The 55,759-nt window shown below is 72.4% G+C and carries 59 protein-coding genes (2 of these 59 only partly in view); 25 read left to right on the top strand and 34 right to left on the bottom strand.

What is annotated here, in order from left to right; all coding sequences use genetic code 11:
• Positions 1–1,264 carry the 5' portion of a DUF3516 domain-containing protein gene (locus AB0H37_RS27975; RefSeq protein WP_329092877.1) on the bottom strand. The gene continues 1,241 nt to the left of window position 1, outside the view, so the window shows 1,264 of its 2,505 coding nt (coding positions 1–1,264); its start codon is at positions 1,262–1,264; its stop codon lies beyond the left edge, outside the window.
• A gap of 55 nt (positions 1,265–1,319) precedes the next feature.
• Complete coding sequence (locus AB0H37_RS27970) at positions 1,320–1,916, bottom strand: HD domain-containing protein (RefSeq protein ID WP_329092879.1); 597 nt, start codon at positions 1,914–1,916, stop codon at positions 1,320–1,322.
• 100 nt (positions 1,917–2,016) lie between these two features.
• Between AB0H37_RS27970 and AB0H37_RS27965 the strand changes: the two genes are divergently transcribed.
• Together AB0H37_RS27965 and AB0H37_RS27960 are read left to right on the top strand one after the other, a co-directional pair.
• Entirely contained in the window at positions 2,017–2,202 is a 186-nt protein-coding gene (locus AB0H37_RS27965) for a hypothetical protein (protein ID WP_360616297.1), read from the top strand.
• On the top strand, positions 2,199–2,993 hold the full coding sequence (locus AB0H37_RS27960; RefSeq protein WP_360616295.1) for an SDR family oxidoreductase: 795 nt from the start codon (positions 2,199–2,201) through the stop codon (positions 2,991–2,993). The genes AB0H37_RS27965 and AB0H37_RS27960 overlap by 4 nt, the downstream gene beginning before the upstream one ends.
• 3 nt (positions 2,994–2,996) lie before the next feature.
• Here the strand turns inward: AB0H37_RS27960 and gndA are convergent, their stop codons facing one another.
• Entirely contained in the window at positions 2,997–4,421 is a 1,425-nt protein-coding gene (gene gndA / locus AB0H37_RS27955) for an NADP-dependent phosphogluconate dehydrogenase (RefSeq protein ID WP_360616293.1), read from the bottom strand.
• A 156-nt stretch (positions 4,422–4,577) separates the two neighbouring features.
• Between gndA and AB0H37_RS27950 the strand changes: the two genes are divergently transcribed.
• Both AB0H37_RS27950 and AB0H37_RS27945 read left to right on the top strand, forming a co-directional pair.
• Positions 4,578–5,327: a beta-phosphoglucomutase family hydrolase gene (locus AB0H37_RS27950; protein WP_360616291.1), complete on the top strand. Its 750-nt coding sequence runs from the start codon at positions 4,578–4,580 to the stop codon at positions 5,325–5,327.
• A complete protein-coding gene (locus AB0H37_RS27945; protein WP_179834001.1) occupies positions 5,324–7,717 on the top strand; it encodes a glycoside hydrolase family 65 protein in 2,394 nt (797 codons plus the stop codon). The genes AB0H37_RS27950 and AB0H37_RS27945 overlap by 4 nt, the downstream gene beginning before the upstream one ends.
• On the opposite strand, the gene soxR is transcribed toward AB0H37_RS27945, so the two are convergent.
• The 7 genes from soxR to AB0H37_RS27910 all read right to left on the bottom strand — a co-directional run bounded on the left by soxR (position 7,714) and on the right by AB0H37_RS27910 (position 14,157).
• A complete protein-coding gene (gene soxR, locus AB0H37_RS27940; RefSeq protein ID WP_360616289.1) occupies positions 7,714–8,268 on the bottom strand; it encodes a redox-sensitive transcriptional activator SoxR in 555 nt (184 codons plus the stop codon). The genes AB0H37_RS27945 and soxR overlap by 4 nt on opposite strands.
• A gap of 65 nt (positions 8,269–8,333) precedes the next feature.
• The gene (locus AB0H37_RS27935; RefSeq protein ID WP_329092892.1) at positions 8,334–8,909 is read right to left on the bottom strand and encodes an HdeD family acid-resistance protein; all 576 of its coding nucleotides are present in this window, start codon (positions 8,907–8,909) and stop codon (positions 8,334–8,336) included.
• A 135-nt stretch (positions 8,910–9,044) separates the two neighbouring features.
• Positions 9,045–10,862, bottom strand: coding sequence for a phosphoenolpyruvate carboxykinase (GTP) (locus AB0H37_RS27930; protein ID WP_360616287.1), 1,818 nt, complete (start codon positions 10,860–10,862; stop codon positions 9,045–9,047).
• 177 nt (positions 10,863–11,039) lie between these two features.
• Complete coding sequence (locus tag AB0H37_RS27925) at positions 11,040–12,116, bottom strand: ABC transporter ATP-binding protein (RefSeq protein ID WP_360616285.1); 1,077 nt, start codon at positions 12,114–12,116, stop codon at positions 11,040–11,042.
• A 17-nt stretch (positions 12,117–12,133) separates the two neighbouring features.
• Positions 12,134–12,964 (bottom strand): molybdate ABC transporter permease subunit, encoded by an 831-nt coding sequence (modB, locus tag AB0H37_RS27920; RefSeq protein ID WP_360616283.1) that lies wholly within the window; start codon positions 12,962–12,964, stop codon positions 12,134–12,136.
• On the bottom strand, positions 12,961–13,740 hold the full coding sequence (gene modA, locus AB0H37_RS27915; RefSeq protein ID WP_360616281.1) for a molybdate ABC transporter substrate-binding protein: 780 nt from the start codon (positions 13,738–13,740) through the stop codon (positions 12,961–12,963). The genes modB and modA overlap by 4 nt, the downstream gene beginning before the upstream one ends.
• A 9-nt stretch (positions 13,741–13,749) precedes the next feature.
• Positions 13,750–14,157 (bottom strand): helix-turn-helix domain-containing protein, encoded by a 408-nt coding sequence (locus tag AB0H37_RS27910; RefSeq protein WP_329092904.1) that lies wholly within the window; start codon positions 14,155–14,157, stop codon positions 13,750–13,752.
• Between the two features lie 170 nt (positions 14,158–14,327).
• Here AB0H37_RS27910 and AB0H37_RS27905 point away from each other — a divergent pair, with 170 nt between their 5' ends.
• Positions 14,328–15,302 (top strand): alpha/beta hydrolase, encoded by a 975-nt coding sequence (locus tag AB0H37_RS27905; protein WP_360616279.1) that lies wholly within the window; start codon positions 14,328–14,330, stop codon positions 15,300–15,302.
• 1 nt (position 15,303) lies between these two features.
• Here AB0H37_RS27905 and AB0H37_RS27900 read toward each other — a convergent pair whose 3' ends face one another.
• A complete protein-coding gene (locus tag AB0H37_RS27900) occupies positions 15,304–16,434 on the bottom strand; it encodes a nucleoside 2-deoxyribosyltransferase domain-containing protein (RefSeq protein WP_360616278.1) in 1,131 nt (376 codons plus the stop codon).
• Positions 16,435–16,525: 91 nt separating this feature from the next.
• Between AB0H37_RS27900 and AB0H37_RS27895 the strand changes: the two genes are divergently transcribed.
• Positions 16,526–17,134, top strand: a complete 609-nt coding sequence (locus AB0H37_RS27895) for a hypothetical protein (protein ID WP_329092910.1) — start codon at positions 16,526–16,528, stop codon at positions 17,132–17,134.
• On the opposite strand, the gene AB0H37_RS27890 is transcribed toward AB0H37_RS27895, so the two are convergent.
• From AB0H37_RS27890 to AB0H37_RS27820, 15 genes are all read right to left on the bottom strand, one after another.
• Positions 17,131–17,334, bottom strand: coding sequence for a hypothetical protein (locus tag AB0H37_RS27890; protein ID WP_089312195.1), 204 nt, complete (start codon positions 17,332–17,334; stop codon positions 17,131–17,133). The genes AB0H37_RS27895 and AB0H37_RS27890 overlap by 4 nt on opposite strands.
• A 175-nt stretch (positions 17,335–17,509) precedes the next feature.
• Complete coding sequence (gene der, locus AB0H37_RS27885; RefSeq protein WP_179833990.1) at positions 17,510–18,895, bottom strand: ribosome biogenesis GTPase Der; 1,386 nt, start codon at positions 18,893–18,895, stop codon at positions 17,510–17,512.
• A gap of 37 nt (positions 18,896–18,932) precedes the next feature.
• Positions 18,933–19,595, bottom strand: coding sequence for a (d)CMP kinase (cmk, locus tag AB0H37_RS27880; protein ID WP_360616275.1), 663 nt, complete (start codon positions 19,593–19,595; stop codon positions 18,933–18,935).
• Between the two features lie 120 nt (positions 19,596–19,715).
• Positions 19,716–20,807 carry a prephenate dehydrogenase gene (locus tag AB0H37_RS27875; protein WP_229809927.1) on the bottom strand — a complete coding sequence of 364 codons (1,092 nt, stop codon included), beginning with the start codon at positions 20,805–20,807 and terminating at the stop codon, positions 19,716–19,718.
• Between the two features lie 10 nt (positions 20,808–20,817).
• Positions 20,818–21,180 carry a chorismate mutase gene (gene aroH, locus AB0H37_RS27870; protein ID WP_089312198.1) on the bottom strand — a complete coding sequence of 121 codons (363 nt, stop codon included), beginning with the start codon at positions 21,178–21,180 and terminating at the stop codon, positions 20,818–20,820.
• 38 nt (positions 21,181–21,218) lie between these two features.
• Positions 21,219–21,950, bottom strand: coding sequence for a pseudouridine synthase (locus tag AB0H37_RS27865; RefSeq protein WP_360616272.1), 732 nt, complete (start codon positions 21,948–21,950; stop codon positions 21,219–21,221).
• Positions 21,947–22,522, bottom strand: coding sequence for an SMC-Scp complex subunit ScpB (gene scpB, locus AB0H37_RS27860; protein ID WP_329092921.1), 576 nt, complete (start codon positions 22,520–22,522; stop codon positions 21,947–21,949). The genes AB0H37_RS27865 and scpB overlap by 4 nt, the downstream gene beginning before the upstream one ends.
• Positions 22,515–23,405 (bottom strand): segregation/condensation protein A, encoded by an 891-nt coding sequence (locus tag AB0H37_RS27855; protein WP_360616314.1) that lies wholly within the window; start codon positions 23,403–23,405, stop codon positions 22,515–22,517. The genes scpB and AB0H37_RS27855 overlap by 8 nt, the downstream gene beginning before the upstream one ends.
• Positions 23,406–23,526: 121 nt before the next feature.
• Entirely contained in the window at positions 23,527–24,159 is a 633-nt protein-coding gene (locus tag AB0H37_RS27850; RefSeq protein ID WP_360616269.1) for a hypothetical protein, read from the bottom strand.
• A 36-nt stretch (positions 24,160–24,195) separates the two neighbouring features.
• Positions 24,196–25,062, bottom strand: coding sequence for a ParA family protein (locus AB0H37_RS27845; protein ID WP_229809947.1), 867 nt, complete (start codon positions 25,060–25,062; stop codon positions 24,196–24,198).
• Positions 25,063–25,268: 206 nt separating this feature from the next.
• Positions 25,269–26,306, bottom strand: a complete 1,038-nt coding sequence (locus AB0H37_RS27840) for a site-specific tyrosine recombinase XerD (RefSeq protein WP_360616267.1) — start codon at positions 26,304–26,306, stop codon at positions 25,269–25,271.
• Positions 26,307–26,342: 36 nt separating this feature from the next.
• The gene (locus AB0H37_RS27835; protein WP_329092926.1) at positions 26,343–26,987 is read right to left on the bottom strand and encodes an NUDIX hydrolase; all 645 of its coding nucleotides are present in this window, start codon (positions 26,985–26,987) and stop codon (positions 26,343–26,345) included.
• A complete protein-coding gene (locus tag AB0H37_RS27830) occupies positions 26,984–28,678 on the bottom strand; it encodes a CTP synthase (protein WP_179833982.1) in 1,695 nt (564 codons plus the stop codon). The genes AB0H37_RS27835 and AB0H37_RS27830 overlap by 4 nt, the downstream gene beginning before the upstream one ends.
• Before the next feature lie 199 nt (positions 28,679–28,877).
• The gene (locus AB0H37_RS27825; protein WP_360616264.1) at positions 28,878–29,063 is read right to left on the bottom strand and encodes a hypothetical protein; all 186 of its coding nucleotides are present in this window, start codon (positions 29,061–29,063) and stop codon (positions 28,878–28,880) included.
• Positions 29,064–29,090: 27 nt separating this feature from the next.
• Complete coding sequence (locus AB0H37_RS27820; RefSeq protein ID WP_179833981.1) at positions 29,091–30,842, bottom strand: hypothetical protein; 1,752 nt, start codon at positions 30,840–30,842, stop codon at positions 29,091–29,093.
• A 373-nt stretch (positions 30,843–31,215) separates the two neighbouring features.
• Here AB0H37_RS27820 and pip point away from each other — a divergent pair, with 373 nt between their 5' ends.
• From pip to AB0H37_RS27760, 12 genes are all read left to right on the top strand, one after another.
• Positions 31,216–32,184 (top strand): prolyl aminopeptidase, encoded by a 969-nt coding sequence (pip, locus tag AB0H37_RS27815; protein ID WP_360616262.1) that lies wholly within the window; start codon positions 31,216–31,218, stop codon positions 32,182–32,184.
• A gap of 616 nt (positions 32,185–32,800) precedes the next feature.
• Positions 32,801–33,349, top strand: a complete 549-nt coding sequence (gene ectA / locus AB0H37_RS27810; protein WP_329092929.1) for a diaminobutyrate acetyltransferase — start codon at positions 32,801–32,803, stop codon at positions 33,347–33,349.
• A 52-nt stretch (positions 33,350–33,401) separates the two neighbouring features.
• A complete protein-coding gene (gene ectB / locus AB0H37_RS27805; RefSeq protein WP_360616260.1) occupies positions 33,402–34,664 on the top strand; it encodes a diaminobutyrate--2-oxoglutarate transaminase in 1,263 nt (420 codons plus the stop codon).
• A gap of 34 nt (positions 34,665–34,698) precedes the next feature.
• Positions 34,699–35,094 carry an ectoine synthase gene (locus AB0H37_RS27800; protein WP_089312209.1) on the top strand — a complete coding sequence of 132 codons (396 nt, stop codon included), beginning with the start codon at positions 34,699–34,701 and terminating at the stop codon, positions 35,092–35,094.
• Complete coding sequence (thpD, locus tag AB0H37_RS27795) at positions 35,091–36,056, top strand: ectoine hydroxylase (protein WP_179833977.1); 966 nt, start codon at positions 35,091–35,093, stop codon at positions 36,054–36,056. Before AB0H37_RS27800 ends, thpD begins: the two co-directional genes overlap by 4 nt.
• Before the next feature lie 98 nt (positions 36,057–36,154).
• Entirely contained in the window at positions 36,155–37,048 is an 894-nt protein-coding gene (gene ehuB, locus AB0H37_RS27790) for an ectoine/hydroxyectoine ABC transporter substrate-binding protein EhuB (protein ID WP_329092933.1), read from the top strand.
• Positions 37,049–37,051: 3 nt separating this feature from the next.
• Positions 37,052–37,765 carry an ectoine/hydroxyectoine ABC transporter permease subunit EhuC gene (gene ehuC, locus AB0H37_RS27785; protein ID WP_179833975.1) on the top strand — a complete coding sequence of 238 codons (714 nt, stop codon included), beginning with the start codon at positions 37,052–37,054 and terminating at the stop codon, positions 37,763–37,765.
• Complete coding sequence (gene ehuD, locus AB0H37_RS27780; RefSeq protein WP_179833974.1) at positions 37,765–38,418, top strand: ectoine/hydroxyectoine ABC transporter permease subunit EhuD; 654 nt, start codon at positions 37,765–37,767, stop codon at positions 38,416–38,418. The genes ehuC and ehuD overlap by 1 nt, the downstream gene beginning before the upstream one ends.
• Complete coding sequence (gene ehuA, locus AB0H37_RS27775; RefSeq protein WP_360616257.1) at positions 38,405–39,352, top strand: ectoine/hydroxyectoine ABC transporter ATP-binding protein EhuA; 948 nt, start codon at positions 38,405–38,407, stop codon at positions 39,350–39,352. The genes ehuD and ehuA overlap by 14 nt, the downstream gene beginning before the upstream one ends.
• 189 nt (positions 39,353–39,541) lie before the next feature.
• The gene (locus AB0H37_RS27770; protein WP_360616255.1) at positions 39,542–40,714 is read left to right on the top strand and encodes a thiolase family protein; all 1,173 of its coding nucleotides are present in this window, start codon (positions 39,542–39,544) and stop codon (positions 40,712–40,714) included.
• 2 nt (positions 40,715–40,716) lie between these two features.
• Entirely contained in the window at positions 40,717–41,112 is a 396-nt protein-coding gene (locus tag AB0H37_RS27765; RefSeq protein WP_360616253.1) for an OB-fold domain-containing protein, read from the top strand.
• A gap of 10 nt (positions 41,113–41,122) precedes the next feature.
• Complete coding sequence (locus tag AB0H37_RS27760) at positions 41,123–42,259, top strand: nitronate monooxygenase (RefSeq protein WP_329092943.1); 1,137 nt, start codon at positions 41,123–41,125, stop codon at positions 42,257–42,259.
• A gap of 25 nt (positions 42,260–42,284) precedes the next feature.
• On the opposite strand, the gene AB0H37_RS27755 is transcribed toward AB0H37_RS27760, so the two are convergent.
• Together AB0H37_RS27755 and AB0H37_RS27750 are read right to left on the bottom strand one after the other, a co-directional pair.
• Entirely contained in the window at positions 42,285–42,812 is a 528-nt protein-coding gene (locus AB0H37_RS27755) for an N-acetyltransferase family protein (RefSeq protein WP_329092945.1), read from the bottom strand.
• A complete protein-coding gene (locus tag AB0H37_RS27750) occupies positions 42,809–43,159 on the bottom strand; it encodes a metalloregulator ArsR/SmtB family transcription factor (RefSeq protein ID WP_329092946.1) in 351 nt (116 codons plus the stop codon). Before AB0H37_RS27750 ends, AB0H37_RS27755 begins: the two co-directional genes overlap by 4 nt.
• Positions 43,160–43,263: 104 nt before the next feature.
• Here AB0H37_RS27750 and AB0H37_RS27745 point away from each other — a divergent pair, with 104 nt between their 5' ends.
• On the top strand, positions 43,264–43,758 hold the full coding sequence (locus AB0H37_RS27745) for a pyridoxamine 5'-phosphate oxidase family protein (protein ID WP_179833968.1): 495 nt from the start codon (positions 43,264–43,266) through the stop codon (positions 43,756–43,758).
• A gap of 33 nt (positions 43,759–43,791) precedes the next feature.
• Here AB0H37_RS27745 and AB0H37_RS27740 read toward each other — a convergent pair whose 3' ends face one another.
• A complete protein-coding gene (locus AB0H37_RS27740; RefSeq protein WP_360616250.1) occupies positions 43,792–44,610 on the bottom strand; it encodes a class I SAM-dependent methyltransferase in 819 nt (272 codons plus the stop codon).
• Positions 44,611–44,658: 48 nt separating this feature from the next.
• Between AB0H37_RS27740 and AB0H37_RS27735 the strand changes: the two genes are divergently transcribed.
• Positions 44,659–45,246 (top strand): TetR/AcrR family transcriptional regulator, encoded by a 588-nt coding sequence (locus AB0H37_RS27735; RefSeq protein WP_179833966.1) that lies wholly within the window; start codon positions 44,659–44,661, stop codon positions 45,244–45,246.
• A 6-nt stretch (positions 45,247–45,252) separates the two neighbouring features.
• Here the strand turns inward: AB0H37_RS27735 and AB0H37_RS27730 are convergent, their stop codons facing one another.
• From AB0H37_RS27730 to AB0H37_RS27720, 3 genes are all read right to left on the bottom strand, one after another.
• Positions 45,253–46,218, bottom strand: coding sequence for a CapA family protein (locus tag AB0H37_RS27730; RefSeq protein ID WP_360616248.1), 966 nt, complete (start codon positions 46,216–46,218; stop codon positions 45,253–45,255).
• Between the two features lie 74 nt (positions 46,219–46,292).
• Positions 46,293–47,330 carry an SGNH/GDSL hydrolase family protein gene (locus AB0H37_RS27725; protein WP_329092955.1) on the bottom strand — a complete coding sequence of 346 codons (1,038 nt, stop codon included), beginning with the start codon at positions 47,328–47,330 and terminating at the stop codon, positions 46,293–46,295.
• An 84-nt stretch (positions 47,331–47,414) separates the two neighbouring features.
• A complete protein-coding gene (locus AB0H37_RS27720; protein WP_360616246.1) occupies positions 47,415–47,921 on the bottom strand; it encodes a GNAT family N-acetyltransferase in 507 nt (168 codons plus the stop codon).
• A gap of 328 nt (positions 47,922–48,249) precedes the next feature.
• On the opposite strand from AB0H37_RS27720, the gene AB0H37_RS27715 reads away from it, so the two are divergent.
• Both AB0H37_RS27715 and AB0H37_RS27710 read left to right on the top strand, forming a co-directional pair.
• Positions 48,250–48,834, top strand: a complete 585-nt coding sequence (locus tag AB0H37_RS27715) for a hypothetical protein (RefSeq protein ID WP_360616244.1) — start codon at positions 48,250–48,252, stop codon at positions 48,832–48,834.
• Positions 48,835–48,885: 51 nt separating this feature from the next.
• The gene (locus AB0H37_RS27710; protein WP_360616242.1) at positions 48,886–49,722 is read left to right on the top strand and encodes a GNAT family N-acetyltransferase; all 837 of its coding nucleotides are present in this window, start codon (positions 48,886–48,888) and stop codon (positions 49,720–49,722) included.
• 124 nt (positions 49,723–49,846) lie between these two features.
• Here the strand turns inward: AB0H37_RS27710 and uvrB are convergent, their stop codons facing one another.
• Together uvrB and AB0H37_RS27700 are read right to left on the bottom strand one after the other, a co-directional pair.
• Positions 49,847–51,964 (bottom strand): excinuclease ABC subunit UvrB, encoded by a 2,118-nt coding sequence (gene uvrB, locus AB0H37_RS27705; protein WP_360616240.1) that lies wholly within the window; start codon positions 51,962–51,964, stop codon positions 49,847–49,849.
• Positions 51,965–52,056: 92 nt separating this feature from the next.
• Positions 52,057–53,208, bottom strand: coding sequence for a histidine kinase (locus tag AB0H37_RS27700; protein ID WP_329092965.1), 1,152 nt, complete (start codon positions 53,206–53,208; stop codon positions 52,057–52,059).
• Positions 53,209–53,392: 184 nt separating this feature from the next.
• Here AB0H37_RS27700 and AB0H37_RS27695 point away from each other — a divergent pair, with 184 nt between their 5' ends.
• The 3 genes in view from AB0H37_RS27695 to AB0H37_RS27685 are tightly spaced (at most 46 nt apart) and all read left to right on the top strand, a layout consistent with a single transcriptional unit that may run on beyond the window.
• A complete protein-coding gene (locus AB0H37_RS27695; RefSeq protein WP_329092967.1) occupies positions 53,393–54,406 on the top strand; it encodes a hypothetical protein in 1,014 nt (337 codons plus the stop codon).
• A 46-nt stretch (positions 54,407–54,452) separates the two neighbouring features.
• On the top strand, positions 54,453–55,160 hold the full coding sequence (locus AB0H37_RS27690) for a hypothetical protein (RefSeq protein WP_360616237.1): 708 nt from the start codon (positions 54,453–54,455) through the stop codon (positions 55,158–55,160).
• Positions 55,161–55,190: 30 nt separating this feature from the next.
• A protein-coding gene (locus tag AB0H37_RS27685; RefSeq protein ID WP_360616235.1) for an inositol monophosphatase crosses the window boundary here: on the top strand, positions 55,191–55,759 show its 5' portion. 316 nt of this gene lie beyond the right edge of the window; the window shows 569 of its 885 coding nt (coding positions 1–569); it begins with the start codon at positions 55,191–55,193; the stop codon falls past the right edge of the window.

Genomic DNA, 55,759 nt, shown 5'->3' with positions numbered 1-55,759 from the left:
CCTGCAGCTTGGCGAAGACGTCCTCGTCCCAGCCGACGAACCCCTCCGGCGGCTTCTTGCGCTGGACCTTCCGCCGCTTCTTCGGGTCGTCGCCGGCCTTGGCCAGCGCCTTCTCGTTCTCCACCACGTGCTCGGGCGCCTGCGCGACGACGAAACCGACCGTGTCGAAGCCCGCCCGTCCCGCGCGGCCGGCGATCTGGTGGAACTCCCGCGCCCTGAGCCGCCGCACCCGGTGCCCGTCGTACTTGCTGAGCGCGGTGAACACGACGGTCCTGATGGGGACGTTCACCCCCACTCCCAGGGTGTCGGTCCCGCAGATGACCTTCAGCAGCCCGGCCTGCGCGAGCCGCTCCACCAGCCGCCGGTACTTCGGCAGCATCCCGGCGTGGTGGACCCCGATGCCGTGCCGGACGAACCGCGACAGGTTGCGCCCGAACTTCGTGGTGAACCGGAAGTTGCCGATCAGCTCGGCGATCCGCGCCTTCTCCTCCTTGGTGCACACGTTGATGCTCATCAGCGCCTGCGCCCGCTCGATCGCCGCCGCCTGCGTGAAGTGCACCAGGTACACCGGCGCCTTCTGCTCGGCCAGCAGCTCCTCGATGGTCTCGTGCAGCGGCGTCACCCGGTAGTCGTAGATGAGCGGCACGGGCCGCTCCGCGGACGTCACCAGGGCCGTCGGCCGTCCCGTCCGCCGCGTCAGGTCCTTCTGGAAGAACGTGACGTCCCCGAGGGTGGCCGACATGAGCAGGAACTGGGTCTGCGGCAGTTCCAGCAGCGGTATCTGCCACGCCCAGCCCCGCTCGGGCTCGGCGTAGAAGTGGAACTCGTCCATCACGACCACGCCGATGTCGGCGTCCGCGCCGTCCCTGAGCGCGATGTTCGCCAGCACCTCAGCCGTGCAGCAGATGATCGGCGCGTCCGCGTTCACGCTGGCGTCGCCGGTCATCATCCCGACGTTGTCGCGCCCGAACATCTCGCACAGGTCGAAGAACTTCTCCGACACCAGCGCCTTGATCGGCGCCGTGTAGAACCCGACCTGGTCCTTGCCGAGCCCCGCGAACAGCGCCCCCGCCGCCACCAGGCTCTTGCCCGACCCGGTCGGCGTGGACAGGATCACGTTCGCGCCGGAGACCACCTCGATGAGCGCCTCCTCCTGGGCGGGGTACAGCGTGATCCCGCGCCCCGACACCCACCGTTCGAACGCCTCGAACAGCGAGTCGGCGTCGGTGTCGTTTCCGGAGGGAAGCTCATCGATAAGGCTCACCCCTCCATCCTGCCCCCGATCGCCCACTGCCCGCGCCGGATGCCGCCCCGCGGTCCTAGACCAGCCCCTGGCCGTACTTCTCCAGGAGGGGCCCGAGGTCGGGCTCCCCGAAGGACTCCCGCATCGCCTCGAACACGCGAACCTTCTCCTCCCCGTACCGCCGGACGTGGCCGGCGTAGGTGGCGGCGGACACGAAGGTCGGCGGATCGGTCTTGCTGTGGAACTTGTCGGCGTACATGACGAGCCGCTCCTCGCCGCTCACGGCCACGTAGTCGCCGGCGGGCACGGGAAGCCGCTGCCGCACGATGTCGTCCCGGGTCAGCCCCACCCCGGTGTGGCACGAGCAGAACCGGCAGATCTCCTCGGGGAACCCCTCGTCCCGGAGGATCGCGTGACCGAGCACCCCGTGCCGGACGTAGCCGCTGCCATCGATCGTCCCGGACGGGCCGTACAGCCGGTAGACGCCGAGGTCGTGCAGCAGGCACCCGGCCCGCACGAGATCCGCGTCGACCGCGAGCCCCGCCCCGTCCATGATCCGCTCGGCGATCTCGCTCACGATGACGCAGTGCGTCCAGACGGCCTCGAACGCGGCCACTCCCGGTGCGTACCGCTCGTGCAGCTTCCGGATCTCGTCGTCCCCTGGTATCTCCACCCCACGACCTTAGAGACCGGAGCGCCCGCCGGTGATTAGGGACGGGGCGTGCGGCAACAAAGGGCTGAACGAACCGAGGAACGCGAGAGGAGCCGAGCGGATGGAGAAGAAGGAGCCGCAGGACCGGGGCGCGGGGGCCAGTTCCGGGTTTGAGGACCAGCCGCATGAGCGCGTCGTCCCGGGCAGCGAGAGCGCCGAAGAGGGATACGAGGGGGACGCCGAGAACGGGACCCGCGGCGGCGACCCGATCGCCGGGGTGGAGCTGGATCCGGACGAGGAGCCATGAGCTACGACCGCGTCGCCGTCGTCACGGGGTCCGACTCGGGGATCGGGAAGGCGACCGCGGTCGCGCTGGCTCGCAGGGGGTTCGATGTCGGCATCACCTACCGGTCCGACCGGGAGGGGGCGGCGGGGACGGCGCGGGAGGTCGAGGTCGCGGGGCGGCGGGCGGCCGTCCGGCGGCACGACCTGACCGACCCGGTGCGGGCGGCCGGAGCCGTCGACGAGCTGGCCGACGAGCTCGGCGGACTCGGGGTGCTGGTCAACAACGCCGGGACGGGCAGCATGCGGCAACTGCTCGACATGGGCTTCGAAGAGTGGCGGGAGGTGGTCTCGGTCGACCTCGACGGGGCGTTCCTGTGCTCGCAGCGGGCCGCCCGGCGGATGGCCGACCGGGGCGAGGGCGGACGCATCGTCAACGTCACCAGCGTCCACGAGGAGTACCCGCGGGTCGGGGCCGGGCCGTACTGCGCCGCCAAGGGCGGTCTGAAGATGCTCGCCCGGGTCCTGGCCCTGGAGCTGTCCGAGTCCGGGATCACCGTCAACACGGTGGCGCCCGGAGAAATCGCGACGCCGATGACCGGGCAGCACGAGCGGCCCCCCGAGCCGGAGAGCCGGGCGGGGTACCCGCTGGCGCGGCCCGGGCACGCCAGGGAGGTCGCGGAGGCGATCGTGTTCCTGGCGAGCCCGGAGGCGTCCTACGTGACGGGCGCGTCGCTGTTCGTGGACGGCGGCCTCGGGCTCATGGGGCCGCAGGCCGCGGGAGCCCTGGAGTCCCCGGAGTGGCGGAAGGGCTGACCGTCAGGCGCTCACCTCGGTCCGGTCGCCGCCCCAGAGGGTGTGGAAGGCGCCGTCGCGGTCGGTGCGGCGGTAGGTGTGGGCGCCGAAGAAATCGCGCTGGCCCTGCGTGAGCGCGGCCGGCAGGCGTTCGGCCCGCAGGGAGTCGTAGTAGGCCAGGGCGGTGGAGAAACCGGGCGCGGGGACGCCGAGGCGCGCGGCGGTGGCGACCACCTCGCGCCAGGCGTCCTGGGCGTCGCCCACGGCTTCGGCGAAGTGGTCGTCGGTCAGCAGCGTCGGCGTGTGCGGGTCGGCCTCGTAGGCGGCGCGGATGCGGTCCAGGAAGCGGGCCCGGATGATGCAGCCGCCGCGCCAGATGGTGGCCATCGCCCCGAGGTCGATGTTCCAGCCGTACTCTTCGCTGCCCGCCTGGATCTCGTGGAACCCCTGCGCGTACGCCACGATCTTGGAGGCGTACAGGGCCTGCTCCACGGCGTCGGCGAAGCCGGAGTCCGCGACGGCGCCGCGGGACGGCCCGGGCAGGCGCCGCGCGGCCTCGCGCAGGGCGGCGTGGCCGGAGACGGACCGGGCGAACACGGCCTCGGCGATGCCGCCGACGGGGACGCCGAGGTCGAGGGCGGTCTGCACGGTCCAGCGGCCGGTGCCCTTCTGCTCGGCCTGGTCCAGGACGACGTCCACGAACGGCCTGCCGGTCGCGACGTCGGTGTGCGCCAGGACCTCGGCGGTGATCTCGATCAGGTAGGACTCCAGGCGGCCGGTGTTCCAGGTGCGGAAGACCTCGGCGATCTCGTCCGGCGCGAGCCCGGCGGCGTGCCGCAGCAGGTCGTAGGACTCGGCGATCAGCTGCATGTCGGCGTACTCGATGCCGTTGTGCACCATCTTCACGAAGTGCCCGGCGCCGTCGGGGCCGACGTGCACGCAGCAGGGCGTCCCGTCGACCTTGGCGGAGATGTCCTCCAGCAGCGGGCCGAGCGCCTCGTAGGACTCGGCGGAGCCGCCCGGCATGATGCTCGGGCCGTGCAGCGCGCCCTCCTCGCCGCCGGAGATGCCGGTGCCGACGAAGTGGATCCCGCGGTCGCGCAGCGCGGCCTCGCGGCGGCGGGTGTCGGCGAAGTTGGCGTTGCCGCCGTCGACGATCATGTCGCCGGGCTCCAGCAGCGGCGCGAACTCGTCGATGACCGCGTCGGTCGGGCCGCCCGCCTTCACCATGACGACCAGCCGCCGGGGCCGCTCCAGCGACTCCACGAACTGCTCCGGCGTTTCCGCGGGCAGGAACGTTCCCTCACCGCCGAACTCCTCCACCAGCGCCTTGGTCCTGGCGGATGTGCGGTTGTGCACGGCCACGGGATGCCCGTGCCGGGCCAGGTTGCGGGCCAGGTTCCGGCCCATCACCGCCAGTCCGGTGACACCGATTCGCGCCTTCTGCATTGGCTCACTCCTCCTCGTGTGCGACCCTGACCAAGGGGTTGTACGCGGCTCATGATCCCCCCGTTCGAGCGCCCGGGCCCGCATGCCCGCGCTCGGCGCGGGAACGGGTCGCGCGTTGAGGACCACTTTCGATGGTGCCATCTACCAGGGGGTGCGATGCTGGGACTGCCGGACGAGGCGGCCGCGTGTCTCTTCGATCTCGACGGGGTGCTGACCCGGACCGCGGCCGTGCACGCGGCGGCGTGGAAGGAGATGTTCGACGGCTACCTGCGCGAGCGGGCGGAGCGGACCGGTGAGAAGTTCACCGAGTTCGACCCCGTGCGCGACTACGGACGGTACGTCGACGGCAAGAGACGCGAGGACGGGACGCGCTCGTTCCTGGAGTCGCGCGGCATCTCCCTGCCCGAGGGCGATCCGGACGACCCGCCCGAGAACGAGACGATCAGGGGTCTCGGGAACCGCAAGAACGCGCTCGTCCTGAAGCTCATCGAGGAGAAGGGCGTCGAGACGTTCGACGGGTCGATCGACTACGTCCGCAAGGCGCGCGAGGCCGGGCTGAAGACGGCCGTGGTCTCCTCCAGCGCCAACACCGTCCAGGTTTTGCGGACGGCCGGCATCACCGACCTGTTCGACGCGCGCGTGGACGGCGTCGTCGCGGCGGAGCGGAACCTGCCCGGCAAGCCCGCCCCCGACACGTTCCTCGCCGGGGCCGCGGAGCTGGGCGTCACGGCGGACGAGGCGGTGGTCTTCGAGGACGCGCTCGCCGGCGTCCAGGCGGGGCGTGCCGGAGGGTTCGCCTACGTCGTCGGCGTCAACCGGGTCGGCGACGAGCACGCCAAGGCGCTCGCCGAGCACGGCGCCGACGTCGTGGTCGACGACCTGTCCGAGCTGCTGGAGGCACCGTGAGCGAGCGCGAAGGCCAGAGCGACCGGCCCGTGTTCTCGGTCGAGCCGTGGTGCGTGCGGGAGCCGGAGCTGCGGCTGGACCGGCTGGCCCAGACCGAGTCGGTGTTCTCCCTCTCCAACGGGCACGTCGGCATGCGCGGCAACCTCGACGAGGGCGAACCGCACGGGCTCCCCGGCACCTACCTGAACTCCTTCTACGAGCAGCGTCCCCTGCCGCACGCCGAGACCGCCTACGGCTACCCCGAGATGGGCCAGACGGTCATCAACGTCACCAACGGCAAGGTGATCCGGCTGCTCGTCGACGACGAGCCGCTCGATGTGCGCTACGGCCGCCTGCACCACCACGAGCGGATCCTCGACATGCGCGCCGGGACGCTCACCCGGAGCCTGGAGTGGACCTCCCCGGCCGACCGGACGATCAAGGTGACCTCGGTCCGGATGGTGTCGCTGACCCAGCGGGCCGTCGCGGCGATCTGCTACGAGGTCGAGCCGGTGGACGAGGCGGTCCGGGTGGTCGCCCAGTCGGAGCTGGTGGCCAACGAGGCGCTGCCCGGCGGCGCCAAGGACCCGCGCGCCTCGGCGATCCTGAGCAGCCCCCTCGTCGGCGAGGAGCACGTCGCCAACGGCACCAAGGTGCTGCTGCTGCACCGGACGCGGCAGAGCGGCCTGCGGATGGCCGCCGGGATGTCGCACGACATCGAGGGCCCGGAGTCGATGGCGATCGACACCGAGAGCTCCAAGGACGTGGGGCGGCTGACGGTCGCGACGCGCCTGGAGCCGGGGCAGCGGCTGCGCATCGTCAAGTACATCTCCTACGGCTGGTCGAGCCGGCGGTCGCGTCCCGCGCTGCACGACCAGGTGGTCGGGGCGCTGGCGGGCGCGCGGCAGACCGGCTGGCAGGGCCTGCTGGACGAGCAGCGCGAGTACCTGGACGACTTCTGGGAGGGCGCGGACGTCGAGGTCGACGGCGACGCCGAGATCCAGCAGGCGGTCAGGTTCGGGTTGTTCCACGTCCTGCAGGCCGGCGCCCGCGCGGAGCGCCGCATGATCCCGGCCAAGGGGCTGACGGGGCCGGGCTACGACGGGCACACGTTCTGGGACACCGAGACGTTCGTGCTGCCGGTCCTCACCTACACCTCCCCCGGCGCCGCGGCGGACGCCCTCGGCTGGCGGCACATGACGCTGCCCCTCGCCCGGGACCGTGCCAACCAGCTCGGCCTGGAGGGCGCGACGTTCCCGTGGCGGACGATCCGCGGGCATGAATGCTCGGGCTACTGGCCCGCCGGCACCGCCGCGTTCCACATCAACGCCGACATCTCCGACGCCGTCGTCCGGTACGTGGACGCCACGCAGGACGAGCAGTTCGAGCGGGAGATCGGCCTGGACATCCTGGTCCAGACGGCGCGGCTGTGGCGGAGCCTCGGCCACCACGACGTGGGCGGGGTGTTCCGCATCGACGGCGTCACCGGCCCCGACGAGTACAGCGCGGTGGTGGACAACAACGTCTACACCAACCTGATGGCGCGCCGGAACCTCCAGGAGGCGGCCGAGACGGCGATGCGCCATCCGGACGTGGCCGACCGGCTCGGTGTGAACGCCGAGGAGGCGGCGTCGTGGCGGGACGCGGCGGCGGCGATGCTCATCCCCTACGACGAGCGGCTCGGCGTCCATCCGCAGAGCGAGAGCTTCACCAACCACGCCCGCTGGGACTTCCCGGCGACCAAACCCGACCACTATCCCCTGCTGCTGAACTACCCCTACTTCGACCTCTACCGCAAGCAGGTGGTCAAGCAGGCGGACCTGGTGCTCGCCCTGCACCTGTGCGGGGACGCGTTCACCGACGAGCAGAAGGAGCGCGACTTCGCCTACTACGAGGGGCTGACCGTCCGTGACTCCTCGCTGTCGGCGCAGACGCAGGCGGTCGTCGCCGCCGAGGTCGGCCAGCTGGAACTGGCGCACGACTACCTCGGCGAGACCGCGCTGATGGACCTGCACGACCTGAACCACAACACCCGCGACGGGCTGCACATCGCCTCGATGGCGGGCGCGTGGAGCGGGCTCGTCGCCGGGTTCGGCGGCATGCGGGCGGGGAAGGGCACGCTGCGGTTCGCGCCGCGGCTGCCCGGCGGGATCAGCCGGCTGGCGTTCCGGATGCGGTACCGGGGCAACCGGATCAAGGTCAGCGTGACCGGTGAGGCGGCCCGCTACGAGCTGCTGGACGGCCGGGGCCTCACGCTCTGGCACCACGGCGAGCGGTTCACCCTCGCCGACGAGCCCGTCGAGCTGCCGATCGAGCAGATCCCGGTGCGCCCGGCGGTGACGCAGCCGCCGGGGCGGGAGCCGGCCCCGCGGCGCATCGACCCGCACGGGCGCGACCTCCGCCGCCGCTAGGCGGGGCCGCTCTCCGGATCGCAGACGCGCGCGCAGCCGTCCGCCTCGAAGGCCCGCGTCCCGTCCGCCGGGCGGGACACGGGCCCTCCGGCGCCGGCCGGCACGAGCAGCCGGCGTGGTCCCGGTCCCTCGTCCCCGAGCCGGTCGTAGGGGTTGGCGAGCGCGCACTTGCTGATCGACAGGCAGCCGCAGCCGATGCAGTCGGTGAGGTCGTCGCGCAGCCGTTCGAGCTGCCGGATGCGCGTGTCGAGGTCGCTGCGCCACGTCTCCGACAGGCGCGCCCAGTCCGCCACCGTGGGGGTGCGCTCCTCGGGGAGGGTGGCGAGCGCGTCGCGGATGTCGCCGAGCGGGATCCCGACGCGCTGCGAGACCTTGATGAACGAGACCCGGCGGAGCGTGTCCCGGCCGAACCGCCGCTGGTTGCCCGCCGTGCGGCGGCTCCTGATCAGCCCCTTGGACTCGTAGAAGTGCAGCGCCGAGACGGCCACGCCGCTCCGCTCGGCGAGCTGCCCGACGGTCAGTTCGTGCACCCGGTGCTCCAGCCGCGTCATGCACCGGATCCTATGCGTTCCTCAACCGTGCTTGAGGTTGGGCCCGGCACGGCCCGGGGGCCGGGTCAGTAGTGGGGAGCGGGGCTCGTCCCGCCCGCGCGCTCGGCCGCCTGGCCGAGCCGGCGCAGCCGGAACGCCGCGCCGACCATGGCGGCGCCGGTCAGGATGGCCAGCAGCCCGATCAGCCAGACGATGGCGATCGCGCCGGAGACGGGCCAGGCGAACAGCATGATCCCGAAGATCAGAGAGACGGCGCCGGTGAGCACGTACGCCCACTCGCCCTTCAGCTCCTTGCGCATCGCGAGCGCGACGCCGATCTCCAGCACGCCGGTGGCGACCGCCCAGGCGGCGATCAGTATCAGCAGGACGAACGCGGTGATGCCGGGCCACACCAGCGCCGCGATGCCGAGCGCGATCCCGGCGGCCCCCGACAGGGCCAGCAGGCCGCGCGGCCCTGCGGACGTGCCGCGGATCGCCTGTGCCACCGCGAACACCCCGTCCACCAGGGCGTACGCGCCGAACAGCACCACCAGCGCCCAGACGGTGATGCCCGGCCACACCCAGGCGACGATGCCGAAAAGGATCGCGAACGTGCCGCGCAACGCGAGCACCCACCAGTGGCGGGTCATCAGATCGAACATGCCGGCCTCCCGGGACGGGGGACCCCTCCAGTGTTGTCCCGTGTTCCCCGCGGGGAATGCAAAGGCCGGTCGCGAACTTCGCAAAGTTCACGACCGGCCCGCGGGTCCGGCCGGTGGCCCGGCGCCGCCCGCGCGTCAGTTCTCCAGGCGGCGCACCAGGTCGTGGTACTCGTCCCACAGCGCCTTCGGCGTGTGGTCACCGAACTTCTCGAAGAACTCCGGCACGAGGGCGGCCTCCTGCTTCCACACCTCGGTGTCGACCGACAGCAGCGTCTCCAGGTCGGCGTCGTCCAGGTCGAGGCCCTCGGTGTCGAGCGCCTCCCTGGTCGGCAGGTGCCCGATCGGGGACTTGACCGCGTCGGCCTTGCCGTTGAGGCGCTCGACGATCCACTTCAGGACGCGGCTGTTCTCGCCGAAGCCGGGCCAGATGAACGCGCCGTCGGCGTTCTTGCGGAACCAGTTGACGTAGTAGATCCGCGGGAGCCTCTCCGGGTCCGTCGCCTTGCCGATCTCCAGCCAGTGGCCGAAGTAGTCGCCCATGTTGTAGCCGCAGAACGGCAGCATCGCGAACGGGTCGCGGCGCAGCTCGCCGACGGCGCCCTCGGCGGCGGCGGTCTTCTCGGACGCGACGTTGGCGCCGAGGAACACGCCCTGCTGCCAGTCGAACGACTCGGTCACGAGCGGGACGGCGGAGGCGCGGCGGCCGCCGAACAGGATCGCCGAGATCGGGACGCCCTTCGGGTCCTCCCACTCGTCGGCGATGATCGGGCACTGCCCGGCCGGGGTGGTGAAGCGGGCGTTCGGGTGGGCGGCCGGGCTCGTGGAGTCCGGCGTCCAGTCGTTGCCCTTCCAGTCGGTCAGGTGCGCGGGCGGCTCGTCGGTGAGACCCTCCCACCACACGTCGCCGTCGTCGGTGAGGGCCACGTTCGTGAAGATGCTGTTGCCCCACAGCGTCTTGACCGCGTTGGCGTTGGTGCTCTCGCCGGTGCCGGGCGCGACGCCGAAGAAGCCGGCCTCGGGGTTGATGGCGTAGAGGCGGCCGTCGTCACCGAAGCGCATCCAGGCGATGTCGTCGCCGATCGTCTCGACCTTCCATCCGGGGATGGTCGGCTCCAGCATGGCGAGGTTGGTCTTGCCGCACGCCGAGGGGAACGCGGCGGCGACGTAGCGGGTCTCACCGGTGGGCGGCGTCAGCTTCAGCACGAGCATGTGCTCGGCCATCCAGCCCTCGTCGCGGGCCATGGTCGAGGCGATGCGCAGCGCGTAGCACTTCTTGCCGAGCAGCGCGTTGCCGCCGTACCCGGACCCGTAGGACCAGATCTCCCGGGTCTCGGGGAAGTGCGTGATGTACTTGGTGGAGTTGCACGGCCACGCGACGTCATCCTGGCCCGGCTCCAGGGGGGCGCCGACGGAGTGGACGGCCCTGACGAACGACCCGCGCTCCTCGATGAGACGCAACGCGCCCTCGCCCATCCGCGTCATGATCCGCATGGACACGGCGACGTAGGCCGAGTCGGTGATCTCCACGCCCAGCTGGGAGATGGTGCCGCCGAGCGGGCCCATGCAGAACGGCACCACGTACATGGTGCGGCCCTTCATGCAGCCCTCGAAGAGGCCGCCCAGGGTCTCCCGCATCTCGGCGGGCGCGATCCAGTTGTTGGTGGGACCGGCGTCCTCCTGCTTCTCGGAGCAGATGAACGTCCGGTCCTCGACGCGGGCGACGTCGGTGGGGTCGGAGGCGGCGTGGAAGCTGTTGGGCCGTTTGGCCGGGTCGAGCCGCGTCAGGGTGCCCTGCTCGACGAGAAGGCCGGTGAGCCGCTCCCACTCCTCCTCCGAGCCGTCACACCACTCGACCCGGTCGGGTCCGGCCAGCTCGGCGATCCCGCGTACCCACTCAATCAGTTCGGTGTGGCCGGTAGGGGCCTGGTCGAGGCCGGGGACCTGGTTGGACACGGGCGTCTCCTTCAGCTGTTCGCAGGATGTTTGCATGATGAACAAGACCCGTCGTTTTTGCCATTTGGTCTGGACCAATCCCGTCCGCTTTTGGGGCATGATGCCCGGTTTTGTGAGGGATATCACTGGAGGTGCCGCCGACCGGCCGCACGCGCTCACCGGACGGCGCGGGGGCGTTCAAGCAGGGTAAACGTGGGTCTCGGTGGCCTTGACCGCCGCCCATATGGGGCTGCCCTCCGACAATTGGAGCTCCGCGACCGCCGCCTGAGTGACGTCCGCAACGGCGTCGAAAGGCGGGCCCGACAGCCGCACCCGGACGCGGTCCCCCTGCCGTTCGATCGCGCCGACACGGGTGCGCCAGAGGTTGCGCGGGCTGCCGTCGGGACGGGTCCGGTAGAGCGCCACCGAGGACGGCGCGAAGGCGAGAAACACCTCGCCTTCGAGTGAGTCGACAGTGTCGAGGGTTGCGCCGCCGTCCAGCACCACCGTGCCCGCCTCGGCCCTGCCCCGGTACAGGTTCAGCCCGACCAGGCGCGCGACGTAGTCGGTGCGGGGGCGGCGCGCGACGTCGGCCGGTGTCCCCTGCTGGACGAGCCTGCCGCCCTCGACGACGACGAGGCGGTCGGCGAGCACCATGGCGTCCAGCGGGTCGTGCGTGACGAGCACGGCGGCGCCCTCGAAGCCGGCGAGGTGGCGGCGCAGCGCGGCCCTGATCTCCAGCCGGGTGTGCGCGTCGAGCGCCGCGAGCGGCTCGTCCAGCAGCAGCAGGCGCGGGTCGACGGCCAGCGCGCGGGCGAGGGCCACCCGCTGCGCCTGCCCGCCCGACAGGGCCCGCGGACGCGCGGACGCGTGCTCGGCGAGCCCCACCCGCTCCAGCCAGCCCTCGGCGATCCGCCGGGCCGCGCGGCGCCCGGCGCCCTGGCAGCGCGGCCCGAACGCGACGTTGTCCAGCGCCGTGAGGTGCGGGAACAGCAGGTATTCCTGGAAGACCATGCCGATGCCGCGGCGGTCGGGCGCCAGCGGGCGCAGGTCCGCGCCGTCCACCCGCACGTGCCCGCCCGCCATCGGCACGAGCCCGGCCAGCGCGCGCAGCGCGGTGCTCTTGCCCGCGCCGTTCGGGCCGAGCAGCGCCACGACCTCGCCGGGCCCGGCGGTGAGCGCGAGATCGAGGTCGAACGCGGCGCGGCGGACGACGAGCCGCGCGTCCAGCCCCCGGGGGCCGGTCCCCGCCTCCGCCCGGACCGCTCGGCTCACCTCCCCGCCTCCGCTCGTCACGCGCCGCCCACCCACCGGTCCCGGAGCGCGGCGAGGACGGCGACCGAGACGGCGAGCAGGACGAGGCTGAGCACGATCGCCGCCTGCGGGTCGGTCTCCAGCGCCAGGTAGACCGCGAGCGGCATCGTCTGCGTCCGGCCGGGGAAGTTGCCCGCGAAGGTGATCGTCGCCCCGAACTCGCCGAGCGCCCGCGCCCAGCACAGGATCGCCCCGGCCGCGACGCCCGGCGCGACCAGCGGCAGCGTGACCCGCCGGAAGATCGTCCAGCGGCCGGCGCCGAGTGTGGCGGCGGCCTCCTCGTAGCGCAGGTCGGCGGCGCGCAGCGCGCCCTCCACGCTGATCACCAGGAACGGCATCGCCACGAACGCCTCGGCGAGCACGACGCCGGCGGTGGTGAACGGGAACGTGAGGCCGAAGGCGCGGTCCAGCCACCCGCCGACCAGCCCGCGGCGTCCGAGCACCAGCAGCAGCGCGACGCCCCCGACCACCGGCGGCAGCACCAGCGGCACGGTCACCAGGGCCCGGACGAGCCGGACGCCGGGGAAGCGGACCCGGGCGAGCGTCCAGGCGAGCGGGACGCCGAGCAGCAGGCACAGGCCGGTGGCGAGGGTGGCGGTGAACAGCGAGAGCCTCAGCGCCTCCAGGACCTGTGCCTGCAGAAGGCGCGTGCCGAGCGTCGACCACGGCGCCCTGACGAGCAGGCCGAGCAGCGGCAGCACCAGGAAGGCGAGCCCGAGCAGCGCGGGCACGAGCAGCGCCCAGGGCGGCCTGCCCGGCAGCCGGTCCGCCTTCCGGGCCGCCCGGGACGTTCGCCGCGGTCGCGTCACGGACCCTCGAAGCCCGCCCGGCTCAGCACCGACCTGCCCTGCTCACCGACCACCAGCTGGATGAACTCCTTGGCGAGCGCGCTGTGCGGCGCCTTGGCCACCTCGACGATCGGATAGTCGTTGATCGCCTTCGCGGCCTCCGGGAACTCGATGCCCGTGATCTTCCCGCCGGCGGCCTTCACGTCGGTGCGGTAGACGAGCCCGGCGTCGGCCTCCCCCAGCCCCACCTTCGTCAGGACGGCCTTGACGTCCTTCTCCCGCGACACCGGCTCGACCTCCACCCTGGCCGCGGCCAGGGCCGTCTCGGCCGCGGCGCCGCACGGCACCTGGACCGCGCACAGCACGACCTTCAGCCCCGGCCCGCCCAGGTCGCCCACCTTCGCGACCTTGCCCGGGTCCCCCTTCGGGACGGCGATGACCAGGCGGTTGCGGGTGAACACCCGCGGCCGCCCCGACGCGTCCCCGGCGACGGTCACCGTCCTCATGGTGGCGGGGCTCGCGGCCGCGAACACGTCCGCCGGGGCGCCCTGCGTGATCTGCTGCGCCAGCGTCGAACTGCCGCCGAACTGGAACCTGACCCTCACACCGGGATGCGCGCCCTCGAACGTCCTCCCGAGCGCGGTGAACGTCTCGGTGAGCGAGGCCGCCGCGAACACCGTCAGGGTCGTGCCGTCGCCCGGCCTCCCCGTCCCGGAGGAGCCCTCGCCGCCGGCGTCGCCGCAGCCGGCCAGGACGGTGAGCGCCAGCACCACCACCGCCGCAGTGCGCTTGAGCACGTCGCCTCCTCAGCCCTGGTCCGGCACTTCGACGACGACGTTCGTGGACTTGACGACGGCGTCGGCGACCACGCCCGCCTCCAGCCCGAGGTCGTCGGCCGCCTCACGGCTCATCAGCGACACCACGCGGAAGGGCCCCGCCTGGATCTCGACTTGCGCCATCACCCCGTCCCGGAGGACGTCGGTGACGATCCCGCGCATCCGGTTGCGCGCCGAGGAGAAGCGTTCGGCCTGGTCGGACGGCCCGTTGCCGCGCGCCTGGTCGCGCACGAAGGCGGCCAGCTCGGCCCCCGGCACCCGCCGGTGCCCGTGCTCGTCCCGGGACGCCGGGAGCCGGCCGCCGTCCACCCACCGGCGGACGGTGTCCGCGCTGACTCCGAGGAGCGCGGCGGCCTCACTGATCCTGAACGTCGTCACCCGAAACAGCCTAGACAACCGCATATGCGAGGGGAAGGGCCATATAAAGCTGGATACTGCGATATCAATCTCCGAAGACCCTCGCAGGTACGAGAGGCGAATCCCGCCTTCCCCGTTGCTCGCCGCGGATGTCACCATCTACTTACATCCCCCGACGGCGAGGAGGACCCGTGACGGTACAAGGCCCCGCGACCCTGGTGATCGAACGGCACGGGACGGCGAGCCTGCGCTCCCGTGCGGTCTCGGCGGGCGTCCGGCGGCTGGTCCGGCCCGGCCTCGCCCGGTTCGCCGGCCGGCCGTTCGACGACCGGGCACTGCGCCGCGCCGCGCTCATCGACCGGCTCGCGGCGCGGGCCGGGACGCCGCGGCGCATCCGCGTGGAGGAGGTCCGCTTCGACGGCTTCGGCGCCGAGTGGGTGTCCGCGCCCGGCGCCGCCCCGCCGCGCGACAAGGCGATCCTCTACCTGCACGGCGGCGGCTGGATCTCCTGCGGCCTCAACACGCACCGCCGGATGATCGCCTCGTTCGCCGCCGCGTCCGGCGCCACGGCGCTGTCGGTGGACTACCGGATGATCCCGGCGGTCCCGTTCGAGCGGGAGGTCGAGGACTGCGTCACCGCCTACCGGTGGCTGCTGGAGGAGCGGGGGATCGACCCCGGGCGCATCGTCATCATGGGCGACTCGGCGGGCGGGCACCTCACCTTCGCCGCGGCGCTGCGCGCCCGCGAGGAGGGTCTGCCCATGCCCGCGGCGCTCGCGGCCCTGTCCCCCATGCTCGACATGGACCTGACCGGCAAGCTCGCGCACGCCAACATGGGCCTGGATCCCTCCGACCCCGGAGCGCTGCTGGAACGCCTCGTCGAGGGGTTCCTCGGCCATCTCGACCTCGCCGACCCCGCGGTCTCCCCCGTCCGCGCGGACCTCGCGGGGCTGCCGCCCGTCCTGCTCACCGCCGGGTCCACCGAGCTGCTGTACTGCGACTCCGAGCTGATGGCGCGGCGCCTCGCCGAGGCCGGGGTGCCGGTCACGCTCCAGGTGTGGGACCGGCAGCTGCACGTGTTCCAGATGTTCGGGCCGTACCTGCCCGAGTCGCGCGCGGCGATCGCCGCGCTCGGCGCGTTCGTCCGCGACGCGCTGGACGGCTGAGTCAGCGCGCCTCCAGCAGCGCCTCGGCGATCATCCCGAGGTTGGCGGCGTCCACGAGCCCCTCCCGTCTGATCCGCCCGAACGGGGCCACCACGACATAGGTGCGCTCGCCGTCCGCCGCCACCCCGTGCGGGCCCGATCCCCGGATCCGCTCCAGCTCGCCGGCGGTGACCTCGGCGGAGAACAGGTGCGCGCGGTGCGCCGACAGGGTCGCGTTCACCTGCCGGGAGCGGTGCTCGCGCAGCCGGGCGGGCACCAGTACCAGCCCGGTCTCCTCGGCGACCTCCGCCAGCGCGACCTCGGGAGGGCTGCCCGGCCCGGAGCCGCCCGGCAGCTCGTGGACGGCCCCGTCCGCACCCGCGCTCCGGAACTCCCGGACGAGCACGACCTGCGTCGCGTCGAGCGTCGCGCCGGGCCGGTACAGCACCACGGCCGAGATGTCCGGCCGCCCGATGACGATCTCGTTGTCCTTGATCCGGTCCTCCGCGGTCACGCGGACCCGGACGTGCAGGCCCCAGCACACCCCGAACCGGAACACCACCCGCGCCCCGAGCAGCACGTTGCCCGCGCCCCGCTGCCCCGCGTACCAGCGCTGGAACGCCGCGTCCCGCCACAGCAGCAGCGGGACCTCGCGCTCCCCGCCGGCCCGGGGCGCGCCGGCGCCGATCCGGCGCAGCGCCGCCGCGACCGTCTCCGGCAGGCCGGGAGCCGTCGGCACCGCGGACTTCTCCGCGTAGTGCAGCAGGTAACCGTTCCTCGGCGCCTCCGGCGGCGCGCCGAACACCACCCGGCCGCTGTCGTGCCACATCCCCCATTCCACGTTCGTGGTGAAGGCGGGCATGGTCGCGAGATCGCGCGGGACCCAGAAGACGACCTCGTCGGCCAGATGCAGGCAGCGCTCCTCCCAGTCGATCTGGCCGTCGTAGTCGTCGTAGCGGCCCTCCCGGTGCTCGGGGTCGAACACCACGAGCCGGCCCCCGCCGCGCCAGCGGGCCCGCAGCTCGGCGTGGGCGGCCGGCCGCCACGAGGCGACCCCGGGCGCCCGGGGCGTGGGACCGGCGAGGAAGACGGCGGCGTCCCAGCGGTCCGGTGGCCTCTCCCGCGCGTGGACGAGGGTGACGCCGTCGTCCATACGGCGCCTCCTTTCGGGTCGTGTGGACCGTCTACTAACGGGTAAACGCTGCTGATAACAGAATCACACTCCCGGTCAGGAGGAATCGATCATGGCTGGGACCATGCGAGTTCCGCGCACCCGAGGCGCCCTCAGCGGAATCCTGCTGATCCTGCTGGGGCTGTGGGGCGCACTGCTCCCCCTCGTCGGCCCCTACTTCCACTACGGATTCGCGCCGGACGACACCTGGGTCTACAACACCGACCGCCTGCAGCTCAGCATCGCCCCCGGAGCCGCCGCCGCGCTGGGCGGGCTGATCCTGCTGTTCAGCGCCAACCGCGTGGTCGGGATGTTCGGCGGCTGGCTGGCCGCGCTCGCCGGCGCCTGGTTCGCCGTAGGGCCGATCCTCGCCACGCTGTGGAACGTCCCGGGCGTCGGCGCGCCGCTCGGCACCGGCGAGGGGCGGCATATCGCCGAGCAGCTCGCCGGCTTCACCGGCCTCGGCGTCGTGATCGTGTTCCTGGCCGCGCTCGCGCTCGGCAGGTTCGCGGTGGTCGGCGTCCGCGAGCGGCGTCCGGACGAGCCCGAGCCCGAACCGCCCGGGTCGAACACCACGCAACCGCTCGTCTACGGGCGCTACGCGCGGGAGAACCAGCCCGGGCAGGGCCCGCCGCCGACCGGCGACCAGCACGTCGCGGGCGACACGCGCTGGGAACGCTAGCGGCCCCGGCGGCGCATGTTGCGGACCGACTTGGTGGTCTCGTAGCTGCCGCGCTCGTCGTCGAGCCGCACATCGTCGCGGTCGGTGAACATGGCGACGAAGGCGACCAGCAGTCCGACGCCGCCGATCCAGGGCTCCCGCCATGCGAAGCTGAGCGCCACGCAGGCGACGGCGACGGCGATGAGCAGCAAGAGCTTCACGTCACACCCCTCGACCGCGTCCCGGCGCCGGGGGGACCCGGTCGCCCGGACGTGCGAACGCGTCCGTCGCGGGATCAGCGAGTAATGGAAGACTTACTCATCCCGCAGATGCATCCTGCCACGGAGGCGGCCCGCCGGGGAAGATCCCCGGCGGGCCGCGCGCGTGATATTTCGGCTACTTCTTGCTCTTGCCGCGCTTTTCGCGGATCTTCATCGTGATGTCGAGGGGCGTCCCGTCGAACCCGAACTCCTCCCGCAGCCGCCGCTCGATGAACCGCCGGTAGCCCTCCTCCAGGAAGCCCGACGTGAACAGCACGAACCGGGGCGGCCGCACCCCCGCCTGGGTCGCGAACAGCACGCGCGGCTGCTTGCCGCCCCGCACCGGGTGCGGATGCGAGTTCACCAGGTCGGCGAAGAACTGGTTCAGCTTGGACGTCGGGACGCGGGTGCCCCAGCCCTCCAGGGCCGTCTCGATGGCCGGCACCAGCTTCTCCATGTGCCGGCCGGTCCGGGCGGAGATGTTCGCCCGCGGTGCCCACCGCGCGGTGTGCAGCTGCCGGTCGATCTCGCGTTCGAGGTAGTGGCGGCGCTCCTCGTCCAGCAGGTCCCACTTGTTGTAGGCGATGACCAGCGACCGGCCGGACTCGACCACCATGGAGATGATCCTCAGGTCCTGCTCGGCGAGCGGCTGGTCGGCGTCCACCAGCACGACCGCGACCTCGGCGCGCTCCAGCGCCGACCGCGTGCGCAGCGTCGCGTAGAAGTCGGCGCCCTGGTTCTCGCGGTGGCGGCGACGGATCCCGGCGGTGTCGATGAACCGCCACGTCTTTCCGCCGAGTTCGATCAGCTCGTCGACCGGGTCGCGGGTCGTGCCCGCCACCGAGTCCACCACGGCGCGGTTCTCCCCCGCCAGCTTGTTCAGCAGGCTCGACTTGCCGACGTTCGGGCGGCCCAGCAGCGCGACCCGGCGCGGCCCGCCGATCTCGCCGAACGTCTCCGCCGGGGGCTCCTCGGGCAGCGCGTCCAGCACCGCGTCGAGCAGGTCGCCGCTGCCGCGCCCGTGCAGGGCGCTGACCGGGTGCGGCTCACCGATGCCGAGCGACCACAGCAGCGCCGCGTCGGACTCGGCGCCCACGTCGTCGACCTTGTTGGCGACCAGCACCACCGGCTTGCCGGACCGGCGCAGGATCTCCACCACGGCCTCGTCCACGTCCGTGGCGCCCACGGTCGCGTCCACCACGAACATCACCACGTCGGCCAGGTCGACCGCCAGCCGCGCCTGCTCGGCGATCGCCGCGGCCAGGCCGGAGGAGTCCGGCAGCCAGCCGCCGGTGTCGACGACGGTGAACCGGCGCCCGCTCCACGCCGCGTCGTAGGCGACCCGGTCGCGGGTCACGCCCGGGACGTCCTCCACGACGGCCTCGCGGCGGCCGAGGATCCGGTTGACCAGGGTGGACTTGCCGACGTTCGGCCGCCCGACCACGGCCACGACCGGCGCCGGGCCCGCGTCCTGGTCGACGTCCTCGACGGCGTCCACCGTTTCGATCTCGAAATCGCTCACTGTCACATTCCCCGGCGGGGACCGTCAGGCCGCCCGCTCACTCATGCTCTTTGGCGAGGCGGACGACCGCCTCGATGACCTCGTCCAGATTCAGCCCGGTCGAGTCGATCTCGTGCGCGCCCGCCGCCTTGGCCAGCGGCGACGCCTTGCGCGTCGAGTCCAGCCGGTCCCGCCGCTCCTGCTCGGCCCGCGTGACCGTCACCGACGCGCCCGGGTCGGCGGCCAGGTCCTTCGCGCGGCGCGCGGCGCGGGCCTCGGCGCTCGCCGTCAGGAACACCTTGACCGGCGCCTCCGGAGCGACGACGGTCCCGATGTCGCGCCCCTCCACCACGATCCCGCCGGCCCCGATGATCTCGCGCTGGAGTTCCACCAGCCGGGCGCGCACCGCCGGAACGGAGCTGACGGCGCTGACCGCGTTCGTCACCGCGCGGGTGCGGATCGGGGCGGACACGTCCGTCCCGTCCACCATGATCGTCGGCGCCGCCGGGTCGGTGCCGGACTCGATCACCGGGTCCTGTGCGCGGGCCGCGACGGCGGCGCCGTCCTCGACCGGCACGCCGTTCTCCAGCATCCACCACGTCATGGCGCGGTACATGGCGCCCGTGTCCAGGTAGCGCAGCCCGAGCGTCCGGGCGACGCCCTTGGACGCGCTGGACTTCCCCGACCCGGACGGACCGTCCATGGCGATGACGAGCGGCACGATCGCTCCCTCTCTGTTCGTCGTGAAGCGGGCGGCGCTCGTCGCCGCGCCGGTGCGCAGGAGTCCCCCGGAACAAGTCTTCGGCGCCCCAGATTACCGGCCCCCCGGCACCACTGCGGCCTAGCCGGGCACCGACCAGCCGCGGGCGCGCAGCTCCTGCGCCAGCCGCTCGGCCGCCTCCGGGACGACCGACAGCTCCAGCACGCCGAGCGGGCGGCCCGGGGAGTGCTCGATGGTCACGTCCTCGATGTTGACCCGCGCGATCCCCGCCGCCTGGAAGATCATCGCCAGCTCGCCCGGCCGGTCGGGGATGACCACCTGGACCGTCGCGTAGGCGGGCTGGTCGCCGCCGTGCTTGCCGGGGATGCGGGACCGGCCCGCGTTCCCGCGCAGCAGCAGGTCGGCGACATGCGTGGCGGCCTCCTCGCTGCCGTCGCGCAGCAGCGACGCCGCCACGGCGAGATCGGTGGCGACGGCCTCCAGCACGTCGGCGACGGGCGCGGAGTTGGCCGACAGGATCCCGATCCACAGCCGGGGATCGCTCGCCGCGATCCGGGTGACGTCCCGCACGCCCTGCCCGGACAGGCCGAGCGCCACGTCGTCGGCGCCGGTCAGGCGGGCGGCGACCGCGGCCGACACCACGTGCGGGGCGTGGGACACCAGCGCGACGGCCCGGTCGTGCTCGGCGGCGCCCACCCGCACCGGCATCGCGCCGCACGCCTTCACCAGCCCGGTGACGACCTCGACCGTCTCCGGCGTCGCCTCCGGGGTCGCGCACAGCGCCCACGGGCGGCCGAGGAACAGGTCGGGCCGCGCCGCGCTCGGCCCGGACCGCTCGCTCCCGGCGAGGGGATGGCCCGCCACGAACGTCGTCAGGTCGCAGCCCAGCTCGGCCGCCTGCGCCAGCGGCAGCGCCTTCACGCTGGCCACGTCGGTGTAGGCGGTCGCCAGGCCGCGCTTCTGCGCGTCCAGCAGCGTCACCGCCACCGCCGCCGGCGGCACCGCGAGGACCGCCAGGTCGGCGGGCTCCCGCCGCGCCCCGTCCGGCAGCGCCTCGCCCGCGCCCAGCTCCACGGCCAGGGCCAGGGCCGCCGAGTCCCGGTCGGTCAGCAGCACCTCGGCGCCGCGCTCCCGCATCGCCAGGGCGATCGACGTCCCGATCAGGCCCGTCCCGACCACGACGATCCGCCGCGCCACCACGTCCTCGCTCACGTCCGAAACCCTACTGTGCGATGTCCAGCCGGAGCGCCGTCGCGCCGCGCAGGTACACGTGCTGGACGTCGGAGCGAGGACGGTCCGTCGCGATGTGCGCCATCAGCCGGATGACCCGCGGCAGTGCGCCGGGGACGCCGATCTCGGTGGCGCACAGCAGCGGCACCTCGTGGAACCCGAGCTTGCGGGCGGCGAGCGCCGGGAACTCGGCCGTCAGGTCGGGCGTCACCGTGAAGACGACGCTGATGACGTCGTCGGTGGTCAGCTCGTTGCGGGCCATCACCTCGGTGACGAGCTCGGTCGTCGCCTCCAGGATCTGGTCCCGGTCGTCGGCGTCGATCTGCGTCGCGCCACGGACCGCGCGTACCGCCACAGTCGTACCTTCCCTTCGCGTCCGGTGTCCCGGTGCCTCTACAGCCCGACGGCCTTGTACAGCTCGCCGACCTCGTTGACGGTGAGCGCGCGCATGCCGCCGGGCTTCAGCTGGCCCAGCTTGATCGGCCCGAACTCGATGCGGGCGAGCTGCTGGACGGGGAAGCCGACCTCCTTCAGCAGCCGCCGGACGATGTGCTTGCGCCCCTCGTGCAGGGTGATCTCGACCAGCACGCGCCTGCCGACCTGGTCGAAGATGCGGAACTTGTCGGCCTTCGCGGGACCGTCGTCCAGGGTGACCCCGGCCCTGAGCCGCTTGCCGAGGTCGCGCGGGATCGGGCCGTGGATCTCCGCCAGATAGGTCTTGAACACCCCGTAGGAGGGGTGGGTCAGCCGGTGCGACAGCTCGCCGTCGTTGGTGAGCAGGATCAGGCCCTCGGTGTCGGTGTCCAGCCGCCCGACGTGGAACAGCCGCTCGGGCACCTCCACGTAGTCGGCCAGGGACTTGCGGCCCCGCTCGTCCGCCATCGTCGACACCACGCCGCGCGGCTTGTTGATGGCGTAGTAGCGCATCTCGGACCGGGTCTCGACCCGCTTGCCGTCCACGTGGATGACGGCGCTCCGCGGGTCGACGCGCTCACCGAACCGGAACACCTTGTGCCCGTTGACGGTGACGCGGCCCTCGCCGATCAGCTCCTCGCAGTGGCGGCGGCTGCCGATCCCGGCCTCGGCCAGGACCTTCTGCAGGCGTACGCCCTCGTTCTCGCTCACGCGTCCTCAACTATGTCGTCTGGAAGGTCATCGGGAAGGTAGGGGGCGAGCTCGGGCAGCTCGTCGAGGTCGCGCAGCCCCAGCCGCTCCAGGAAGTACCCGGTGGTCCGGTAGAGGTGGGCCTGCGACTCCGGGTCCTGCCCGGCGTCCTCGACCAGGCCGCGCAGCGTCAGCGTCCGCATGACGCCGTCGCTGTTGACGCCGCGGATCGCCGACACACGGGCCCGGCTCACCGGCTGCCGGTAGGCGACGACGGCGAGCGTCTCCAGCGCGGCCTGGGTCAGCCGCGCCTGCTGCCCGTCGGTGACGAACCGCTCCACCACCGGGGCGCAGACGTCCCGGGTGTAGAACCGCCAGCCGCCGGCGACCTCCCTGAGATCGAACCCCCGGCCCTGCTCGGTGTATTCCGCGGCCAGCTCCCGCAGCGTCCCGGCGACCTCGCCGCGGGGCCTCTCCAGCAGCTGCGCGAGCGTCATCTCGGTGACCGGCTCGTCCACCACGAGCAGGATCGCCTCGATCGAGGCGCGCAGCCCCGGGAGCTCCGGCGCGTCCGCGCCGGGTTCCTCACTCATCGTCTCCCTCGTCCTTCCGGCTCTTCTCGTCGGGTCCGGCGGCGCCCTCGGCCGGGTCCTTCTTCGGGGCGCCCTCGTAGTCGTCGCCGACCTCCACGTCGCCGTCGTCGGCGCCGGTCCAGGTGATGTGGAGCTCGCCGAGGGGCTCGTGCTGCTCGAACGTGACGGCCTGCTCCCGGTACAGCTCCAGCAGCGCCAGGAACCGGGCGACCACCTCGTAGGTGCCCTCCGCGTCGGCCGCCAGGACGCGGAAGGTGGTCCGGCGGAGCCGGCGGAGCCGCTCCACGACGATCGCGGCCTGCTCCTTGACGCTGGCCTTCGGCTGGTACATGTGCTCGACCGAGACCGACGGCGGCGCCTTCGGCGTGAGCGCCTTGGCGGCGAGCCGGGCGAACTCCTGCGGGCCGAGGCCGAGCAGCACCTCCGGCAGCAGGTTGGCGAACTTCGGCTCCATCGGGACCACGCGCGGGAACCTGCGGCTCGCGTCGTCGACGCGAGCGGCGATCACCCGCGCGACCTCCTTGTACGCCCGGTACTGCAGCAGCCGCGCGAACAGCAGGTCGCGGGCCTCCAGCAGCGCCAGGTCCTCCTCGTCGTCGACCTCGCCGGACGGCAGCAGCCGGGCGGCCTTGAGGTCCAGCAGGGTCGCGGCGACCAGCAGGAAGTGGCTGGCCTGGTCGAGGTCCCACTCCGAGCCGTGCGAGCGGATGTGGGCGATGAAGTCGTCGGTGACCTTGTGCAGCGACACCTCGGTGATGTCGAGCTTGTGCTTGGAGATCAGCCCGAGCAGCAGGTCGAAGGGGCCCTCGAAGTTGTCCAGGCGGACGCGGAACCCCTGCTCCTCCTCGGTCTCCCGCCCCGGCTCGGGCGACGTCGCGTCCACGTCGCTCACGGTAGCGGAGAGCTCCTCGTGCGCTGTGCTCACCGGCCCCATCGTCCCATGCCCCGGTACGCGCTCGCACCAGCCGCGATCACCGGCGGTGACGGGGCGCCCGGCCGCGCCGCTACTTCCCGATCATCCGGTGCACGAGGTTCTCGGTGTAGGCGCGGGTGAACCTGTCGGCGGGCCCGTTGATCTCTACCTGGCCGCCGGTGATGGCCCGCATCACCTGCGCGGGCTCCGACACGAGGGTCCCGCCGACGAGCATCGCCATCCGCCCGCCGGGCGTCCGGGCGGCGAAGGCGTCGGCGGCCTTGCGGGTCAGCGCGGCGAAACCGGGCGTGTCCGCCGAGGTCAGCGTCAGCGTGACGGACCAGCCGGGGCTGCCGCGCGCCGGGTCGGGCGGGACGGCCTTGACCTCCTCCAGCCGCCGCACCGCCAAGGTGTCCGAACCGAGCGTGTAGCACTCGGAGGCGCCGGTGACGGTGACGGAGCCGCCCGTGCACGGCGGGGCGGACACGCTCGCCACGAGCCCGAACGTCAGCGGTACGCGCAGGTCGACCGGGCCGGACGAGGCGGCGGCCGAGGAGTCGTCGTCGCGCAGGACCAGATAGGCCCCGAGGCCGCCGACCGCGACCAGCGCCGCAACGGCCACGGCGACCAGCACGATGACCAGCGGGCCCGCCCCCCGGGCGGGCGGGGGCGGCGGCAGGGCGCCGGGTGGCGTGCCGTACGGGATGGGCGGGGGGTGGCCCATGATGTGCTCCGTCGGGTCAGGGGCCGCCGCGCGGCCTCACTCGAACTCCGCCCATCTGATGAGGACCTCCCGGGCCAGGCTGCGGTAGGCGTTCGCGCCCATCGAGTTGGGATCGAAGAAGGTGATCGGCTCCCCCGCGACGGTCGCGTCGGGGAACCGCACCGTGCGGTTGATCACGGTGTGGAACACCTTCTCGCCGAACGCCTCGACGATGCGCCCGAGGACCTCACGGGTGTGCAGCGTCCGCGAGTCGTACATGGTGCCGAGGACCCCGTCGATGACCAGGCCCGGGTTGATCCGGCCCTGCACCTTCTCGATCGTCTCCATCAGCAGCGCGACCCCGCGCATCGCGAAGTACTCGCACTCCAGCGGGATCAGCACGCCCTCGCTGGCGGCCAGCGCGTTCACGGTGAGCAGGCCGAGCGAGGGCTGGCAGTCGATGAGGATGTAGTCGTAGTGGTCGACGGCCGACTTCAGCGCGCCCTGAAGGATGTACTCGCGGCCGACCTCGTGGACGAGCTGGACCTCGGCGCCGGACAGGTCGATGTTGCTCGGCAGCAGGTCCATCCCGTCGACGCCGGTCTCGATGACGATGTCCTCCCACTCGGTGTCGCGTTCGAGCAGCAGGTTGTGGATCGTCACTTCGAGCTGGCGCGGGTCGCCCTTGCCGAGGCCCACCGAGAGGGCGCCCTGCGGGTCGAAGTCGACGAGCAGGATCCGACGGCCGTACTCGGCGAGCGCGGCGCCCAGGTTGATCGTCGTGGTGGTCTTGCCGACGCCGCCCTTCTGGTTGCAGACGGCCACGATCCGTGCGGGCCCGTGTTCGGCCAGCGGCTCCGGCTCCGGGAACACCGGGACGGGTCGCTGCGTGGGCCCGAGGGCACGGCTCGGATCGGTCTCTATGGTGGCGGAGGAAAGGACTCCATCCGCACCGTTAGTGCTGGTCACCCAGATCCCTCCCCGGCGGCCCGGAAATGCCATCCAGAACGGGGACTCTAGGCCCGTCAACCCCGTCGCTCAAGCCGACGCGCAACGAACGTCGCGATTTGTCAATGTGGCGGATGACCCGATTCGTCCCTTCGTGCGTGTCCGCCGCCTCCGGCGGGTGGTCAGTTTCGCGCCCGCGGGTGCGAGGTCGCGTAGACCTCGCGCAGCAGCTGGACGGTGACGAGCGTGTACACCTGCGTGGTGGTGACCGAGGCGTGCCCCAGCAGCTCCTGGACGACGCGGACGTCGGCTCCCCCGTCCAGCAGGTGGGTGGCGAACGAGTGCCGCAGCGTGTGGGGGGACACCTCCGACAGGTGCGCCCGGTCGGCGGCGGCGCGCAGCACCATCCAAGCGCCCTGCCGCGACAGCCGGCCGCCGCGCGCGTTCAGGAACAGCGCCGGGCCGCCCCGCCCGGCGCCGGCCAGCTCGGGGCGGGCCCGCACCAGGTAGGCGTCCACGGCCTCGCGGGCGTAGTCGCCCATGGGCACGACCCGGGCCTTGCCCCCCTTGCCGGCGACACGGGCGAACCCGTCCCGCAGGTCGAGGTCGTCGACGTCCAGGCCGACGGCCTCGGAGATGCGCGCGCCCGACCCGTAGAGCAGCTCCAGCAGCGCGCGGTCGCGCAGGCCGCGCGCGGTGCCGGGATCGCCGGACGGCCCGGCGGCCGCGGCCAGCAGCCGTTCGACGTCCTCCAGCGAGATCGCCTTCGGCAGCCGGCGCGGCGGTGTGGGGGGCTTGACGTCGTGGGCGGGGTCGCCGGCGGCGAGACCCTCGCGCAGCGCGAACCGGTGCAGCCCCCGGACCGCCACGAGCGCCCGCGCCGCCGAGCCCGCCGACAGCGGCGGGTGGTCCTCGTCGCCCTCGCGCAGCCCCACCAGGAACGCGCGGACGTCCTCCTCGGAGACCTCCCCGACCTCCTCCCGCCCCCGCCCCGCCTGCACCTGCGCGTAGCGGCGCAGGTCGCGGCGGTAGGAGCTGAGCGTGTTGGCGGCCAGGCCCCGCTCGACGGCCAGGTGCCCCAGGTAGGCGCGCACGGCCGAGTCGAGCGCGGACCCCGCGCCGCCGTCGCGTGCGGGGCGCCGCGCGGTGCTCCGGGAGGACGGGCTCGGGGACAGGGCGGCACCTCTTCCGGCCGTGGGCTCCGGGGACCCGCCCATCATGCCCCCTCCGGCGACCGGAGGGGGACCTCATCCGGCTCAGCCCTCCGGCGCGTCGACGGGGCGCAGGTCCGCGAAGCCCGAGTCTCGGGCGGCGCGCACCGCGAGGATCCCCATGCACGCGATCATGTTGTGCAGGTCACCGGCGAACACCTTGCGGACCGCCTCCTCCAGCGGCACCCACACGACCGGCATGTCGGCCTCCTCGTGGACGCGCTCGAAGTCGATCTGGTCGGCCGGGACCTCGGTGAGACCGCGCGCCAGGAAGATCCGGATGCGTTCGTCGGCCATGCCGGGCGACGGGAACACGTCGAGCAGGGTGTCCCAGCGTTCGGCGCGGTACCCGGCCTCCTCCAGCAGCTCGCGTTCGGCGAGCTTGTGCAGGGGCTCGCCCTCCACGTCCCGCAGCCCGGCGGGCGCCTCCCACAGCTGCCGCGCCACGGGGTGCCGGTACTGCCGCAGCAGCAGCACCCGGTCGCGGTCATCGACGGCGATCACGCCGACCGAGCCGGTGTGCTCGATCACGTCGCGGGCGACGGCCTCGGTGGTCTCGCCGCGCGGCATCTCGACCCGGTCGCTGCGGACGTTGAAGACGCGCCCCCGGTAGACCGTGGAGGACTCCACGACCTTCCAGCGGTCGGGACTGTCGCGGACGTCGCCCGGGCCCGGCTCCTCGCCGCTCATGAGGCGGTCACGGTCCCCGTGCCGCCCTCGCCCGCGCGCGCCTCGGCGTAGTCGAGGGCGGCGGACACGAGGCCGGTGAACAGCGGGTGCGGGCGGGTCGGGCGGGACCGGAACTCCGGATGCGCCTGGGTCCCGACGAAGAACGGGTGCTGCTCGCGGGGCAGCTCCACGTACTCGACCAGGCGGCCGTCGGGCGACAGGCCCGAGAACCGCAGCCCGGCCTGCTCCAGCCGGTCGCGGTAGGAGTTGTTGACCTCGTAGCGGTGCCGGTGCCGCTCGGACACCTTCGCCTCCCCGTACAGCTCCCGGACGACCGACCCGTCGGCCAGGTCGGCCGGGTAGAGGCCGAGCCGCATCGTGCCGCCCATGTCGCGCTCCCCGGCGACGACGTCGAGCTGGTCGGCCATGGTGGCGACGACGGGGTGGGCGGTGGTGGCGTCGAACTCGGAGCTGCCGGCGTCGGCGAGCTCCCCGAGGGTCCGCGCGGCCTCGATGACCATGCACTGCAGCCCGAGGCAGATGCCGAGCAGCGGGACGCGGTTCTCGCGGACGTACCGGATGGCGCCGAGCTTGCCCTCGATGCCGCGGACGCCGAACCCGCCGGGGACGAGGACGCCGTCGACGCCGTCCAGCTCCCGCTTGGCGCCCTCGGGCGTCTCGCAGTCGTCGCTCTTCACCCAGCGGATGTGCACCTTGGCGTCGTTGCCGAACCCGCCGTGCCGCAGCGCCTCGGTGACCGACAGGTACGCGTCGGGCAGGTCGATGTACTTGCCGACCAGCGCGATCGTGACCTCGCGGGCGGGCTTGTGGACGCGGCGCAGCAGCTCGTCCCAGGCGCCCCAGTCGACGTCGCGGAACGGCAGGTCCAGCCGGCGCACCACGTAGGCGTCCAGGCCCTCGGAGTGCAGCACCTTCGGGATGTCGTAGATGCTGGCGGCGTCCACCGCGGACACCACGGCCTCGCGGTCCACGTCGCACATCAGGCTGATCTTGTGCTTGAGCCCGTCGGTGATCGGCCGGTCCGACCGGCACACGATCGCGTCGGGCTGGATGCCGATGGAGCGCAGCGCGGCGACCGAGTGCTGCGTCGGCTTGGTCTTCAGCTCGCCCGACGGGCCGATGTAGGGCAGCAGCGACACGTGCAGGAAGAAGCAGTTCTCCCGGCCGATCTCGTGCCGGATCTGCCGGACCGACTCCAGGAACGGCAGCGACTCGATGTCGCCGACCGTCCCGCCCACCTCGGTGATGACGATGTCGACGTCGCCGTCGTCGGCCATCCCGCGGATCCGGTCCTTGATCTCGTTGGTGATGTGCGGGATCACCTGCACGGTGTCGCCGAGGTACTCCCCGCGCCGCTCCCTGGCGATCACGTTGGAGTAGACCTGCCCGGTGGTGACGTTCGCCGACCCGTGCAGTTCGGTGTCGAGGAACCGCTCGTAGTGCCCGATGTCCAGGTCGGTCTCGGCGCCGTCGTCGGTGACGAAGACCTCGCCGTGCTGGAACGGGTTCATCGTGCCGGGGTCGACGTTGAGGTAGGGGTCGAGCTTCTGCATGGTGACCCGGAGGCCACGGAGGGCGAGAAGCCGCCCGAGGCTGGACGCCGTCAGACCCTTGCCGAGGCTTGAGGCGACACCGCCGGTGACGAAGAGATGCTTGGTAGGACGTGACCTACCAGTGGTAGCCGAAGGCAAGAAGGCGCTCCCGTGGTCGTTGCGAGGCGGACGGTACCGCACTGTCCACGGGGTTCTAGCTTATTGCATTTCTCTCCTCCTTCGGCCCCCGGGGGGCCTCCATCGTCGAGAAACGCGGCGATCGCTGGCATCGCTCCGGCTCGCTGCGCGATCAGGTTCTCGCTTCGCTCGAACCTGCCTTCGGACGCGATCGCGACCCTCAGGTCGTCGCGTGGTCGCGGCGCGGGCCGGTGTCGGCGCGATGGCCCCACCGGTCGGCGCCGCCCGCCACGGCCGTCGACGCGTAGCCGTGCCCGGCGGCGTGATCCCCCGGTCCGCTGGCGCCCGTCACAACCGCCGGCGCGGCCGTCATGGCTGGTGGCTCGCGGGCGGTGGTGGGGGTCACCGGGTGGTAGTGCGGGTGGGCCTCGGGTTACAGGCGGGGGGTGGCGGCCGTGGGCATGATGGTGCGGAGTTGCCTGGTCAGCTCGTCGATCAGGGAGCGGGCCTGGTCGGCGGCCTGGCGGGCCGCGTCGCGCTCCTGGGACAGCTCGGCGATCTGCGCGCGCTGCTCGGTGACGGCCTGCGCGAGCTGGTCGACCCACTGGTCGCGCTCGGCCAGCTTCTCGGCGACGGCGTCGCGCTCGGCGGCCAGCTGCCTCATCGCCGCGACGGTCTGGTCGCGCTCGCGCCCGGCCTGGTCGGCGCGGCCTCGGGCCAGGGTCAGCTCGGACTCGGCGCGCGCCTGCGCCTGGACGGCACCCTCCCGGGCCCGCTCGGCCGCCTCCCGCGCCTTGGCGTTGCCGTCGCGCTCCCGCTCGGCCTTCTTGGCGGCCTCCAGGGAATGGGCGGCCGTGTCGAGCGCCTGCTGCCGCTCGCTCTCGGCGGCGTCGGCCCGCCCGGCCGCCTCCTGGGCGCGGCGCTCGGCGTCCTGCACCCGCCGTTCGGCCTCCTGCGCGCGGCGCTCGTTCTCCTGCGCGCGGCGCTCGGCGACCTCGGCGCGGCGCCGGGACTCGTCGGCCTCCTTGCCCGCCGCGACGACGGCGTGCTGCAGGTTCTGCGCGCTCATCTCGGCGTCGGTGACCTTGGCGCGCAGCGCCGACAGCTCGGCGTGCGCGGTCTCCAGCGCGCGCGACAGCTCCCCGGCCTGCTCGGCGACGCGGTCGCGCTCGGTCTCGGCGGAGCGGCGGCCGCCGACGGCGTCCTCGACGGCGCGCAGGGCGTCGTCGCGGGCCTCGCTCATGGCGTCGCGCTGCTGGATCGCCTGTCGGACGGTCGCCTCGGCCTCGGCGACGCGCCGCTCGGCCTGCTCGGCCTGGGCCTGCAACTGCTCCATCTGCGCGCGGGCCTGCTCGACCTGCGCGCGCGCCTGGTCGGCCTGGACGCGCGCCTGCTCGGCCTGGCCGCGGGCCTGGTCGGCCTGGACGCGGCCCTGCTGGGCCTGGTTCCAGGCGGCGGCCGCGTCGCGCTGGGCGTTCTCCTTCTCGGTCTGGAGCGCCGCGATCTGCGTGACGGCCTCGTTCTGCACCTCGGCGGCGCGGCGCTCGGCGTCGGCGACCTGGCGCTCGGCCTCCACGGCGCGGCGGTCGGCCTGCTCGGCCTGGCCGCGGGCGCGCTGCACCTCGCCCCAGGCGGCGGCCGCGTCGCGCTGCGCCGACTCCTTCTCCGCCTGCACGGCCGCGATCTGCGCCGCGGTCTCGTTCTGGGCCTCGGTGACGCGGCGCTCGGCCTCCACGGCGCGGCGGTCGGCCTGCTCGGCCTGGCCGCGGGCGCGCTGCACCTCGCCCCAGGCGGCGGCCGCGTCGCGCTGCGCCGACTCCTTCTCCGCCTGCACGGCCGCGATCTGCGTCGCCGTCTCGGTCTGCGCCTCGTTGACCTTGCGCTCCCCGGCGGCGAGCGCGTCACCGATGAGGTCGGCCATCTGGCGGAGCCGCTCGACGATGTCCCAGGGCTGGGCCTCGCCCTGCTCGACGTCGGGGCGCACGATCTCCCCCGTCTGCCCGTGCCGGCCCGGCTGCGCGGGCTGGCCGGCCTGCGCGGGCTGCCCTGGCTTGGACATCTGGATGGGCTGCTGGGCGGACGGCAGCGCCTGCTGCGCGCCCCCCGGGTCGCGTCCCATGGCGGGCCAGGGAGTCGCCGCGTCGGGGACTCCTCGGGAACCGCCGGATCCGTTCAGCTCGCTCACCGGTCTCCTCGCCTCCCGGACGGGAGCGGGCCGACCGGCGGCATGCCGCTCGCCCTGCTCGCAGCGTTCCCGGCCCGACGGCTCGTCACTTCGCTCACGTGTCTCCTCGCCCGGCGGCGCGCGGCCGCGTTCGCGGGGGTCGTTGTGCACATCTCGCTCGCTCCGCTGCCGGCCCTGTGGCTCCTCGCTTCGCTCACTAGGAGCACTCTAGTCCCGACCAGCGGAACGTTTGCCCAGTTTGGGGTTTGCCTTCTCGACACCCGCCCGGCGTTCGCGCACGCCGGACGCCTGATCGCCGTCCGCGCGACCCGTCCGCGAGGTGCCGTGGGTCACATCCGGCCGCGGCCCGGGCCGGGTGGAACAATCGCGCCCCATGGAGCTTCGCACGCTGTACCCGCCGATCGAGCCCTACGACTCCGGGCTGCTCGACGTCGGCGACGGAAACCGTATCTACTGGGAGGTCTGCGGGAACCCTGACGGCAAGCCCGCGGTGATGCTGCACGGCGGGCCGGGCGGCGGGTGCAGTCCGGCGCACCGCCGGCAGTTCGACCCCGAGGCGTACCGGATCGTCCTGTTCGACCAGCGCAACTGCGGTCGCAGCCTGCCGCACGCGAAGGACCCGGAGGTGTCGCTGGAGAACAACACCACCTGGAACCTGGTCGCCGACATGGAACGGCTCCGCGAGCACCTCGGCATCGAGCGCTGGCTGGTGTTCGGCGGGAGCTGGGGCAGCGCCCTGTCGCTGGCGTACGCGCAGACGCACCCCGACCGGGTGACCGAGCTGGTGCTGCGCGGCATCTTCACCCTGCGGCCGTTCGAGCTGTACTGGTTCTACCAAGAGGGCGCGTCGTTGCTGTTCCCCGATCTGTGGGAGAAGTACGTCGAGCCGATCCCCGAGGACGAGCGCGAGGACCTCATCTCCGCGTTCCGCGAGCGGCTCGACTCGCCGGACCCGCAGGTGCGGATCGCGGCCGCGAAGGCGTGGGCGACGTGGGAGGGCTCGACGCTCACGCTGCGGCCGGACCCGGAGATGGCCGACGCCTTCGGCGAGCCGGAGTACGCGGTGGCGTTCGCCCGCATCGAGAACCACTACTTCAGCAACGAGGGGTTCCTCGAGGAGGACCAGCTGATTCGGGACGTGGACAGGATCCGCCACATCCCCGCCGTGATCGTGCAGGGCCGCTACGACGTGTGCACGCCGGCCGCGACGGCGTGGGACCTGCACCGCGCGTGGCCCGAGGCGGACTTCCACATCGTCGACGACGCGGGGCACGCCTACAGCGAGCCGGGGATCCTGCACCGCCTGATCGAGGCGACCGACCGGTTCGCCGGGAAGATGTGACCCTTCGCCATCGCTTGATAACATTACGTCATCGGACGACGGAGGGCCGGATCTGAATCGGCCTCACCAATAACGAGCTTCGGCATGCCCGCAACCGGGCCGGGGTCCGGTTTCCTTGCCCGGCCCCGGCCACCCGGAAGCGGACCAAAACCCACATTCCCTGTCCTGTTAGCAACCCTGGCCTTACCCCCTGGATAGCGCACCTGCCCCTGAGGGGTAGTGCAGACGGCCTCGCGGAGTGCTTCGACCCACACCGGCCCCACCCCGCCCCGTCGCGGCCCGACCTCCCGCGATGCGAAGTGACGCCCGCCGCACCCGCCCCGTTGACACCGGATATATGTGACTTACCTCACATAACCGATACAGAAAAGCACTCCTGGCACCACGGCGAAACGTTAAGGTTGCATTCAGGAAGCATGCCGGCAACATCTCCGGCGCACCCGGCAGTACCTCCTGCGTATCCCGGGGAAAAGCGGATCGCGGCCCGCCTGAAGACCGCCCAAATTGCACCCGAATCGGGAAAGCCCCCAATCATACCCACTGATGATCGGGCTAAACATCTCGTCGATAACATCTATCTGCGATCATCGCGCGAGATTCGGTAAATTGCCTGGACATGGCAGCGCAACCCCTGGAATCACCGACCCGACGCCCCGGGAAGAACGAGACGAACGCGGAAGTGCAACTCCAGGAGCCGAGCCTCGCCGATGGACCCGCGCTTTGGCGGCTCGCCCGGGACTCAAGAGTCCTGGACGTCAACTCGCCGTACAGCTACGCGCTCTGGTGCCGCGATTTCGCGGACACTTCCGTCGTCGCACGCGACGGCGCCGGCCCGTGCGGCTTCATCACCGGCTACGTCCGCCCTTCCCGTCCGGACACGTTCTTCGTATGGCAGGTCGCGGTCGACCGCGACCACCGCGGCCAGGGCCTCGCCCGCCGCATGCTCGACAGCCTGGCGGACCGCCTCGCCCCCCGCGGGCTCGAGTACATGGAGGCCACGGTCACGCCGGACAACACCGCCTCCACCGCGATGTTCGAATCCTTCGCCAAGGCCCGCGGGTGCGAGCTCGCTCGCAGCCCGCTGTTCGCCGCGGAGCACTTCCCCGAGGGGGGACACGAGCCCGAGGTGCTCTTCAGGATCGGCCCGATCGCCGCCGCGAACTGATCCACGCTCCACGCCCCCATCCGCTCCTCTCCGACCCTGCCTGGAGGCAGACATGGACGTTTTCGACCGCATGGAATCGGAAGTCCGCGGCTACTGCAGAAGCTGGCCCACGGTGTTCACCACGGCACAGGGCAGCCACATGACCGACGAGAACGGCAAAAGCTACCTCGACTTCTTCGCCGGAGCCGGAACCCTCAACTACGGGCACAACAACCCGGCGCTGAAACGCCGGCTGCTGGACTACCTCGCCGGCGACGCCGTCGTGCACGGCCTCGACATGTACACCTCGGCCAAGCGGGAGTTCCTGGAACGCTTCAACGAGTACGTCCTGGCGCCCCGCAACCTCGACTACAAGGTCCAGTTCCCCGGGCCCGCGGGGAACAACTCGGTCGAGGCGGCGCTGAAACTGGCGCGCAAGTACACCGGCCGCGAGACGATCGTCAGCTTCACCAACGCCTTCCACGGGATGACGCTCGGCGCGCTCGCCGTCACCGGCAATTCGATGAAGCGCACCGGCGCGGGCGTGCCGCTCGGACACGGCGTGGCGATGCCCTACGACAACTACCTCGACGGCAGGACGCCCGACTTCCTGCTCTTCGAGACGATGCTGGACGACAGCGGCAGCGGCCTGGACAAGCCCGCCGCCGTCATCGTGGAGACCGTGCAGGGCGAGGGCGGCATCAACGTGGCCACCGCCGAGTGGCTCCGCGGCCTGCAGGACCTGTGCCACCGCCAGGACATCCTGCTCATCGTCGACGACGTGCAGATGGGCTGCGGCCGCACCGGGCCGTTCTTCAGCTTCGAGGAGGCCGGGATCACCCCGGACATCGTCTGCCTGTCCAAGTCCCTGAGCGGCTACGGGCTGCCCTTCGCGATCACGCTGATGAAGCGCGAGCTGGACGTGTGGGAGCCGGGCGAGCACAACGGCACCTTCCGCGGCTTCAACCCCGCGTTCGTCACCGCCGTCGGCGCGATGGAGGACTACTGGACCGGCGACGACTTCGAGAAGCAGACCCTCGCCAAGGGCCAGCAGGTCCAGGCGGCCCTGAACGAGATCGCGATCACGCACGCCGGCGCCATCGACTCCGTCCGCGGCCGGGGCCTGGCGTGGGGCCTGGTGATGAAGGACGCGGAGGCGGCGCCGAGGGTGTGCGGCGAGGCGTTCGCCCGCGGGCTGCTGATGGAGACCTCCGGCCCCGAAGGCGAGGTCGTGAAGCTGCTGCCGCCGCTCACCACGACCGAGTCCGAGCTGGCCACCGGCCTGGAGATCATCGCGGACTCGGTGGAGGCCGTCCGCCAGAAGATCACGGCCTGAGCCGGTCCGGCACCGAAAGAACAAAGGAGTTTCAATGATCGTTCGTTCCCTCGGAGAGATCATCGGCACGGAAAGGGACGTGCAGGCGCCGACCTGGTGCAGCCGCCGCTTCGTGCTGGCCAAAGAGGGCGTCGGGTTCTCGCTGCACGAGACGATCCTGTACGCGGGGACCGAGACGAAGATGTGGTACGCCAACCACATCGAGGCCGTGTACTGCGTCGAGGGCCAGGGCGAGCTGACCAACGACGAGACGGGCGAGAAGCACAAGATCGAGCCAGGCGTGATGTACCTGCTCGACGGCCACGAGCACCACACTCTGCGCGCCCACACCGACGTGCGGACCGTCTGCGTGTTCAACCCGCCCTGCACCGGCCGGGAGGTCCATGACGAGAACGGTGTCTACCCCCTGCTGACCGAGGAGGACGCATGAGCATCATCGAGTCCCATCCGACGATCGACGACGCCTACCCCACCCGGAAGGCCTCCGAGGCCGCCTTGCTGTACCGCCAGGACCCGGTCGTGTACGGCGAGGCGAAGGACGGGCCCATCGACGGCGCGACCCTCGACTCCTTCGAGGCCAACGGGTTCCTGTCCGTCGACCAGCTGATCGCGCCGGAGGAGGTCGAGGACTACCGGGCCGAGCTGCGCCGGCTGTCGTCGGATCCGCAGATCCTGGCCGACGAGCGCACGGTGACCGAGCGCGGCTCGGACGAGGTCCGCTCCATCTTCGAGGTGCACAAGATCAGCGAGGTGTTCGCCGAGCTCGTCCGCGATCCCCGCGTAGTGGGCCGGGCCAGGCAGATCCTCGGCTCGGAGGTTTACATCCACCAGAGCCGGGTCAACTACAAGCCAGGCTTCACTGGCAAGGACTTCTACTGGCACTCGGACTTCGAGACCTGGCACGCGGAGGACGGCATGCCCCGGATGCGCGCGGTGAGCATATCCATCGCGCTCACCGAGAATTTCGTGCACAATGGCGGGCTAATGATCATGCCTGGCTCGCACAAGACCTTCGTGGCCTGTGTCGGGGAGACCCCGGACGACCACTACAAGGAGTCCCTGCGCGGCCAGGAGATCGGTACACCCGACCCCAACAGCCTGTCGATCCTGGCCGACAAGCACGGGATCGAGCTGTTCACCGGCCCCGCGGGCTCGGCGACCATGTTCGACTGCAACTGCATGCACGGCTCGAACGGGAACATCACCCCGTTCCCGCGCTCCAACGTGTTCATCGTGTTCAACAGCGTGGAGAACACGTGCGTCGAGCCGTTCTCCGCACCCGCGCCCCGTCCCTCCTTCATCGGCGCCCGTGACTTCACCCCCGTCGGAGCCGGGAGCGTCCCGGAGGCCGCGGCAGACCGTCCCCCCGCGGAGGGCACCGCCGGCGCCTGAGCCTAACAATTCGATAACCCGACCCACCCGCTCCGCGCCCGCACGGGGGCCGTCCGGCCTCCCTGCGGGCGCGGAGCTCACCCATCAGGAGTTCAACGATGACTTCTTCGAGACGCGACTTCCTCCGCACCGCCGTGCTGCTGTCCGCCGCGGCGCCGCTGGCCGCGGCGGGCTGCTCCACGACGGATCCGGAGAAGGAGAAGACCGGCGGCGGCACGCTGCAGAAGGCCAAGGACTCCGGCACGATCACGGTCGGGTTCGCCAACGAGGCGCCCTACGGCTACACCGACAAGTCCGGGAAGCTGACCGGTGAGGCGCCAGAGCTCGCGCGCGCCATCTTCAAGAACCTCGGCATCGACGAGATCAAGGGCGTCCAGGTCGACTTCGGGGGGCTCATCGGCGGGCTCAACGCCAAGCGCTTCGACGCGATCGCCGCCGGCATGTTCATCACGCCCGAGCGGTGCGCCTCCGCGGCGTTCGCCAACCCCGAGTACGTCGCCAAGAGCGCCTTCATGGTGCCCGAGGGCAACCCGAAGGGCCTCAAGGCCGCCGAGGACCCGGGCAAGAAGGGCGTCAAGGTCGGCGTGCTCACCGGCGCCGTCGAGGCCGGGTACGCCGAGAAGACCGGCGTCAAGAAGGGCGACATCAAGACGTTCGCCGACCAGGCGAGCGCCTACGAGGGCCTGAAGGCCGGGCGCATCGACTGCATCTGGCTGACCCGCATCTCGCTGGCCGACCTGCTGACCAAGCACAAGGGCGAGGGCTTCCAGGTCACCGACGCGTTCACCCCCGTCATCGACGGCAAGGAGCAGCTCGGCGCCGGCGCGTTCGCCTTCCGCAAGGCCGACACGGACCTGGTGAACGCCTGGAACGGCGAGCTCGCCAAACTCCAGCAGGGCAACAAGCTGCTGCCGATCCTGCAGCCGTTCGGCTTCACCCAGGCGGAGATGCCCGGCCCGGACGACACCGCCGCCAAGTTCTGCCAGGGCTGACCCGTGTCCGAGGTCCTCGACAGCTATCCCCAGTGGCTGGACGGGGCGTGGGTCACCATCCGGCTCACCCTCCTCGGCGGCGCGCTGGCGTTGGTGCTCGCGCTCGTCTTCGGGATGGCGGGCACGTCGCGCCACGCGTGGGTGCGCGTGCTCAACCGCGTGTACGTGGAGTTCTTCCGCGGCAACGCCACGCTGGTGCTGCTGTACTGGTTCTTCTACGCCCTTCCCCTGATCGGTCTCCGGTTCTCCACGATGTTCGCGGCCGTGCTGGCCCTCGGCCTGAACGTCGGCGCCTACGGCGCCGAGGTGGTGCGCGGATCGATCAACGCCGTCCCGAAGGCGCAGTACGAGGCGACGATCGCGCTGAACTTCACTCCGTTCCAGCGCATGCGCCGGGTCCTGCTGCCGCAGGCGTTCGCGCTGATGCTGCCCCCGTTCGGCAACCTGATCATCGAGCTGATGAAGGGCACCGCCATCGTGTCCCTGGTGGGCCTGGTCGACCTGACCCGCGTCTCCAAGAACATCCAGGGCAGCACCGGCCAGACCGTCGCCGCGTTCACGGTCGTGCTCGTCCTGTACTTCGTGATCGCGCAGGTTCTGCAGCTGTTCGTCCGCTACGCCGAGCGGCGCGTGGACCGGATGCTGGGCCGCAGGCTGCCCGCTGAGCCGTCCCTCGGGACGATCGCGGCCGGAGCGCCCGGGGCGGGGGTGGGCTGATGAGCTGGGACTGGCACTACTCCGGCGAGATCCTCCCCGACCTGCTGGACGGGCTGCGCTACACGCTGACCGCGACGCTGCTGGGCTATCTGATCGCCCTGGTCCTCGGGCTGGTGTGGACGCTGCTGCGCCGCTCCCCGAGCCGGGTCTTCAACCAGGTGATCCGATGGGTCACCGAGTTCATCAGGTCCACGCCGCTGATCCCGCAGCTGTACTTCGTGTTCTTCGTACTGCCCGCCTGGGGCATCACCATCGGGTCCCTCACCGCGGGCACCATCACGCTCGGGATCCACTACTCGACCTACACGGCCGAGGTGTACCGGGCCGGGATCGCCGACGTCCCCAAGGGGCAGTGGGAGGCGTGCACCGCGCTGAACCTGCCGCGTTCTCGGGTGTGGCTGGACGTCGTCCTGCCGCAGGCGATCCGGCGGGTGATCCCGACGCTCGGCAACTACCTCATCGCGATGTTCAAGGATTCGCCGCTGCTGCTGGCGATCAACGTCTCGGAGCTGCTGTTCTCCGCGTACCAGGTCGGGTCCAAGACCCTGCAGTTCCTGGAGCCGATCACCATGGTCGGCCTGTTGTTCGTCGTGGTCAGCGTCATATCCTCGATACTCGTCCGCCGCTTGGAGAGGCGTTATGCCACCAATTGACACCGACGCAGTCGACCCCGGGGGCGAGGCGGACCGCCCGCCCTCGGAAGGCGCCAACGCGGCGCAGGACCCCGCCCCCGGCGAGGCGGCCGCCGACGCGGGCGTCTCCACGCAGAAGGGCACCGCCACGAAGGCCGATCCGGCCGCGGGGCTGCCGCACGGCGAGGCGCCGGGGATCCGCTTCGAGAAGGTGGTGAAGCGGTTCGGCTCCAACGTCGTGCTCCGCGAGCTGGACTTCACCGTCGCGCCCGGCGAGCGGGTGACGCTCATCGGGCCGAGCGGGTCCGGCAAGACCACGATCCTGCGGCTGCTGATGACGCTGGAGAAGCTCGACGACGGGCTGATCTGGATCGGCGACGAGACGCTGTGGCACATGGACCGCGGCGGCAAGCGCGTCCCGGCGAACCAGAAGCACCTGCACGAGATGCGCAAGCAGGTCGGCATGGTGTTCCAGCAGTTCAACCTGTTCCCGAACATGAACGTGCTGCGCAACCTCACCGAGGGGCCGGTGCGCGTGCTCGGGGTGTCCAAGGACGAGGCGGTCGAGCGGGCCCGCGGCCTGCTGGACATGGTCGGCCTGTCGGACAAGGAGAACGCGCACCCCACCCAGCTGTCGGGCGGCCAGCAGCAGCGGGTGGCGATCGCGCGGGCGCTGGCCATGCAGCCGAGGGTGCTGCTGCTGGACGAGGTCACCTCGGCGCTCGACCCCGAGCTCGTGGTCGGCGTCCAGGACCTGCTGCGCGACATCGCCCGGCAGAGCGACCTGACCCTGCTCTGCGTCACCCACGAGATGGCCTTCGCCAAGGACATCTCCGACCGGGTCCTGATGTTCGACCAGGGCCAGATCGTCGAGGAGGGTCCGCCGGACCAGATCTTCGGCGAGCCGTCCGAGCAGCGCACCCGCGACTTCCTGCAGGCCGTCCTCGCCTCCTGACCGGTCCGGCCCCGCCGGGCGGGACCGTGTCCCGCGCGTCGCCCGCGTCCCCGTCGCCCCGGGGACGCGGGCGACTCCCGTTCCGGAACCGCCCGCGCGGGGCGGCGTCCAGCTCCCGATCACCCCGCCCGCTCCCGTACCGAACGCGATTCTGTACCGTGGGGCCCCACGGACGAGGAGAGCGAGGCGATGGGCACTTCGATCGTGGGGCTCGGCATGACCGAGCTCGGCAGGGTGTACGGGCGCAGCCCCCGGCGGCTCGCGGCCGACGCGGTGCGGCTGGCCGCCGCCGACGCGGGCCTGGCGCTCGGCGACCTGGACGGCCTGCTGGTCAGCCACGGCATGAGCGGTTCGCCCGGGATCGAGCTCGCCGACACGCTCGGCCTGCGCGACCTGCGGCTGCTGGCCCTGGTCAACTCCTACGGGGCGACGGCCGGGGCGATGGTGTCCTACGCGGCGATGGCGGTGCTGAACGGTTCGGCGACCACGGTCGCGTGCGTGTTCGCGGACGCGCCGCTCAAGCCGAAGCAGTCGGCGGGATCGGCCTACAACCGCGACTCCCCCGCCGGGAAGGCGGAGTGGTACGGGTTCGGCGGGATGACGGCGGCGCTCGGCCTGCGCAGCGTGAACTCCCACTACGCCCTCGCCGCCCAGCGGCACATGGCCCGCTACGGCACGACGAGCGAGCAGCTCGGCGCGATCGCCGTGGCGACCCGGCGGTGGGCCGCCGGCAACCCGCTCGCCCAGCTGCGCGAGCCGATCACGATCGAGGACCACCAGCGCTCCCGCTGGGTGTCCGAGCCGCTGCACCTGCTGGACTGCTGCCTGGTGTCCAACGGCGCCGTCGCCGTCATCGTGACGAGCGCCGACCGGGCCTGCGACCTGGCGCGCCCGCCCGTCCACCTGTGGGGCTGGGGGCAGGGCCACCCGGGGCACCGCAAGGAGCGCGGCAGCGACTTCGGCCTGGCGACGGGCGCCGCGGCGTCCGGCGCGGCGGCCATGAAGATGGCCGGTGTCACCGCCGCCGACGTGGACGTGTGCGAGCTGTACGACTGCTACACCTACACGGTCCTGGTGACGCTGGAGGACTACGGGTTCTGCGCCAAGGGCGAGGGCGGCGCGTTCGCCGCGTCCGGCGCGCTCGGGCCCGGCGGGTCGCTGCCGACCAACACCGGCGGCGGGCAGCTCTCGGCGTACTACATGTGGGGCATGACGCCGCTGTCGGAGGCCGTGATCCAGGCGCGGGGGGACGGCGGGCGGCGGCAGGCGCCCTCCACCGACGTGATCCTCGTCAGCGGGAACGGCGGGATCCTCGACCACCACTCCACGCTGGTCGTCAGCCCGCACGAGAAGGGGGCCTAGCCATGGAGATCGGCGTTCTGCGGCGGGACGGGCGGACCGACCCGTTCTTCGACGGCACGGCCGCCGGCCGGCTCGTCGTCCGGCGCTGCGAGGCGTGCGACCGGTGGTTCGCGCCGGACGCGAGCGGCTGCCCCGGCTGCGGCGAGGAGGACCTCGGCTGGGCCGAGGCGAGCGGCGCGGCGACCCTGGTGACCTGGACGATCCTTCCCAAGGAGCCGCCCGCGTTCCTGGCGCTGGTCGAGCTGGCCGAGGGGCCGTGGCTGCACGCCCGTCTGGACGGCGTGGAGCGCGCGGACCTGCGCGAGGGGCTCGCGCTGCGCGCGGTGTTCGAGCATCCGGACGAGGGCGAGTCGTACGTGCTGTTCCGACCCTGGACCGAACGCGGTTCGGTCCGTTAGCGTCGGGCCCATGAACACCGAGGTCTGCGCACGGTTCGGCATCGAGTTCCCGCTGTTCGCCTTCAGCCACTGCCGCGACGTGGTCGCCGCCGTCACCAACGCCGGCGGGTTCGGCGTCCTCGGCGCCGTCGCGTACACGCCGGACCGGCTCGAAGAGGAGCTGCGCTGGATCGACGACCACGTGGGCGGCCGCCCCTACGGCGTCGACGTGCTCGTCCCCGGCAAGATCGACAAGGCGGCGGAGGGCGGCGGCGGCCTGGACGCCCTGCTCGCCGCCGTCCCCGAGGAGCACTGGAACTTCCTCGTCGGCCTGTTCGCCAAGTACGACGTCCCACTGCCCGACTTCGAGAAGGCCAGGCGGTCCAACGCGCGCGGCGGCGCGCAGGTCACCAAGGAGGGCGCGACCGAGCTGATCGACGTGTCGCTCGCCCACCCCATCGGCCTCATCGCCAGCGCCCTCGGCACCCCGCCGCCGCTGATGGTGGAGAAGGCCAAGGCCGCCGGGATCCCCGTCGCCGCACTGGTCGGGACGTCCGAGCACGCCCGCCGCCAGGTCGCCGCCGGCGTCGACCTCGTCGTCGCGCAGGGCGGGGAGGCGGGCGGGCACACCGGCGAGATCTCCACGATGGTGCTCGTCCCCGAGGTGGTCGACACGGTCGCCCCGGTGCCCGTCCTCGCCGCGGGCGGGATCGCCACCGGACGCCAGATGGCCGCGGCCCTGGCGCTCGGCGCGTCCGGCGTGTGGTGCGGCTCGGTGTGGCTGACCACCGAGGAGGCCGAGACGTCCCCGCCGGTGAAGGAGAAGCTGCTCGCCGCCACGTCCCGCGACACGATCCGGTCGCGGTCGCGGACCGGCAAGCCCGCCCGGCAGCTGCGCTCCGCGTGGACGCAGGAATGGGAGGGCCCGGACAGCCCCGGCCCGCTCGGCATGCCGCTCCAGATGATCGTGGCGGAGGGCGCCATGCGGCAGATCACCAAGGTGGCCGAGTCCGGCAACCCGGGCGCCCTCGCCCTCGCGAACTACTTCGTCGGCCAGTGCGTCGGCCTGATGAACACCGTCAAGCCCGCCCGCCAGGTCGTCTACGACATGGTCGAGGACTTCGCCAACGCCGTGGACCGCCTCAACGCCGTCACCACCACGGACTGAACGACCGAACCGGACATCCGGGCCGCTACAGCACGAGGGGGCTGCGGCGTTCGAGGAGGACGACGTCGCGCCACCGGCCGTGGAGGCGGCCGAGGCGTTCACGGACGCCCACGACGCGGAACCCGGCCTTGGCGTGCAGCCGCAGGCTGGAGGTGTTCTCGGGGAAGATGCCCGACTGGATGGTCCAGATGCCGTCGGCCTCGGTCGAGGCGATGAAGGCGGCCAGCAGGGCGGAACCGACGCCCCGGCCCCGGGCACGAGGGCAGACGTACACGCTGTGCTCGACCACGCCGCTGTAGCAGCAGCGGTCCGACACGGGCCCGGCGGCGATCCAGCCGAGCACGTCGCCAGACGGGGCCCCGGCCGCGTCGACGGCCACGTACCGGTGGCGGTCCAGCTTGGCGGCGTCGAACTTCTCCCAGGTGGGGGCGCCGGTCTCGAAGCTGGCCTGGCCCGTGTCCAGGCCTTCCTGGTAGATCGCCAGCACCCGCCCGGCGTCGTCCGGGCGCATGGCCCTGACGGCGATGCCGGAGGGCGCCTCTGGAGCGGTCACGGCCGTCCCTCCGGGGCACCGGCGGGCCGGGCGGGGACGGGCCGGCCCATGACGACGTCGGCGGCGGACGGGAAGCAGCCGACGCAGGCGTCGTTGACGCGGTAGTAGGAGGCGGTGCCCCGCCGTTCGACCAGCACGAACCGGACCCCGGCCAGCACCCTCAGGTGGGCCGAGACGGTCGACTGGCCGACCTCCACCGCCTTCACGATCTCGCCGACGCTCAGGGGGCGATCCCTGCGAGCCAGCAGCGAGACGATCTGGATCCGGGTGGGATCGGCCAGGGCCCTGAACCAGGAGGCGTACTCGGCGGCGGTGGGCCGGTCCAGCGGCCCGCTCTCGACGTCCATCGTTCATCGACGATAGACGATGGAGCAGCAAAGATCCAGACGCGCCGTCCAGAGGACGGCCGGCGCCGCCGCGATGTCAGGCCCATCGGCCACACTTCTCTCCCATGAGCCTGCCAGAGAATTTGGACGAGTCGGCGCGGACCGTCATCGACGGGAACCGGTACATGACCCTGGGGACGAGCGAGGCCGATCATCGGCCTCGCGTCTCGCCGGTGTACTTCACGCACGCCGGCTACCGCACCTTCTACTGGGTGTCCTCCCCGGACGCGCGGCACTCGGGCAACATCGCCGCGCGCCCGGAGGTCGCCATCGTCATCTACGACTCGACCGTGGAGATCGGGCAGGGCCGCGCCGTCTACATCGACGCCGTGGCCTCCGTCGTTCCGGACGAGGATCTGCCGCGGCGCTGCGCCGAGGCGTTCCCCCAGGCCGATCCGGGCGCCGTGGCCTTCCGGCCGGACGAGCTCAGCGGCGACGCCGCGCTGCGCCTCTACCACGCGGACGCGACCGGATACGAGGTGCATCTCCCGGGCCGGGACCCGCGCAACGCCTCCGGCATCGACACCCGGCGCCGCGTGAACCCGGTGCCGCCGTCCTGACCAGACCGCCGACCCGGAAGGCCGTACTGCGCGTCACCCCTGACGGGTGCCGCGCGCCGCGGTGACGGCCACGGTGGCGTAGGACATGGTGAAGGCGCCCCCCAGGGCGTCGATGGCCTCGCCGACGCCTTCCAGCACCTGCGCCCGCTGGCCATCCGGGAGCCCGGTGAGCGTGCCGTGGGTGGGCATCTGGTCCAGCCATTCGTCGCGGGTGTAGGTGCGCTCCCAGTCGAAGCGCCACTGCTCCGGCTCACCGAAGGCGCCCGTGTCCTGGATCCCGTCGGCGGCCTTGGCGAACATCACCTGGTAGCCGTCCATGGCCGGCTTGTCCACGCGGATGGTGAACGGCGAGTCGGGCACGACCCGCCGGTAGACGGCGGCGAAGGCGTCCGCCACGGTGGGCGGGAGCTGGAACACGTGCCAGAACGCCGCCAGCCGGCCGCCGGGCCGCAGCACCCGCGCCGCCTTGGCCGCTCCGGCGACCGGGTCCACCCAGTGCCAGGCCGTCCCGGCGATCACGGCGTCGAAGTCCCGGCCCGCGGGGTCCCAGGACTCGAACGTCGCCTCCTCGACCTCCAGCCCGCCGCGCCGCGCGAAGGCGGCCATCCGCGCGTCGGGCTCGACGCCGAGCACCCTGCAGCCGGCGGCCTGGAACTGGCGGGCCTCGATGCCGGTGCCGCAGCCGACGTCGAGGACGTCCGGTCCTGGGCTGGCGGCGGCGACGCGCTTCACGAGCGCGTCGGGATAGCGGGGCCGGGCGCGGTCGTACCGTTCGGCGTCGGAGCCGAAGGACTCCGCCACCTCGCGGGCGCGATGCGGTTCGGGGGAAGGGTCTTTCGCTACAATGGGCATGCGCCCACTATGAATGGGCGCTTGCCCACTCGTCAAGGAGGATCCGCCGTGCCGACAGGTGTCGCCATGCGCGACGTGCGCGGCCGGCTGTTCGACGCCGCCGAGCGCGTCCTGCTGCGGGACGGGCCGAGCGCGCTGACCAGCCGGGCGGTCACCGAGGAGGCCGGCTGCGCCAAGGGCGTCCTGCACCGGCACTTCGCCGACTTCGACGCCTTCCTCGCCGAGTTCGTCCTGGACCGCGTGGACCGGATGGACGCCGAGGCCGCCGCCCTGCGCGACGCCGCCGGGACCGGCACCGTCGTCGGCAACCTCGCAGCGGCCCTGAGCGCCGTCTTCGCGTCGGTCGCCGTCGCGGTCGTCCCCCTCATCACCTTCAGGGACGAGCTGCGCGCCCGGCTGCGGCGGACCTGGCCGGCCGGCGTGCCGGTGCTGACCGAGGCCGTAGAGATGATCGCCTCCTACCTCGCCGCCGAGCGCGACCTCGGCCGCCTCGCGGCGGATGCCGAGGTCGACCTGCTCGCCCCCACCCTGGTCGGCGCCGGCCATCTGCTGTTCGCCGACCGTGCCGCCGCGCCCCCGGACGACGAGGCCGTGCGCAGGACGGTGACCGGGGTCGTCGCGGCCGTGCTGCGCTGAGCGCGCCTACAGCCGTTCGATGACGAGCCGGTCGTCCCGGACGGTCACCGGCGTGTCGAAGGCGGCACAGGCCTTGGCGAAACGGTCGATGATCCAGGCGCGGTCGGCGCCCCCGGCCAGGCGGGTGCGGCAGAAGTCCAGCCGGATCGGCACCGCCTCGATCCGGGACGGCCCGGCGGCGTCCAGCGTCACCAGGAACAGCAGACCGAGGTCGTTGCGCAGCAGGGCGTCGACCGCGTAGTCGTCGATGAAGTCGCCCATGTCGAAGACCACCGGCCACGCCACGGCATGGAAGACGTGCGCGGAGCTCCCGGCGACGAGCGTCGCGCCGGCGTCCACCAGCCTCCCCGCCGCGCGCCGCACGTAGGGCAGCGGCGCCGGGATCATGTTCGGGCCCCAGTGCGGCATGACCAGGACGGCGTCGTGCCCGCCGCGGAGCCGCCGGACCTCCTCCAGCAGGAAGTCGGGGACGCCGTCCTCCAGGTCGGCATGGGCGACGCCCGGACGGCTCGTCCCCGCGGCGAAGTCGGCCGGATGGTCGGTGGCGCCGAGGACCGCGACCCGCACTCCCCCGGCCTCCAGGACGGCGGGCTCCCACGCCCGCCCAAGGTCCTCGCCGGCACCGACGGTCCGGACGCCCGCCCGCCGGAGGACGTCCAGCGTGTCCGCCAGCGCGTCCGGTCCGTAGTCCAGGGCGTGGTTGTTGGCGAGCGTCACGCAGTCCACGCCGAGGTCGGCGAGGGTTTCGGCCGCGGCCGGCGGCGCACGGAAGTGGAAGGGCTTGCCGGGCGCGTCCCACCGCCGCCCGCGCTCCGACACGCAGCACTCCAGGTTCACCAGGGCGAGGTCGGCCTCGTGGAAGACCTCGCGCACCCCCTCGGAGAACAGGCCGTACGGGCCGGACGCGGCGATCTCCTCCGCCACGCCGCGTCCCAGCATCGTGTCTCCGGCGAGCGCGATCGTGATGGCCATCGCAGAACCCCTGGGACAGTCGTGCCCCGTTCGGGGACGGCTCTCACCGGTCACGGCGAGATCGGGTGGCACGGTCAGGAGAGCGCGCGGCCCGGACCCTTCTTGATCTGGTCGACGAAGAGCCGGGCGAGCGCCTGCTGCCCGGCGACCGTCGGGTGGTAGCTGCGCGGCTCCGCTTCGAGCGCCGCGAGGTTCAGCGTCAGGCCGTTCATGTAGGCGTCGCGGCTGCCCACCCCGTGACCGGCGAACGCGCTGTAGGCGTCCACGAACTCGACGCTGCCGTGCCGGTGCCCGGCCAGCTTGCGCGCGTCGGCCTCCAGCACCGACTGCCGGATCACCCCGCCCAGCTCGTAGGCCCGCGCGTTCAGCCAGCGCTGGTCCGGCACCGTGATGTTGTCCCCGTCCACACCGGTGACCTCGGAGAACGCCTTGGGGTAGGACATCACGATCACCCGCGCGTACGGCGCCCGCGCGGTGATCTTGGCCAGCAGGGCGGGCAGGCTCTGCCGGAGCTCGGCCATCCGACGGGCGATCTCCTCGCCCTGCGCGGAGCAGCCCCGGCCCCACGGAAGCTTGACCACGCAGCCGGCGAGCACCCGCGAGAACCCGACGTCGTTGCCGCCGATGCTGATGGTGATCAGGCTCGTGTCCTGCCCGATGCGGCCGATCTGCGGGGGTTCGCCGCCCCGTCCGTCCAGCACGTCGTCGGTGGTCGCGCCGGAGCACGCCCAGAACGCGGTGCCCTTCGCGAAGCGGAACGCCTGCGAGACCTCGTGGTAGTACGCCTTGGACGTCCGATGGCACCGGTCGAGCGGGTTCTGGTCGCCCACGGTCGCCTCCGCCCCGACGCCCGCCGAGTACGAGTCCCCCAGCGCGACATAGGCGCCCCGCGTCGCCACCTCGACCGGGGCGATCGTCCGGGCGGCCGCGGCGACCGGGTCCGCGCGCCGCCCGGGATCCGGGGTGCGGCACCCGCTCCCGAACACCTCGCACCGCGCCGCCGGCATCGCCACCAGCGGGACGACCGCCAGGGCCAGCAGCAGCGCCAGGAGCGCGAGCGCGGCGCCCCGCTCGCCGAGACGGTCCCGTACCCATGCGACCGGGCTGATCATCGTTCTCCTTCGTGCACGCGCCGGACGTCCATGGGCCAGACGTCCGCCGAGCGCCCCGGGTTCCCGCCTTTACATTGTAGATCTTTAACGGGGGTGTCCGAGCGGCGCCCACATGACGAGGCGCGGCCCCAGTTCGTGCAGGCCGGCCTCGATCTCGGCGTCCCAGTAGGACCTGATCCCCGGCCCCCACCGCTCCGGCGGCAGATCCGCGAATCCGTGCCGCGCGTACCAGGGGCCGTTCCACGGGACGTCCCGGAACGTCAGGAGGCTGACGCCGGGCGACCCGGCCGCGGCGGCCCGCGCCTTGACCTCCTCCAGCAGCAGGACGCCGATCCCCCGCCCCACCAGGTCGCCGCGCACCGAGATCTGCTCCAGGTGCGCGGCCCCGTCGACCTCCTCGATGGCGGCGAACCCGACCGGCGGATCACCGGCCACCACGATCTCGGCACCCTTGCCGATCATCTGCTCGACCACGGTCGGACCTGGCGGGAACACGATCCCGATCTCGCCGAACATCGCTTCGCCCGAGTTCTCGATCTCCGCCAGCCCCGGCAGGTCCTCGCCCCGCGCCGTCCGGACCTCATGCTCCATGCCGCGATCGTAGGCGCTCCCCCGCGGCCCCTTCCTCCCATTAACCGGCCCCCTTCAGGCGTGGAAGCGCAGGTGCCGGTCCATCGGCGGCTCGCCGTAGGAGTCGGCGGGCGGGCTCGGCCGAATCCCGCGCCGCCGCCACGCCGAGGACGGCGACGGCGGGCCTCCGGGCCGGTGAATCCGCCGCCGACCTGTGAGGCGGCCCTCTGCCGGCGGGATGCCCGTTCCCTCCCGGAGGGGAGCCGGATCACGCGCGGGAGGGAGGTCCCCCATCGGGCGCAGGCCCTTCACTGGCCGTGCAGGCAGCCGCACGATCGAAAGGGCGAGCATGATGAAGAACACCATGGCGGTGGTCCGCCGGATTCACGGGCATACCGTCGAGGACGCCCCGCGGTGGGCGGTCGTCTCCGCCTATGCCGCGAGCCTGGTGGTCCTGCCGTCCTGCCTCTGGCGGATCGCGCTCGGCTTCGGCGCTCCGATCGGCCCGCTCCGGGGGGACCTGAGCGACGCGCGCGGAGACCTGCCCGCCTGGGTCCCGATGTGGGGGTACACGATCTTCCTCAGCGTCCTGAGCGAGGCGCTGGCCTTCCTCGCCGTCGGCCTGGTGGCCCGGTGGGGCGAGGTGGTCCCGCGCTGGATCCCCGGCCTCGCCGGGCGCAGGGTGCCGGTCCCGGCCGCCGCCGTCCCGGCGGGCGCGGGCGCCGTCGTCCTCACCATCGGGACGATCACGAGCCTGCCCGGCTTCAACGAGTTCAACGAGCCGGGCGGGACCGCGGTGGCGCTCGAAGGCTGGAGGCTCGCCCTCTTCGTCGTGTCCTACGGTCCCCTCGTCCTCTGGGGCCCGCTCTTGGCCGCCGCGACCGTCGCCTACTGCCTCCGGCGGAGGAGGCGCCCGTCCCTGGCCACGGCCTGAGCGCACCGTAAATGGGCTGCGTCCGGGAGGCGGCCGTGGGCATGCTGGGGCATGGCGTGGAAGCTGACCGACGATGTCCAGGAGTTCCTAGCGCGCGCGGAAGGCTTCCTGCGCGCCGATCCCGTCGCGAACACCGTGCCGCTCACCGTGACCAAGGCCATCCGAACGCAGGGCCCCGGCCTCTACCCGAAGGCGCTCTTCGGCTGGTGGACGGCGGGCGGCGGCGTCGCGGGCACCTGCGTGTGGACGGGGGCGTATCCGGTCATGCTCAGCGCGATGCCGGGGCCCGCGGCGCCGGAACTGGCCGGAGCGTTGGCCGAGCGCGAGGCAAGGGTCCCGGGCGTCAACGGAACGCCGGAGGTCGCCGAGGGCTTCGCGGAGGCGTGGACCGGCCGGACCGGGAGCCCGGCCCGCGTCGCGCGGCGCGAGCGGCTCCACCGCCTGGCGGGGCTCGACATGCCGGACCCGCCGCCGGGCGGCGCCGCGCGGGTCGCGGACGCCGTGGACCGGGATCTCGTGCACGACTGGTATGCGGCGTTCCGCCGGGACGCCGGCGGCCACGGTGACCCGAACCCGGCGGTGGTCGACGGCCGGCTCGCGGAGGGCGGCATCGTCCTGTGGGAGTCGGGCGGCCGCCCGGTGGCCATGGCGGGACGGACGCCGGCGGTGGCGGGAACGGTGCGGGTGGCGCCCGTGTACACCCCGGCCGAGCACCGCCGCCGCGGCTACGGGGCCGCGGTGACCGCCGCCGTCACCCGCGCAGCCCAGCACGCCGGCGCCGAGGACGTCGTCCTGTTCACCGACCTCGCCAACCCGACCAGCAACAGCGTCTACCACCGCCTCGGCTACCGCCCCGTCGAAGACCGACTGGTCCTCGCCTTCACCTGACCCGCGGCACGTCCAGGAAGCGCGGCCGCACCCGTGCACGCAGGCACCTCGGGTCTCCCACACCGCGCCGGCCGCACCGTGTCTGGGGGTCGTTCGGGAGAGGGCGTCGCCGCCTGGGGCGGGGTTACCTGACGCCGGCCTCCTTCATGTCGCGGAGTTCGCGCTTGAGTTCCTTGATCTCGTCGCGGAGGCGGGCGGCGAGTTCGAACTGCAGGTCGGTGGCGGCCTGGTGCATCTGGTCGGTCATCTGCTCGATGAGGCCCTCCAGTTCCTCGCGGGGGCGCTCGCCGACCAGGTCGGCGGCGTGCCGCCCGACCTCCCGGGTGCGGGAGGCGAGGCCGGGGACGGGCGCCTTGCCGCGGCTCTGCTGGCGGCCCCCGCCGCCGATCAGGGTCTCGGTGTCGGCGTCCTCGCGGGCGAGGGAGTCGAGGATGTCGGCGATGCGCTTGCGCAGCGCCCGCGGTTCGATGCCGCGCTCCTCGTTGTAGGCGCGCTGCTTGGCGCGGCGCCGGCTGGTCTCGTCGATCGCCCGCTCCATGGACGGGGTGACGGTGTCGGCGTACATGTGGACCTGGCCCGACACGTTGCGGGCCGCGCGGCCGATCGTCTGGATGAGGGACGTCTCGGAGCGCAGGAAGCCCTCCTTGTCGGCGTCCAGGATCGCCACGAGGGAGACCTCGGGCAGGTCGAGGCCCTCGCGGAGCAGGTTGATGCCGACGAGGACGTCGAAATCGCCGGCGCGCAGCTCGCGCAGCAGCTCGATGCGGCGCAGGGTGTCGACCTCGCTGTGCAGGTAGCGGACCTGGATGCCGAGTTCGAGGAGGTAGTCGGTGAGGTCCTCGGACATCTTCTTGGTGAGGGTGGTGACGAGGACGCGCTCGTCGCGCTCGGTGCGCTCGCGGATCTCGTGGATGAGGTCGTCGATCTGGCCCTTGGTCGGCTTGACGACGATCTCCGGGTCGATCAGGCCGGTGGGGCGGATGACCTGCTCGACGACGTCGCCCTTGACGCGGTTCATCTCGTAGGGGCCGGGCGTCGCCGACAGGTAGACGGTCTGGCCGATCCGTTCGAGGAACTCCTCCCATTTCAGCGGGCGGTTGTCCATGGCGGACGGCAGCCGGAACCCGTGCTCGACCAGCATCCGCTTGCGGGACGCGTCGCCCTCGTACATGGCGCCGATCTGCGGGACCGTCTGGTGGGACTCGTCGACGACGAGGAGGAAGTCCTCGGGGAAGTAGTCCAGGAGGGTGTTGGGGGCGGTGCCGGGGCCGCGGCCGTCGATGTGCCGGGAGTAGTTCTCGATGCCGGAGCAGGTGCCGACCTGCCGCATCATCTCGATGTCGTAGGTGGTGCGCATGCGCAGGCGCTGCGCCTCCAGCATCTTGCCCTGCCGGTCCATCACGGCGAGGGTCTCCTCCAGCTCGGCCTCGATCTGGCCGATGGCCCGCTCCATGCGCTCGGGGCCGGCGACGTAGTGGGAGGCGGGGAAGACGTACAGCTCCTCGTCCTCGGTGATCAGCTCGCCGGTGAGCGGGTGCAGGGTGGCGAGCTTCTCGATCTCGTCGCCGAACATCTCGATCCGGACGGCGAGCTCCTCGTACTGCGGGATGATCTCGACGGTGTCGCCGCGGACGCGGAAGGTGCCGCGGGTGAAGGCGAGGTCGTTGCGGGTGTACTGCATGCCGACGAGCTGCCGGAGCAGATCGTCGCGGTCGATCTCCTGGCCGACGTGCAGCCGGACCATCCGGTCGACGTACTCCTGCGGGGTGCCGAGGCCGTAGATGCAGGACACGGACGCGACGACGACGGTGTCGCGGCGGGTGAGCAGCGAGTTGGTCGCCGAGTGCCGCAGCCGGTCGACCTCGTCGTTGATCGAGGAGTCCTTCTCGATGTAGGTGTCGGTCTGCGGGATGTACGCCTCGGGCTGGTAGTAGTCGTAGTACGACACGAAGTACTCGACGGCGTTGTTCGGCAGCATCTCGCGCAGCTCGTTGGCGAACTGGGCGGCGAGGGTCTTGTTCGGCTGCATGACGAGGACGGGCCGCTGCAGCTTCTCCACCAGCCACGCGATCGTGGCGGTCTTGCCGGTGCCGGTCGCGCCGAGCAGCACGGCGTCCTTCTCGCCGGCCGAGACACGGGCGGCGAGCTCGGCGATCGCCTGCGGCTGGTCGCCCGACGGCGTCATCTCGGTGACGACCTCGAACGGCGCCACGCGGCGCCGCAGGTCCGTGACTGGGCGCATCGACACTCCCCTGGATCCGGCGTTCTCCCTGCTCCCCCAACTGTATGCAGGGGCTCCGACATTCCGCGGCCGTGCGGGCGGCGGCCGGGGGCTCAGGAGGCGGGCAGCGGGAGCCGGGCCCGGACGGCGTAGCCCCCGCCCCGGGGGCCCGCGTCGAAGCTGCCGCCGAGGGCGGTGACGCGCTCGCGCAGCCCGACCAGGCCGTTCCCGCCGGAGGGCAGCCGGTGCTCGGGCGCGGCGGTGGGCGGTTCGTTGGCGATCTCCACTTCGACCGCCTCCGGGAGGAGGCCGAGGTCCACGCGGGTGTCGGCGGCGCCGGCGTGCTTGTGGACGTTGGTGAGGGCCTCCTGCACGAGCCGGTAGACCGTCCGACCGACGGCGGCGGGCATGGGGCGCTCCTCGCCGCGGATCGTCAGGTCGACGCGCAGGCCCGCGGCACCGGACTGGCCGACCAGCTCGCGGAGGTGGGCCAGCGTCACCACCTGCTGCGGGAGGGCCTCCTCCCCCTGCCGGAGCACCCCGACGACATGGCGGAGCTCCTCCAGCGCCTGCCGCCCCATGTCGCCGATGACCGAGGCGGTCTCGGCGGCCCGCGCCGGGTCGCGGACGGCGATCGCCTTCAGCGCGCCGGCGTGGACGACCATCACGCTGACGCGGTTGGCGACGACGTCGTGCATCTCCCGCGCGATGCGGGTGCGTTCCTCCCCCCGCGCGCGCTCCGCGAGCAGATGCTGCTCGCGTTCGAGTCTCGCCGCGCGTTCCTGGAGCGAGGCCAGGAGCTGCTTGCGCGCGCCCATGTAGAGGCCCAGCAGGACGGGGACCCCGACGAACGCGATCCCGAAGATCGACTGCGCGAGGAAGGACTCCGTCGCCGCGGTCGGGGCCGGGAAGACCAGGCTGGCGACGTAGCCGGTGACCGCGATGATCACCACCGTGCGGCGGGACGCCGTGTAGGCGGCGAGCGAGTACAGGACGATGAGGGTGCTGAACGCTCCGGCGCCCGTGACGGTGCCGAACACCACCGCGAACACGGTCAGCCCCACCGGGTGGGAGCGCCGCACGATCAGGGCCAGGCCGAGCACGACGCTGCAGGCGGACACGACGGGGGGCGGCAGCCAGAACTTCTGGTCCGCGAACCACAGGAACACGCCGTCGCCCACCGCGAAGGACAGGGCGATCGCGATGTCGAAGGCACGGGAACGCCGGGTGGGCCATGCCCCCGACCACCATCCCCGTACTCGCATGGCGATGAGCCTATAGCGACCGGAAGGGCGCCTGTCGCACACGTGAGCGAACCCCCTACCTGCAGGGCTTTTCCCGCGAATGGGCGCTGTGGTTACGATGACCGCGCCGGTCGTGCCGTTCGAGGGGGCCGACCCTCAGCGCCCCCGAGCGCCCCGGCGCCGACTAGGACGGGGAAACCGCACCATGGCCCGATTCGCCGACTGGTTCGGGAAGAACGCCGACGCTGTGATCGCGCTGGTTCTGGCGGTCGTCGTGGCAGTGCTCGGCCTCGGGGTGAACCTGCCGAACGAGACCGAAATCACCAACAGCGGGATCCTCGCGGTGATCGGCCTGCTGGCGACGTCGGTGCTGCGCGACCGCGGACGGCGCATCCCGGTCGAGGCCGAGGTCCGCGACACGCTGCGCGCCTCGTCGGCCACGCTCAGTGAACTCGACGCCAAGCTGACCCACATCGAGGAGTTCGAAGGCGTCCTGGCCGACACCAAGCGCGCGCTGGACGAGACCACGGTCGTGCGGGTGATCAGCGGGGCGCAGGTGGCGCAGGTCCTGGCGGAGGCCCGCCGCGACACCGACCGGTGGTTCTTCAAGGGCGGGACGGGCACCTACATCCGCGCGCGCACGCTGCCCGAGTGCGTGGCGGCCGCGCGCCGGGAGCGGCGGACGCTGCTGTTCCGCCTGGAGATCCTCGACCCCACGAACGTGGAGGTGTGCGAGGCGTACGCGCGTCACCGCCGCTCGGTGTCGGAGGGCCCGGACGCCACGGGCGAGCCCTGGACGCTGGATCGCACCCGCAAGGAGGCGTACGCCACGATCCTGGCGGCGTGCTGGCACAAGCAGCGGTTCGCGATGCTCGACATCGACATCGGCCTCGCGCAGACGATGACGACGCTGCGCTACGACCTCGCCTCCTCGCGTGTGGTGGTCACCCGCGACGACCCGCGCGGCGAGGCCCTGGTCGTCGACAGCGCCAAGTTCTACTACAGCTGGGTGAGCGCGGAGCTGCAGACCAGCCTCGACCAGGCGCGGCGGGTCCCGGTCGAGCAGGCCAGGCTGGCACCCCTGGACGACGAGCCGACCGTGGAGGAAGCGCGCAAGCTCTTCGAGGTCATCGGAATCGACCTCGCGCAGGGCTGTACCGACCGCGACGTCATCGAGATCATACGAAAGGCCCTCCGGGCCAAGGACCCCTACGAGTGACCCGTACGTGACGGGGCGTGCGCGGGAGACGGGCCGGGGAGCGAAGGTGTCGGCGAACAGTGAGGCCGCCGGAGTGAGGTACGAGGAGATCCGCGAGGAGATCCACGCCGGTACCGCGGCGCGGACACTGCCGGCGTGGGCGGGGCGGATCCTCGGCGGCGTCCTGGAGGACGCCGCGGCGGGCCGCCCCTCCGTTCCCGCGGTGCGGCACCCGCTGGGCTTCCTGTGCCTTCCCCTGGAGCGCAGCGGTGACCTCGGGGTGTGCCTGCACATCTGGACGCCGGAGGTGCGCCCGGCGCCGTCCACCACGTCGCCGGTCCACTGCCACAGCTGGGAACTTCTCAGCTTCGTCCTGTACGGGACGGTCCGGAACGTGCGGATGGACGTCAGCGAGGCTTCCGGCACCGGGACGCAGCAGGTCTTCGAGGTCGTGAGCCAGGGCGACCTGGACGAGCTGAGGGCGACGGGGCGCGCCGTCCACTGCTCCCCCGCCGGGTCCAGCACGCACCGGACCGGGGAGTCGTACACCCTGCCCGCCGGTGTCTTCCACAGCACGCTGATCGAGGACGGCCGGGACGCCGCCACGGTCGCCCTGGGCCGGCGGACGCCGGGCGGGGGCGACCTGTCGCTCGGCCCTCTGGACGTCGCCAGCCACAAGGTGCGCCGCTCGCGTTCCGACCACGCCGACACTCTGCGGGCCCTGCGGCGCTCGGCCCGCAGGATCGCCGCCGCCCACTGCTCACCCCGCCGGTAGCCGGACGCCGGATCCCACTGGAGAGGCCCGATGAGACCCACGACCCCGTCAGCGGCCCTTCCGGTCGATCTTTCCGAGGCCCGCCGCGTGGCGGTGGAGGCTGCGGAGGCGGCGGGCGCGCTGCTCAGCGCCCGCGTGGACGGCCCCCTCGGGGTGCGGCCGAAGGGCGCGGGCGGGGACGTGGTGACGGAGCTGGACACCGCCGCCGAGGACCTGATCGTCGGGCGGCTGCGGGCCGCGTACCCGGGGCACCGGATCATCGCCGAGGAGTCCGGGATCCTCGACGGCGCGCCCGGCGAGGACATGGTCTGGCTCGTCGACCCGCTGGACGGCACCAACAACGTGGCGATCGGCATGCCGGTGTACGCGGTCGGGCTGGCGTTGTGCGCGCGCGCCGAGCCGGTCCTGGGCGTCGTGCACGACCCGGTGAGCGGCCGGACGTGGTCGGCGGTGCGCGGGCGGGGCACTCTGGGCCCGGACGGGAGGCCCCTGACGCTGGCCGACCGCCCCCGGCCGGGACGGGAGAGGAACCCGCTCCTGGCCTGGACGCAGGGCCACCAGGTCGGTGCGGGCGATCCGGTGGCGTTCGCCATGCGCTC

Origin of the sequence: Actinomadura sp. NPDC023710, from assembly GCF_040639875.1 — a bacterium.
Taxonomy (GTDB): domain Bacteria; phylum Actinomycetota; class Actinomycetes; order Streptosporangiales; family Streptosporangiaceae; genus Spirillospora; species Spirillospora citrea.
Note: the sequence above shows the minus strand (reverse complement) of the source record. Positions and strands in the feature narration are given on the sequence as shown.

Excerpts from the sequence above, each read along its gene's own strand:
- AB0H37_RS27695 (WP_329092967.1), top strand. The coding sequence starts at position 53,393 with ATGGCCCGATTCGCCGACTGGTTCGGGAAGAACGCCGACGCTGTGATC.
- AB0H37_RS27745 (WP_179833968.1), top strand. The coding sequence starts at position 43,264 with ATGAGCCTGCCAGAGAATTTGGACGAGTCGGCGCGGACCGTCATCGAC.
- ehuD (WP_179833974.1), top strand. The coding sequence starts at position 37,765 with ATGAGCTGGGACTGGCACTACTCCGGCGAGATCCTCCCCGACCTGCTG.
- ectA (WP_329092929.1), top strand. The coding sequence starts at position 32,801 with ATGGCAGCGCAACCCCTGGAATCACCGACCCGACGCCCCGGGAAGAAC.
- AB0H37_RS27840 (WP_360616267.1), bottom strand. The coding sequence starts at position 26,306 with ATGATGGGCGGGTCCCCGGAGCCCACGGCCGGAAGAGGTGCCGCCCTG.
- AB0H37_RS27725 (WP_329092955.1), bottom strand. The coding sequence starts at position 47,330 with ATGATCAGCCCGGTCGCATGGGTACGGGACCGTCTCGGCGAGCGGGGC.
- AB0H37_RS27740 (WP_360616250.1), bottom strand. The coding sequence starts at position 44,610 with ATGCCCATTGTAGCGAAAGACCCTTCCCCCGAACCGCATCGCGCCCGC.
- AB0H37_RS27770 (WP_360616255.1), top strand. The coding sequence starts at position 39,542 with ATGGGCACTTCGATCGTGGGGCTCGGCATGACCGAGCTCGGCAGGGTG.
- ehuA (WP_360616257.1), top strand. The coding sequence starts at position 38,405 with ATGCCACCAATTGACACCGACGCAGTCGACCCCGGGGGCGAGGCGGAC.
- AB0H37_RS27935 (WP_329092892.1), bottom strand. The coding sequence starts at position 8,909 with ATGTTCGATCTGATGACCCGCCACTGGTGGGTGCTCGCGTTGCGCGGC.
- AB0H37_RS27960 (WP_360616295.1), top strand. The coding sequence starts at position 2,199 with ATGAGCTACGACCGCGTCGCCGTCGTCACGGGGTCCGACTCGGGGATC.
- pip (WP_360616262.1), top strand. The coding sequence starts at position 31,216 with ATGGAGCTTCGCACGCTGTACCCGCCGATCGAGCCCTACGACTCCGGG.
- AB0H37_RS27900 (WP_360616278.1), bottom strand. The coding sequence starts at position 16,434 with ATGGACGACGGCGTCACCCTCGTCCACGCGCGGGAGAGGCCACCGGAC.
- ectB (WP_360616260.1), top strand. The coding sequence starts at position 33,402 with ATGGACGTTTTCGACCGCATGGAATCGGAAGTCCGCGGCTACTGCAGA.
- AB0H37_RS27835 (WP_329092926.1), bottom strand. The coding sequence starts at position 26,987 with ATGAGCGGCGAGGAGCCGGGCCCGGGCGACGTCCGCGACAGTCCCGAC.
- ehuB (WP_329092933.1), top strand. The coding sequence starts at position 36,155 with ATGACTTCTTCGAGACGCGACTTCCTCCGCACCGCCGTGCTGCTGTCC.
- gndA (WP_360616293.1), bottom strand. The coding sequence starts at position 4,421 with ATGCAGAAGGCGCGAATCGGTGTCACCGGACTGGCGGTGATGGGCCGG.
- thpD (WP_179833977.1), top strand. The coding sequence starts at position 35,091 with ATGAGCATCATCGAGTCCCATCCGACGATCGACGACGCCTACCCCACC.
- AB0H37_RS27950 (WP_360616291.1), top strand. The coding sequence starts at position 4,578 with ATGCTGGGACTGCCGGACGAGGCGGCCGCGTGTCTCTTCGATCTCGAC.
- soxR (WP_360616289.1), bottom strand. The coding sequence starts at position 8,268 with ATGACGCGGCTGGAGCACCGGGTGCACGAACTGACCGTCGGGCAGCTC.
- AB0H37_RS27895 (WP_329092910.1), top strand. The coding sequence starts at position 16,526 with ATGGCTGGGACCATGCGAGTTCCGCGCACCCGAGGCGCCCTCAGCGGA.
- AB0H37_RS27715 (WP_360616244.1), top strand. The coding sequence starts at position 48,250 with ATGATGAAGAACACCATGGCGGTGGTCCGCCGGATTCACGGGCATACC.
- AB0H37_RS27730 (WP_360616248.1), bottom strand. The coding sequence starts at position 46,218 with ATGGCCATCACGATCGCGCTCGCCGGAGACACGATGCTGGGACGCGGC.
- AB0H37_RS27710 (WP_360616242.1), top strand. The coding sequence starts at position 48,886 with ATGGCGTGGAAGCTGACCGACGATGTCCAGGAGTTCCTAGCGCGCGCG.
- scpB (WP_329092921.1), bottom strand. The coding sequence starts at position 22,522 with ATGAGTGAGGAACCCGGCGCGGACGCGCCGGAGCTCCCGGGGCTGCGC.
- AB0H37_RS27700 (WP_329092965.1), bottom strand. The coding sequence starts at position 53,208 with ATGCGAGTACGGGGATGGTGGTCGGGGGCATGGCCCACCCGGCGTTCC.
- AB0H37_RS27760 (WP_329092943.1), top strand. The coding sequence starts at position 41,123 with ATGAACACCGAGGTCTGCGCACGGTTCGGCATCGAGTTCCCGCTGTTC.
- AB0H37_RS27765 (WP_360616253.1), top strand. The coding sequence starts at position 40,717 with ATGGAGATCGGCGTTCTGCGGCGGGACGGGCGGACCGACCCGTTCTTC.
- AB0H37_RS27965 (WP_360616297.1), top strand. The coding sequence starts at position 2,017 with ATGGAGAAGAAGGAGCCGCAGGACCGGGGCGCGGGGGCCAGTTCCGGG.
- AB0H37_RS27800 (WP_089312209.1), top strand. The coding sequence starts at position 34,699 with ATGATCGTTCGTTCCCTCGGAGAGATCATCGGCACGGAAAGGGACGTG.
- uvrB (WP_360616240.1), bottom strand. The coding sequence starts at position 51,964 with ATGCGCCCAGTCACGGACCTGCGGCGCCGCGTGGCGCCGTTCGAGGTC.
- AB0H37_RS27720 (WP_360616246.1), bottom strand. The coding sequence starts at position 47,921 with ATGGAGCATGAGGTCCGGACGGCGCGGGGCGAGGACCTGCCGGGGCTG.
- AB0H37_RS27850 (WP_360616269.1), bottom strand. The coding sequence starts at position 24,159 with ATGGGCCACCCCCCGCCCATCCCGTACGGCACGCCACCCGGCGCCCTG.
- AB0H37_RS27750 (WP_329092946.1), bottom strand. The coding sequence starts at position 43,159 with ATGGACGTCGAGAGCGGGCCGCTGGACCGGCCCACCGCCGCCGAGTAC.